This window comes from Bradyrhizobium sp. SRL28, assembly GCF_018596315.1.
Classification (GTDB): domain Bacteria; phylum Pseudomonadota; class Alphaproteobacteria; order Rhizobiales; family Xanthobacteraceae; genus Bradyrhizobium.
This window is the reverse complement of record NZ_JAHEAG010000002.1, coordinates 681,302-738,015: the sequence shown is the minus strand read 5'-3', so window position 1 is coordinate 738,015 and position 56,714 is coordinate 681,302. Positions and strand designations below refer to the sequence as shown.

Here is a 56,714-nt window from a genome sequence, read left to right as displayed (position 1 = left end):
GGCGGATAGGCAACCAGATCTCGGTGGGCTTGATTGCACAGCCGTCATCGGCAAATGATCCCGCGACCGCCGGCCTGATACTGGCTCAGTTCCTGAAGAACGCGGAGGCTGCAACCCGTCGGGCCTTGGCCAACAACGACCTCCTCAAGGCCCGTAAACTGGTGAACGGCGGTAGCCACGGATTTGATCGGTTCAAAGATACTTTCGACAGAGGGATGGCCGTCTTGCCGCATTGACCCTACTCCCACTCGATCGTCCGGGCGGCTTGCTTGTCACGTCATACACCACCCGGTTGACGCCCTTCACCTCGTTGATGATCCGCGTCGCGGTCTCGCCGAGGAATTTCATGTCGAAGGAATGGAAGTCTGCGGTCATGCCGTCGGTGGAGGTGACGGCGCGCAGGCCGACGACGTATTCGTAGGTGCGACCGTCACCCATCACGCCGACGGTCTTCACCGGCAGCAGCAGGGCAAAAGCCTGCCAGATCTGGTCGTAGAGGCCGGCTTTGGCGCACGGTTCTCCTCGATCGCCTCCTCTCAGGCATAAGAGGAACTTGACGGGCACGTCCGCGTTTTCGTGCGTGGAGGAAAATGCCTAACTTGCCTACAGCCCCAGCGCTTCAACCAAGCCAGGTCCGCGGAGAGTCGGTCACGTCTCGCGAACTGGATATTGTGAAAATTGCGGCCGCTCTGGTGTCGGCCTCTATCCTCCTTGCCGGCCTGTATTACGGCCGCGAAATACTCATACCGCTCGCGATTGCATTCCTGATCACGTTCGCTCTGAACCCGCCGGTCACCTGGCTTGCCCGGGTCGGCCTGCCCAGACTGCTCGCGACGAGTCTCGTCATGGTGACCGTCGTGTGCGCTCTGGTTGGACTAGGCGTCATTCTCGGCGCACAGGTCCGTTCGATCGCGGTCGAGTTGCCCGCCTATCAATCGACCATACTGACGAAGCTATCGGATCTGCGCCAGAATCTCCAAGCACCGGGATTTTTGGACGGCGTGCTGAGAACGGTCGAACGCTTACAGAAGGAGGTGGAGTCAAAGGACACCAAACCCGCGGACGGTCCGGCCCCGCAGCGCGTCGAAATCGTCCCCACACCGCAAACGCCGTTCGAGCAGGTATTTGCCTGGGTTGTGCGCTCAGCGGAGCCCCTGGCCACCGCTGGCATCATCTTGATCTTCGTCTTTCTGGCCCTGCTTGATATCGGCGATCTTCGCGACCGGTTGCTGCGCCTGTTGGGAGGAAACTTCCATCGCTCGACCGATGCGATTCAGGAGGCTGGCGCACGTATCAGCAGATACCTTCTGATGCAGCTACTCGTAAACGTCAGTTACGGCGTCCCGCTAGCTGCCGGCCTCTGGATCATCGGCGTACCCGGCGCCCTGCTGTGGGGCGCCATCGGCGCGGTCATGCGCTTCGTCCCCTATGTCGGCCCGCTGATTGCTGCAATCTTTCCAGTCGCACTCGCCTTTGCCGTCGACAGCGGCTGGAGCATGCTGCTCTGGACCGTTGCGCTGATCGTCATCCTCGAGTTGATTAGCAACAACATCATCGAGCCGTTGCTATATGGATCCAGCACCGGCTTGTCGGCCATATCGCTGATCGCCTCGGCAATATTGTGGACAGCGCTTTGGGGCCCCGTAGGGCTGATCCTCTCCACCCCCCTCACGGTTTGTCTGCTGGTTCTCGGGCGCAATCTGCCGCAGCTACGCTTCCTCGACACCATGCTCGGCTCGACGCCTGCACTGGATGTTCCGGCCCGCATCTATCAGCGGCTGATTGCAAATGATGCCGACGAAGCTGTCGAGATCGCAGGCACCGAGATCGAAAAGTCTTCGGTCAAATCATTCTACGATGCAATCGGCATTGAGGTTCTTCGTCTGGCAAGCGAGGAGTATCTCCAGAACGCAAGCGCCGAGCATCGCCTGCGCCTGGCAAGCGGAATGGACACGCTGCTCGACGATCTAAGAGATGATTTCCCCTCCTCCCTGAGTCCGGAGGCAAAGCCCAGGGTCCTGTGCATCGGAGGAAAATGGGAGATCGATGCCCTCGCCGGCGAGATGCTGGCCCATGCGCTCGCTTTCGAAGGGATCGCCGCAGCTTCCCAACCCGCTGCAAGCGTCAATGCCGATTATCTGGCCAATCTCGACCTGAAGGGCGCGGACATTGTCTGCCTCAGTTACTTTACACCGAATCCAGCCATCCCCGCCCGCCACGCCTGCCGGCGTCTGCGACGACGATGGCCGAACATGCGCATCGTTCTGGCGCTATGGAGGGCGCCGCCGGAACTGTTGACCGACGAATTCCTTGAAAAGCTCAAAGCCGATGCCGTCGTGACTTCGGTCGAGGAGGCGGTTCATCGTATTCACCGCATCATCGACCCTGAAGAAGCCAAGGTTGCCCAACAGGCCCCCGTGCCTGACAACGACGCAGAGCGGGTCGAGGCGCTCAAATCGACCGGGGTCCTGGAAGGTGACAAACGTGAAGCGCTGGACGCACTCGCCAAACGCGCGGCCGACGTATTCGACACCAGCGTTGCCGTGATCACCACTATCGATAAAGACCGCGAATACTTCGTCGGACAAAGCGGAAAATTGCCGGATGCGATCACCGATGATGCAGGCACGCTGCTGCCGATGGACCGCGAACACGCGATCTGCAACTACGTTGTGGCCAACGACGAGACGCTGGTGATTTCGGATATCGAGCGCGATCCGCGCTTCGCCGATAACGAGACGATCAAGCAGTGGGACGTACGCTTTTACGCAGGCGCGCCGCTGCGCGCAGCCGACGGGCTGATACTGGGAGCGCTCTGCATTCTCGACTCCGAACCCCGCACACTGGAAGAAAACGAGGTCGCATTGCTTGAAACGATGGCCCGCGATGTCGTGGCCACCATTACAACGAGTGATGTAAAGCAAGAAGCGCCGGTGAAATCTGCGCCTGCTACCTCAACGGCGACGGTCGGACAAGAGGTGCCCGAGTAGACCGGGCGGCGCCTTTCTCCCGCGCGGGCACCCTGAGCGGGTGATCGGCGAAGAATTCGTAGGCGGTTGGCTGATCCACCCTACGCTGGAGTCGCCATCGCCTTCCTTGCCACAACGAACGGCCGCACGTCCTTGCCGCGCGAGGCATGGCGGGCAATCTCAACGATTTCAAATCCCGCCGCCGCCATCGCGTGTTCCAGATCCTCCGCGGACAAGAACGCCACATGGGGCGCCTTGCCGATGAGCTGCATCAACGGCACGGCGATGCGTATCAGCGGGTTCATTTCCTTCAGACATGGCGTCTTGGAAATGAAGAGCCCGCCAGGCCGCAGCAGCCGATGGACGCCTCTCAAGACCGCCTTGAGGTCAGTCACCAGATGCAGAACGTTGAAGCCGAAAGCGACGTCGAAGGTCCCGTCCGGCCACGGCGCCGCCTCGGGCCGTGCCACCTCGAACGTGGCGTTGGTGCAGCCTTCGGCCTTCGCCTTCTCGCGCGCGATCGCGATCATTTCTTCGGATATGTCGGTCGCCATGATGCGCCCGACGGATGGCGCAAGTTTTAGCGCGCTCGTTCCCGTCCCGCATCCGAACTCGAACGCCGTTTCATCCCGCCTGAGATAATGTCGCGTCCGCTCGAGCGTGCGCTCATAGCCCGCGATATCGGCGATCGGGTCGGTGGCATATTTGCGCGCGATGCGGTCCCAGAACTGCGCATCACTTGCGATACAAAACATTAGCGGCCCCCTATGCGCCGGCTTCTAGCATATGCGCAGAAAATGGAAATGCGATGACAGCAGAAGCCTGAAGGCGGGTTTGCGAAAGCGTAGCCCGCCTTCACGAGGTACCTCTGACCAGAAGATGTGGTGGATTACGCCTCCGGCCAACCAACTAATCCACCCTATGAGCTGCACATGGATGGTCGGGTCTTGTTTGTACCGCACTTCGCGGTCGCGCTGCTGTGCTCGTGACCCCGAGCCAGACATGGAGACACGGCTGCCGCCGTCACCCCTTCGCACCGAAAGCAAGGAACGAGCGAATGATCTCGCGCTTTTCTTCCGACAGACCGGAAAGGAGACTTTCATCCAGATGCCCCTCTCGAATGAGACGGGCAAAGACAAGAGGAAGTTGCGAGTACCGATAATCGAATGTCTCATCGATCTCCCGCCGTTGCTGATGGGGTGCGAACGAAAGCGGAATATTTTTGATTTGCGGGCTTGATACGATTTCGGAAAATCCGAACTGATTTGCCCGTGACGCCACTTTGTCGCACTCGATGAGCCAACTCCGTCATTACCAGCGAAACGATGCAGTCCATAGCGGCGCTGGATTGTGTATGCATGAAGCGGGACCAAGCAGTGAGTGAAACGCGGCCTTAAGTCTCCGTTGCAGTCCAGCCCTGTCACTGCAATTCTGGTGTTGCGAAAAGCACTTGCGCCGAGGTCTCGATGAGTGAGGCTGGAGGAAACCGCGTCCTGGTTGTCGGAGGTACACGGGGTGCCGGGTGCCTGATCGCCCGGCTGCTGCACGAACGAGGCTATGACGTTCGCGTGCTGGCTCGCGATCCTGCCAGAGCTTCTGCCGAGCTGGGTTCGGCGTTTGAGGTGGTCGCCGGAGACCTCACGAAAGCGGACACGCTCCCACCTGTATTGCGGGATGTGGATCACATCATCTTCACCGCCGGCGCGCCGAGCGGACGATATGCCCCGGAAAACATCGTCAAGACGACAGACTACGACGGAGTCATCGATACGCTCGCGGCAGCTCGAAGCGCCGGGTTCCGGGGTCGCTTCGTCTATCTGAACTCGATCGGTATCAAGACGCGCTCATTGGCGGGTTTCCTGATCAACCTGCTCAAGCGGAATACGCTGGTTTGGCGTCGACGCGTCGAAGACAAGATCCGCAGTAGCGGATTGGACTACACGATTATCCGCGTCGGATTCCTCCTCGACCGGCCGGGCGGCGAGCGCGCAGTCAATGTCAGCCAGGGCACCCTGCCCCTGGCGTTTCGCAACCGCATTGCCCGCGCAGATGTTGCCGAAGCGTTCGTTGAAGCGATGCGGCATCCTCGCGCGTCACGCGCGACATTCGAAATCGTGTGGGGCAAAGGTCTGCGGCGGGGGAGCTGGAGTGCCCTTCTCGAGAACCTCAAGCCTGATTAGCTCGTAGGGCGGGTTGGCGACAGCGTAACCCGCCGCTCCTCGGCGCGATCCTTCGGGCGAGTTGCGTGATTAGGCAGGGACGTACGTCAACCTGATCACGTCCTCGCCAATTCGATCGCTGGCCACAAGACGAAGCGGCGGCCGGGGGCCAGCGAAGAATGGCTTGCCGCGACCAAGCACGACGGGGTGAAGGTAGAGCTGATACTCATCAATAAGACCAAGGTCGGTTAGGCTTCCTGCCAAGTCTGGTCCGGAGACGTCAATCTCGCCAACGAGCTGAGCCTTCAGCCTACGTATCACCGCCTCGAAGTCATCCTCGACGAGAGTGGCGTTGGGGCCGACTGACCTCGACGAGCGTGATACGACCCACTTCGGTTGGCGCCGCCACGCCGCCGCGAAGTCGCGTTCCTCCGGGGTCCACTCAGGATGGTCTTCATCCCAGTAGCGCATGACCTCGTACATGCGGCGGCCGTACACACTGCCTGTCAGGCCGCGCACTTGCTCGATCCAGTGACGAAAGAGCGCGGGACCTGGCGCAAATTCCTGATGGTCGACGTAGCCATCCAGGGACTGGTTCATTCCGAAAACGATCTTCGCCATGTTGCAAGCTCTCTATCCCGGGTTCTTCGGGACGACGAACGAGCTTGTCGGAAACCGACATCGTTCTGCGAATTTTTCGACGTTCGAGGCGCGCGGCAGGAACGGCCGCTTTTCGGGTCGGCGATCCCGATAGCGCGAGGGCCGCCATTGGGCCCAGAATCAACCGCAAATCGCTGAGTTTTATGCGAACTATAGCGATAACCTACGCTAGGCTACGCCACTCCCCTACTCCCACTCGATCGTTCCCGGCGGCTTGCTCGTCACGTCATAGACCACCCGGTTCACACCCTTGACCTCATTGATAATCCGCGTCGCGGTTTCGCCGAGAAATTTCATGTCGAAGGAATAGAAGTCGGCGGTCATGCCGTCGGTGGAAGTCACCGCGCGCAGGCCCACGACGTATTCGTAAGTTCTGCCGTCGCCCATCACGCCGACGGTTTTCACCGGCAGCAGCACGGCAAAGGCCTGCCAGATCTGGTCGTAGAGGCCGGCTTTGCGGATCTGGTCGATATAGACCGCATCCGCATTGCGGAGGATGTCGAGCTTTTCTCGTGTGATGTCGCCGGGGCAGCGGATGGCGAGGCCGGGGCCCGGGAATGGGTGGCGGCCGACGAAGATTTCGGGCAGGCCGAGTTCGCGGCCCAGCACGCGCACCTCGTCCTTGAACAATTCGCGCAAGGGCTCGACCAGCTTCATGTTCATGCGCTCAGGAAGACCGCCGACATTGTGGTGCGACTTGATCGTCACCGACGGGCCGCCGGTGAAGGAGACGCTCTCGATCACGTCAGGATAGAGCGTGCCTTGCGCGAGGAAATCCGCGCCGCCGAGCTTCTTCGCTTCCGCGTCGAACACGTCGATGAACAGGCGGCCGATGGTCTTGCGCTTCACTTCGGGGTCGGTGACCCCAGCGAGTTCGCCGAGGAATTGTTTCGACGCATCAACATGCACCAGCGGAATGTTGTAGTGATGCCGGAACAGGTCGACGACGGTCTTTGCTTCGTCGAGCCGCAACATGCCGTGATCGACGAACACGCAGGTGAGCTGGTCGCCGATCGCCTCGTGGATTAGGACCGCGGCCACCGCAGAGTCAACGCCGCCGGAGAGGCCGCAGATCACCCTGCCCTTGCCGACTTGCGCGCGGATCTTTTCGATCGCCTCCTCACGGAAGGCGCGCATGGTCCAGTCGCCGGTGAGGCCGGCGACCTTGCGGACAAAATTGCGGATTAGTTTGGCGCCGTCGGGCGTGTGCACCACTTCGGGGTGGAACATCAGGCCGTAATATTTGCGCTTCTCGTCCTGGATCACGGCGAACGGCGCGTTCGGCGAGACGCCAGCAACCGTGAAGCCCGGCGGCATTTTTGTAATGCGGTCGCCATGGCTCATCCAGACCGGATGCTTCTCGCCCTTGGCCCAGGTGGAATCGAACAGCGAGCTTGAAGCCTTGACCTCGACGTCGGCGCGGCCGAACTCGCGGTGGTGGCCGCCCTCGACCTCGCCGCCGAGCTGGGCGGCCATCGTCATCTGCCCGTAGCAGATGCCGAGCACGGGCACGCCGGAATCGAAGATTTTCTGCGGCGCGCGGGGCGAGCCTTTTTCGTGCACCGATTCCGGGCCGCCGGAGAGGATCACCGCTTTCGGCTTCATCTCGTCGAAGGCTGCTTCGGCCTTCTGGAACGGCACGATCTCGGAATAGACGCCCTCCTCGCGCACCCGACGGGCGATCAGTTGCGTCACCTGACTGCCGAAGTCGACAATCAGAATCTTGTCATGCGCCGAGGCCACTGTGGGCGTCGACTCGCGGGCTTTCTGTGGGGCTGTCATGGCAAGCAGATACGCGACGGGGGGCGGCCTCGCAACCGCGAGAAGGCTGTGGCCCACATTCTTCTGCGGGGATGGACAAACCAAAATATGTCAGTAATACTGACCTAGTTTGCTCCGACGGTACCCAAGAGCCGATCGGGCGATTTGCGCAGCGCAAATCGGGAGAAACGGAGGAAACCATGCAAAGCCAGTACTACGCGGCGGCCGATCTCGCCGCGCTCGGGCGGGAGTGGATATCAGCCTGGAACTCGCACGACCTCGAACGCATCCTCGCGCTCTATACCGAGGATGCCGAGATGACGTCGGACAAGATCCAGGCGCTCGGCCTCGAGGCCAGCGGCACGCTGCGCGGCAAGGCGAGCTTGCGAATGTACTGGGGCAAGGCGTTCCAGCTTTTGCCCAACCTGCATTTCGACCTGATCGACACCTATGTGAGCCCCGACAGCGTCGTCGTATTTTACCAGAACGAGCGCGGCACGCAGATCTGCGAATATCTGCGGCTCGATGCCGGGGGCAAGATCAGGCAGGGCTCGGCCAATCATCTCGCGCATTGACACCGGAATCGTAGGGTGGGCAAAGCGAAGCGTGCCCACCATTTCGCGATGAAGTCTGTCGATAGACGGTGGGCACGCTTCGCTTTGCCCACCCTACCGCACACCGCAGGACTCCCGCATGAAAATTCCCGCACTGCCCTTCACCGTCACCGACTGGAGCCAGGTGGAAGCGACCAGACATCCCGGAGAAACCGGGGAGGCGTTGTGGCGCACGCTCAATATCGGCGATCTGCGTGTGCGGATGGTGGAGTATTCGCCGGGCTATTTCGCCGATCACTGGTGCGACCGCGGGCATGTGCTCTACGTGCTGGAAGGCGAGCTCGATACCGAACTGCGCGACGGGCGCACGTTCAAGCTCAAGGCGGGTATGAGCTATCAGGTATCGGATTTCGGCGACGCCGCGCATCGGTCGTCGACTAAGACGGGCGCGAAGCTGTTCATCGTGGATTGAAAATTCGTAGGGTGGGCAAAGCGCAGCGTGCCCACCATTCACGACAACGGTCGCGGATAGATGGTGGGCACGCTTCGCTTTGCCCACCCTACGGGATCACGCCTTCTTCAGCACCGAGACGAAGAACCCGTCCGTTCCGGTGCGGCGCGGGGTCATCAGCCAGCCTTCGGCAGATTTGAGCGCGGCCTTCTCAAAATCCTCGGCCTTGTCCCAGAGCACGCTTGCCGTCTCGTTCGGTGGCTGAATCGAAAACTCGGGATGGCGACTGACGAAGCTGCGGATCTGGTCGCCGTTTTCGCTTCTGAGCACCGAGCATGTGACGTAGGCGATGCGACCGCCGGGCTTGACCAGTGCGGCTGCCCGATCAAGCGCTTCGGCCTGATCCTTCAACCGTACTTCGAGCGCGCCGGGGCGCATGCGCCATTTGGCGTCGGGGTTGCGGCGCCAGGTGCCGGTGCCGGTGCAGGGCGCGTCGATCAGGACGAGATCGGCCGAGGCATTGATGTCGGCCAATGGATCACTGTCGCCTTTCGGTGTGCGGATATCGGCGTTGTGAACGCCGGCGCGCGACAGCCGCTCGTAGATCGGCGCGAGCTGGCGCTTGTCGCGGTCGGTCGCGATCAGCCGGCCCTTGCCTTGCATCATCGCGGCGAGCGCCAGCGTCTTGCCGCCGGCGCCGGCGCAGAGATCGATCACCTGCTCGCCCGGCTTTGCCGCCGAGAACAGCGCCGCGAGCTGCGAGCCCTCGTCCTGCACTTCGACGCCCCCCTTGATGAAATCCTCCTCGGCGTGAATGCCGGGATTGCGCGCGTCGGCGCCGAGTTCGATGCGCAGGCCAATCGGCGACCACGGCGTTTCCTGCGCACCGAGATGCTTGAGCGAGGCGAGCACCTTTTCGCGCTTGGCCTTCAGCGTGTTGACGCGCAGATCAAGCGGCGCGCGGCTCGCCATCGCTGTCGCCTCCGCCACGCGGTCCTCGCCGAAGACGGCGGCCAGCGGCGCATCCAGCCATTCCGGATAGTCGCCGGCGATGTGCGGCGGCGCGCCGTCGATGCTGCGCGAGGTGAGCGCTGATCGTTCGGCCTCGCTCAGCGGCTCCGGCGCAAAGCGTCCGCCGTCGCAGAGTGCTGATATCGCTTCGGCATCCATGCCGCGCTCGAGCCGCATCATGCCGAGCACCCGCGCGCGCGGCGTGTCCGCGTCCATCAGCCAGGCGCTCGACGCCCGCCGCCGCAGCACGTCCCAGATCAGGCCTGATATCGCCGCGCGGTCGCCCGAGCCGGCATAGCGATGCGCGGTGCCCCACTCCTTCAGCGCTTTCGCCGCGGGAACGCGTTGCGCGTCGATGGTCTCGATCAGTTCGATGGCTGCGGACAGCCGGGCAGCAGGAGTCATTCAGGGCTTTCTAGATCAGCAGCAGCAGCTTCAGCGCGAAGTAGATCCACATCGCAAACAGCACCAGCACGCCGGCAAACCAGGCCAGGCTGCGCTGCTGGATGTTGTTCGACGTGACGAAAATGCCGGCATGGGCAAATCGTGTCACCACGAACACCCAGGACATCAGCACGATGAAGAGATCGGCCCGGCGCAGCGGCAGCGCCAGCGCGATCAGAAAGTAGAACAGGAGGGGTACTTCGAACTGATTGCTGAAGCAATTGCCGATCTGGGCCACGCGGGCCGGATATTTCGGCTGCCCCGCCGCGATGTCCTTCAGGCTGGTTTCCCGGGCCTTCACCGCCTTTGTGCGGGCCGTCACCATCCACAGCATCAGGAAGAAAGTGAGCCCGACGAGAACGAAGACCGGCAGCAAAACCATTTGAACCGACATGAGAATCTCCCCCGAAGCTGCGCCAAGCCTCTAGCAATAACGAGACGCCCCTCACCTGACAAATCCACTTAACCAGGCTGGCTTGAACCGCCACCCGAGCCTTTTGAACCACAGCTCAAGGCTTGGCGACCAACTATCGAGAATTCCAATGGTTCTGGTTTCGAACCGGCCATCAAGCAACCCGCGAGCAGGCGATGAATATCACCTCCCCGATCCTGACCGGCGCCGGCCGTGCCGCTGAACTGCCCGGCGATTCCGTGAGCTCCCTTCTCCGGGCGATCGGGTTCAGCGACAGCCCCGATGGCGGCCTCGGCATCATCGTGTCGGCATTGGCCGGCATCGCCGCGGCGCTGGCGGTCGCGATCGTGCTCTCCGTCTACTTCCGCAGCAGCTACCGCAGCCGCCACGATCTCCTGAAACACGGGCTGGCCGCCTCCGCGGTGCTGGTCCTGGTCGCCTTCGCGATCTCGGACATGCGGCAGGCGGCGCAGGCCTATCTCGGCCTCAATCCGGCTAAGCCCGCGGTGGAATTTGAAATTCGCCTGCCGAAGGCTGTGCTGACGACCGCCGCCGACACCCAGGTTGAACTCTTGACCGACCGGAACCAGAAACTGGCAAAGGTTCTGGAGGCGCTGGAGTCCGCCCACGACGGCCGCAGCATCTTGCGGGGGACGGTGACGCTCGATTACCGCACCACCGAGCGCATGATGGTGCTGAACCTTCCCGGCCGGGCGCAAAGCACGTTCTGGCTGCGGCTGCCCGCCAGCCCGTCGCGCTCAGGCCAGTTCGGGCCGTGGCATCTGGCCGACGGCATCGTCCCCGTCAACGGCAGCACCGTGACGTCAGAGCTTCATGACGCCTTCGCGATCCGCTACCGCGTGCTCTGAGGCGTGCGCGCGGGCGCTCGGGCAACTGCCGCTCTGATACTGGCGCCGTGACGATCGGTTTCGTCACAAATAAGGCGCGATCACTGGCCGCGTCATCGTCGATATGCCCGTCAACATGCAGACGGGGTGTTGCCCATACACATCGAGAAACAAAAGCCGGCGAGACCGCGGGGCACATTTGCTTTGACGGGAACAGCCAGCGCTTTACTCTATCCCTGAGGTCGCCAAAAAAGAGCGGCCGCAGGAGGATTACAACTTGCGATTTCGCGACCAAGATATTGTTTTCACCGACGGCGCCACAGGACACAGCAACGGACAGAATTTCGAAATTCCTACGGCCAATCCTGCCAACTACTTCCACGTCATCAGCAATTCCAGCGACCTGCCGAAGCTTGCGATCGACGGCAAGCTGTTCCTGCCGACCTCGGACCATCGCAAACGCAACGGAAAGCTGCCGCTTGTCATGGTGGTGCCGGGTAGCCTCGGCGTCGCGCCCTCGCACCTTGGGCACGCCGAGACGGTGGTCGGCGACGGCTTTGCGGCTTTTGTGCTCGACAGCTTTGGCGCGCGCGACGTGACCTCGACGGTCGCCAACCAGACCCAGTTCTCCTTTGCCGCCAGTGCCTACGACGTGCTGGCGGCCTGGATGGTGCTGTCTGCTCATCCCGAGATCGACGCCTCCCGGATCGGCGCGCAAGGTCACAGCCGCGGCGGCTCGGCGGTGCTGACCGCGGCGACGCGCCGCTTTGCCGATGCGGTGGTCGGCGCCGGTGCCGGTTTTCGCAGCGTGCTCGCCGCCTATCCCTGGAGCGGCCACCAGTTCCTCGATCCATCCGTCGACGAAACCGAAATCCGCGTCATCATGGGCGATGCCGATGAATGGTGCTCGCCGATGCAGGTGCAGGGCCATTGCCAGGCCATCCGCCTCTCCGGCGGCAAGGCGACGATGCGGCTGATCGGCGGCGCGCAGCACAGTTTTGACCGCGGCACCGATATCGAGAATGTTCCCGACGCATCCGTCTCCCCCGCCGCACCGACGGCCTATATCGCCAACAACGGCGCCTTCATCCATCCGCTCACGGGCGTCGCGGACAGCAAGCTCGTTGATCGCGACCTGATGGTCTATGCGCTGAAGGCCGGCTATGGCCGCAAGGGCGCAAGGATCGGCAGCCGCGATGGCGATGCCGAACTGTTCAAGGCGGATATGCTGGCATTTTGGCGAAGGACGTTGGGGTGAGGTCGCGATAGATGCAACGACGAGACTGTCATCACCCGCCTTGTGCGCAATTGCGCACTGGAGCGGGTGATCCAGTATTCCAGAGCAGTCACGATTGAATCGCTAGGCCCGCGGCGTACTGGATACCCCGCCTTCGCGGGGTATGACGGTTGAGGGCGGGCGACTGAGGGCGGCGCGACATCGGAACCCGTCATCGTTCCGACTTCAGGCCCGGCTATGATCGGACCTAAAGGACTACTGCATGCACGAATTTCGCCTGACGCAAATTTCCGATACCCACCTTGCGCGCCGCCTGCAGAAACTGACCGACAATTTTCACCGCGTCAGCGAGCATATCGACGCGACGCGGCCGGATCTTGTGATCAACAGCGGTGATCTCGCCTTCGATGCGCCGACCAGCCGCAGCGATCTCGAATTTGCCAAGGAACTGCACGACGCGCTGCCGGTGCCGTGCCGGCACTTGCCCGGCAATCACGATATCGGCGACAACCCGACGGCGGTTGCTGCCGCACCGAAGCAACCGGCGACCGAGAAAGAGCGGCAGAACTATCTGTCCGTGATCGGCGAAGACCGCTGGCGCTTCGACGCGGCCGGCTGGAGCTTTATCGGATTGAACTCGCTGATCATGAACACCGGGATCGAGAGCGAGGCCGAGCAATTCGGCTGGCTGGCTTCAGAACTTGGGCGCATCAACGGCAGGCCGGTCGCGCTGTTTCTGCACAAGCCGCTGTTTCTGAACACGCCTGCCGATCCCGAGACGGTCGAAACGGCGATCCGCTACGTTCCGCAGCCCCGGCGCAAGAATCTGATCGAGATGTTTGCGACCGTCGATCTGCGGCTGGTCGCCTCCGGCCACGTTCATCAGCGACGCGACTTCACCTTTGGCCACACCCGCCATGTCTGGGCGCCGTCCGCCGGCTTCATCATTCCGGACCGGATGCAGGAAGTCATCGGCACCAAGGAAGTCGGGCTGGTGGACTATCGTTTCCAGCCCGACAGTTTTGAGGTCCGGCACGTCAGGGCGCCGGGACAGACGGATGTTGATCTGGATGCGCTGAACGGCAGAAAATGATGGAGCGGGTGAGACTTCCTCTAATCGTCTCCCGCTCCATCGCTTTGATCTGGGCATGATCCTCAAAAGATTTTCGGATCATGCTCTACATGTCAGAGCGCTTCACCACTGGCGCTCAACGAGCCCATAGGAGCCGTAGGAGGGGTAATAGCCGGAGGGGTAATAGCCGGGGGCGTAATAGCCGTCATCCCAAGGCGCTGTTGCGAACGCACCGACGCGTGGCGCCGGGTAATACCGGTTGCCGTAATAGCCGGGCCCGGGAGCTACCCGGACGCTGTAGCCGCTCGTGACATAGCGGGAGTTCGGATAATTGTAGTCCGGATAGTTGTAGTCCGGATAATTGTAAACGATCACACCGGGTTCCAGATAGACCCCTTGAGCCATCACCGGGGTGGCCAGCATCGTGGCGGTAACCAGGCCGAGCGACAGTGTCTTGTAGTTGATCATTTGGCTTCTCCATTGGATGTCAGAGCCAAGCGATTAGGTAGGGACGTTCCACCATCCGCCTCAAGTGGCCGCGAGGTCAACTTTGCGTGCTCCCACGGTTACCGCAGTTCACCTTCAGGCCTTCTGCCTCAAGCCGCGTGATATCCGCCGTCGATCACATGCGACGCGCCGGTCATGAACGACGCCTTGTCCGAACACATCCAGGCCACGGCTTCCGCGATCTCGCCGGGAACGCCCATGCGCCGCATCGGCACCTTGGCCAGTATTTCCTCGCCGCGCTCCTCGATCGTCTCCTTGGTCATCGGCGTGGCGACATAGCCGGGATTGACGCAGTTCACCCGGATGCCGTCCTGGGCATATTCGATTGCCGCGCTCTTGGTCAGCCCCACCACGCCGTGCTTGGCCGCCACGTAGTGGGCCGACGTGGCGAGGCCGATCAGTCCGGCGATGGAAGCCGTATTGACGATCGCGCCGCCACCGCCCTGCGACAGCATCTGAGTTATTTCGTATTTGAGGCACAGAAATACGCCGGTCAGGTTCACCGCAAGCATACGATCGAACGCGGCCTGGCTGAGCTCATGCGTGCGCTGGCCCGGCGGGCCGACAGCGCGTCCGGCGATGCCGGCATTGTTGAACGCGCAATCGATCCGTCCGAAGCCTGCGACCGTGCGCGCGACCATTGCGGCGACATCGCTTTCGCGCGTCACGTCCCCGCCGATGGCAATCGCCTGACCACCGGCTGCGTTGATCAAGCCGACCGTCTCTGCGGCGTCAGCCTCCGCGCGGTCCGTAACCGCAACCAGCGCGCCCTCCCGCGCCATCACGACGGCCGTGGCGCGGCCGATGCCCGACGCGCCGCCGGTCACCAGCGCGACCTTGCCTTCAAGGATACCTGTCATGCGGCATCTCCTCCGAGATGTTGGGCCCGCTCACGCCTTGTCCGGCCCGACCCGCACCAGCTGCTTGCCGAAATTGGCGCCCTTCAAGAGGCCCATGAACGCGGCCGGCGCGCTGTCGAGGCCTTCGGTGACGAACTCCTTGTGCTTGACCTTGCCCTCGCGCACCCAGCCCGACATGTCGCGCAGGAAGTCACCGTGACGCGCGGCGAAATCGCTGACGATGAAGCCGCGGATGGTCAGCCGCTTGGTCAGCACGTTGCGCATCATCGCCGCCGCCCATTTCGGCGCCACGGCTTGCGTATCGTTGTAATGCGCGATCAGGCCGCACACGGGAACGCGCGCAAAGGCATTGAGCAGCGGAAACACCGCCTCGAACACCGCACCGCCGACGTTCTCGAAATAGACGTCGATGCCCTTTGGGCAGGCGTCCTTCAGCTTCGCCGCCAGATCGGGATCGCGGTGGTCAAGGCAGTCGTCGAAGCCGAGCTCATTCTTGACATAGGCGCATTTGTCCTTGCCGCCAGCGATGCCGACGGCGCGTGCGCCCTTGATGCGTGCGATCTGGCCCACGGCCGAGCCGACCGCACCGGAAGCAGCTGCAACGACCACCGTCTCACCCGCCTGCGGCTTGCCGATGTCGAGCAGGCCGGTATAGGCGGTCATGCCAGGCATGCCGAGCACGCCGACCGCGGTCGAGATCGGTGCGATCTTCGGGTCAATTTTTGCAAGACCCTTGCCGTCGGAGATCGCATGCGTCTGCCAACCGGCGCGCGACAGCACGATGTCGCCCTTGGCAAAGGCGGGATTGTTGGACGCAATCACCTCGCTGACGGTGCCGCCTTCCATCACGCCGTCGATCGGCACCGGCTGGGCATAGGATGGCCCGTCGCTCATGCGCCCGCGCATGTAGGGATCGAGCGAGAGCCAGATGGTGCGCAGGAGGACTTCGCCGGCGCCCGGTGTCGGCACCGGGCAATCTTCAAGGCGGAAGTCGGAGGGCTTGGGTTCGCCGACGGGACGCGAGGCGAGAACGATGCGTTTGCCTGATGCGGACATTGGGGTTCCTCCGGTTCTTGTTAGTTCGTCATTGCGAGCGTAGCGAAGCAATCCACAGCTCCGCAAGCTGTGAAATGGATTGCTTCGCTACGCTCGCAATGACGGCGGAGAATTCCGCCAGCCGGACTACAAGCCTCACACCCCGCCCGGATAGTTCGGGCTTTCCCGCGTAATGGTCACGTCGTGGACGTGGCTTTCGCGCAGGCCCGCGCCGGTGATGCGGACGAACTGCGCCTTCTCGTGGAATTCGGCGAGGTTGCGCGCGCCGACATAGCCCATCGCGGCGCGGAGGCCGCCGGCGAGCTGGTGCATGACATTGCCGACCGGGCCCTTATACGGCACCTGACCCTCGATGCCCTCAGGCACCAGCTTGAGCGTGTCCTTGATGTCCTGCTGGAAGTAGCGGTCGGCCGAACCGCGCGCCATCGCGCCGACCGAACCCATGCCGCGATAGGCCTTGTAGGAACGGCCCTGCCACAAAAACACTTCGCCCGGCGTCTCGTCGGTGCCGGCAAGCAGCGAACCGACCATGGCGATGTCGGCGCCGGCGGCGAGCGCCTTGGCCAGATCGCCGGAATATTTGATGCCGCCGTCGGCGATGACGGGCACGTCGGCCTTCTTCGCCGCTTCCACCGCATCCATGATCGCGGTGAGCTGCGGCACGCCGACGCCGGCGACGATGCGGGTGGTGCAGATCGAGCCGGGGCCGATGCCGACCTTGATCGAGTCCGCGCCGGCATCGATCAGCGCCTGCGCGCCTTCCTTCGTGGCAATGTTGCCAGCGATCACCTGCACGGCGTTGGAAAGCCGCTTGATGCGATTGACCGCTTCCAGCACGCGGGAGGAATGGCCGTGCGCGGTATCGACCACGATCAGGTCGACGCCGGCGTCGATCAGCCGCTCGGTGCGCTCATAGCCGCCCTCGCCGACCGTGGTTGCCGCGGCCACCCGCAGGCGGCCGTGCGCGTCCTTGCAGGCGAGCGGATGCGCGACCGCCTTTTCCATGTCTTTCACGGTGATCAGGCCGACGCAGCGATACTGGTCGTCGACGACCAACAGCTTTTCGATGCGGTGCTTGTGCAGCATCCGCTTCGCCTCGTCCTGGCTGACGCCCTCGCGCACGGTGACGAGGTTTTCGTGCGTCATCAGTTCCGAAACTTTCTGCTTCGGATCGGTCGCAAAACGGACGTCGCGGTTGGTGAGAATGCCGATCAGCTTGCCGGGCGAGTTCTTGCTGGCGCCGGTGACGACGGGAATGCCGGAAAAGCCGTGATCCTTCATCAGCGCCAGCGCGTCCGACAGCATCGCATCGGGGCCGATGGTCAGCGGATTGACCACCATTCCGGATTCGTACTTCTTGACCTGCCGCACCTGGGCGGCCTGCCCCTCCGGATCGAAATTGCGGTGGATGACGCCGACGCCGCCGGCCTGCGCCATCGCGATCGCCATGCGCGCCTCGGTAACCGTGTCCATGGCGGACGCGATGATCGGGATGTTGAGCGGGATCGCGCGGGTGACGTGGGAGCGGATATCGGCCTCAGACGGCAGGATATCCGAGAGACCGGGTTTCAGAAGCACATCGTCGAACGTGAAGGCTTCACGGATACCCTGAAGTCCCTGCGCCATTGCCAACTCCTTTCGGCGGCTCATCGCCGCGATAAGTCTTATGGATGAACGCCGCCTCCGGCGATGCTATCGGCATCGCCGTCGAATCGAAGCCCATCGGTGGGGTTGACGGTGGTCGATAGCATGTCGGAACGCCGAATCAAAGCGTTTGACTGCTATGCACAGGCTTTTCGGGAAACGCCGCAATCCCAAGGGTTTAGCGGCGGGTCCAAAAGCGACCTCAGCGCGGGTATCCCGGCGGCGGGCCGTGCTGGCGGATCGCCTCCACCACCTCGCGGTGCCGGCGGTCCTCCCGCTTCATGTGGACCGCGATCAGCGCATGCGCTGACGGCACCAGCAGCAGGACGTGGAAAATCAGCCCGAAAATCAGGCAAAACACGATCAGGACCAGGTTGAAGATCGCCGAAAACGGCTGCCCGTTCAGGAGCAGCCCGAGCGGCGGCAACAAGGCAGCAAGCACATAGATCATGCGGACCTCCAGCGGCTGGCGGTGCATACCAGCGTCACGCAGGATTTAGGTGGTTTGCCCGGTTCTGCAATGGCCGAACTTCGGGGCGCCGCAGGACCTCACTCGATCAGAAGATCTATTGGCACGCCCAGCGCGCGCGCAAACTTCTTCTGCAGTTCGGCAGGCCCCTTCCTTCGCCCGTTTTCGATCTCCGACAGATAATTCTGGCTGATGCCGACGGCTACGGCCAGTTCGCCCTGAATCATGTCGCGCCATTCACGGATAACGCGCACCGCGTTGTCGCCCTTGGCGAGGCGATCAGCAACGGCTTTTGGCAGCACGACTTCGCGGCCTTCCTTGAGAGCGCGCGCAGAATTGCGAACGATCCGACTTGCAGCGACATCTTCTTGTGCCTCAGCGGCGAGAGCGACCAGCCGGTCATACTCGTTGCGCGGCAGTACAGCGAGATCATCGCCACCAGGGGTATGGATGAACTGGACATTGCTTTTTGCGGTGCCGCTCTTTGCCATGGTGTCCTCTCAGTCGTAGACGGCGGCAGATGTGAATTCGATCTCCTTCACGCATCAATGATCGCATAATGCGATAAAAAAAGCCACAGGATCGCATATTGCGATATCCCCTGGGAGCTCGGCGATATCTGCGCCGAAATCGCAACGGACGCAGCGGGTCACGCAGGATTTAGACGTCGCGCGAGTTCGGCAATGGCCCCATCGGCGAGGTGGTGCTAAGCCCTCCTCCCGGCTCCTGTTCCCACTCCTCCCCCCCGATTTCAATGACCAAAGAACGCCTGATCCCGCTGATCGTCGCCACCGCCCTGTTCATGGAGAACATGGACTCGACGGTGATTGCGACGTCACTGCCGGCGATCGCGGCTGATATCGGCACCAGCCCGCTGACGCTGAAGCTTGCGATCACGTCCTACCTGCTGTCGCTCGCCGTGTTCATTCCGGCCAGCGGCTGGACCGCCGATCGCTTCGGCGCGCGCATGGTGTTCTCGATCGCCATTGGCGTGTTCATGATCGGGTCGATCGGTTGTGCGCTGTCGCAAAACGTCACCCATTTCGTCATCGCACGTATCCTGCAGGGCATGGGCGGCGCGATGATGACGCCGGTCGGGCGGCTGGTGCTGTTGCGCTCGATCGACAAGAGCGCGCTGGTCAACGCAATGACATGGGTGACGGTGCCGGCGCTGATCGGGCCGGTGATCGGGCCGCCGCTCGGCGGCTTCATCACCACCTATTTTTCCTGGCACTGGATATTCCTGATCAACATCCCGATCGGGCTGCTCGGCATCTTCATGGCGATGAAGTACATCGACCCGATCAAGAGCGAGGATCCCGAGCGTTTCGATCTCTACGGGCTGATACTGGCCGGGATCGGCCTTGCCGGCATTGCCTTCGGCCTCTCGGTCGCCGGCCTCGGCCTGTTGCCATGGCCGATCGTTGCCGGTCTCGTTGCGGTCGGCACCATTTCGATGACGCTCTACGTGATGCACGCCAAGCGAACCGGATCGCCGGTGCTGGATTTCTCGCTGCTGCGCCTTTCCACCATGCGCGCCAGCATCATTGGCGGCTTCCTGTTCCGGCTCGGCATCGGTGCGCTGCCGTTCCTGCTGCCGCTGTTGATGCAGGAAGGCTTTGGGCTGTCGCCATTCCAATCGGGACTGGTGACCTTTGCCTCGGCCGTCGGCGCCATGGGCATGAAGACGCTGGCCGCGCGCATCATCCGCGCCTTCGGCTTCCGCTACATGATGACGGTCAATGCGGTCATCAGCGCAGTCTTTCTCGCCGCCTGCGCGTTGTTCACGGTGACGACGCCGTTGATGCTGATCTTCATCATCCTCGTGGTCGGCGGCTTCTTCCGTTCGCTGCAATTCACTGCGATCAACACGGTGGCCTATGCCGAGGTCGAGCCGGCGCAGATGAGCCGCGCCACCACGCTGGTCAGCGTCAACCAGCAGCTGGCGCTTTCCGCGGGCGTCGCCGTCGGTGCGTTCTCGGTGGAATCGACCATGCTCTATCATCACGTCACCGAACTGAACGCCGACGTATTCCCGCCGGCGTTCCTCGTGGTCGCGGTCATCTCAGCCGTGTCGGCATATTTCTTCTGGCAGATGCCTGACGATGCCGGCCACGAAATCTCGGGGCGCAAGGCGGTCGAGATTTCCAGCCGCAAGGGCGCGGCAAAGGCCGCGACCAAGGCCGCCAGCGAAGGCACCGAGGACGCGCGCGATCAGCGGCTGGGCTGACGCTCGGCGCAAGACGTCCGCCACCAGTCACTTTCGGTACTCGTTTTTGCCGGGAAATTTCGGTAGAATCCTCTGATAGCGCTACGCCCGATTTTCTTCACCGGTATTTTGGTAAGAACGATGCGAGCCTTCTTTATTTTTATTGCACTTATTTTCGTCGCCTCTGGCCCGCTTGCCGGGCCCACCTTCGCTGCCAACCAGAAAGACATCAGCGATTGCGATCAAGACGAGAGTGACGATCTCAGGATCACCGGCTGCACCCGCCTCATCAACGCGCGCGAAGTATCTACCCGGTCGATTGCTTCGGCCTACAACAAGCGAGGCATTGCATGGAAGCATAAGGGCGAGTTCGACAAGGCGCTCGCGGACTACGCGCAGGCGATCCGCATCGGCCCGAAGCTGAGCGCTCCCTGGCACAACCGGGCGCAGGTATGGCTATCCAAGGAACAGTATGACAAGGCCATCGCCGACTTCAATCAGGCGATCAAGCTGGACCCTGCCTACGCGCCGTCCTGGCGCGGTCGCGCCGATAGCTGGGACTACAAGAAAGAGCACGACAAGGCGATCGCCGATTATACCCAATCCATCAAGCTCGATCCCAATGAAGCCTACGGCTTCAGCGGCCGGGCCGACGCCTACTACGGCAAGAAGGATTACGATCGCGCCATCGCCGACTACAGCGAAGCCATCCGCCTCGATTCAAAAATCAAGGACTTCTATAATGCCCGCGGCAATGTTTACGAAGCCAAGGACGATCACGATCGCGCCATTACCGATTACAACGCAGCGCTCCACCTCGATCCCAAATACATCAATGCACTGCGCAATCGCGGCATCGCGCTGAACAACAAGGGCGAACACGATCGGGCCATCGCCGACTATGATGTCGTCATCCGGCTCAAGCCTGACGACGCCGACAACATCAGGCTGCGCGGCGACACCTGGAGCAACAAGAAAGAATATGATCGCGCCATCATGGATTTTGACGCGGCCATCAAGCTCGATCCCAAAAGTGTCGAGGCCTTCAAGGGCCGCGGCAACGCCTGGAGTAACAAGGGAGATTACGACCCCGCCATCGCGGACTACGAGATTGCCATTCGGCTCGAACCGGAGTCTGCGAGCCATTACGTCAGCCGCGGCAATGCCTTCGAGAGCAAGGCCGAACACGACAAGGCAATCGCCGACTACAACAAGGCAATCAGCCTCGACAAGAACTCCGACACGGCGTTTCACGGCCGTGGCATTTCCTATGGCAGCAAGTTCGAGAATGACCTTGCAATTGCGGATTTCACGGAAGCCATACGCCTCGATCCGAAATATTCGGGGTCCTACGCGACACGCGGCCAGGCGTGGGAACGGAAGGGCAACTACGCACGCGCACTCGCGGATCTCGATGAATCCATCCGAATAGACCCGACCAGCGTCGACAGGTATATCGAGCGCAGCGCGATGTTGAACAACTACGGCCAGTACGATCGCGCCATTGCCGACATCGCCAAGGCGATCTCGCTGGATCCCAAGAATGCCAGCGCCTACAGCACCCGCGCCAATGTCTGGGAGAACAAGGGCGACCGCGCGCGGTCCCTCGCCGATCACAACGAAGCCGTCAATCGCGATCCCAAAAGCGCGTACCCGTATGGCGCGCGCGCCAACTTCTACAGGAATAGCGGCGAATGGGATCTGGCGCTGGCCGATTACAACGAGGCGATCCGTCTCGAGCCGAATTCTCCCAGCCGATACGGGAGCCGCGGCGACCTCTGGAGGGACAAGAGCGACTACGATCGCGCGATGGTGGATTACGACAAGGCGATCGGCCTCAATCCGCGATATGCCGCCGCCTACAATGCACGCGCGCAGGTGTGGAGAACCCGTCGTCAGGTCGATCGCGCGATGACGGAAATCAATGAAGCGCTTCGCCTGCAGCCGAAGAACCCCAACTTCCTGACGTCGCTTGCCGACGTTCATCACGAGAACGACGAAATAGATCGCGCGCTCGCCCTTTATGGCGAAGCGCTCGCGCTCGATCCGACCCTCTCTTCCAGCTATGGCGGCCGCGGTTTCATCTGGTCCAGGATCGGCGAATACGATCGCGCGATGGCCGATTACGACGAGGCCATTCGTCTCGACCCCAAGGCCAACAGGGCACTCTCCGCCCGCGGCGACCTGTGGCGCCAGAAGGGAGATCTGGTCCGCGCGCTGAGGGACATCGACCAGTCGCTCAAGCTTAATCCGAACGACGTGACTGGCTATCTCTACCGCGGAGATGCATTGCGCTACAAAGGCGACTTCAAGGCGGCGCTGGCCGCCTACGATAATTTGCTCAAGCGCGCACCCGACGACATTCCGGGCCTGACCGGCGTCGGCCTGACTTATGAGAAGACAGGCGACCTGACGCGCGCGAAAGAAGCGTTCAAGGCGGCAGTCGCGTCGAAATCGCAGGAACGTGCCAACATCAACAATTCGAGCCTGGAAATCGCCCGCGCCCGCCTCGCCGCGCTCGACTCCGGCGCGCTGCAGCCGGCCATTCCCGCAGCCCCTTCCAAGGCGGCATCCGCAACCTCGATCCCGACGCCGGCCGCCGTCGTTCCGACCGTGGCCCCCAGTGCGGTCGTCCAGCAAGGCCGGCGGATCGCACTCGTGATCGGCAACTCCGCCTACAAGAACGTCCCTGCGCTTCCCAACCCGAAGCGCGATGCCGAGGCGATCGCGGCGTCGCTTCGCGCGGTCGGCTTCGAGGAGGTCACGTTGGTCAGTGACTCCGACCGCGGCCGCCTGCTCGATGCGCTCAAGACGTTCGCCGGCAACGCCGAAAAGGCCGACTGGGCCGTGGTCTACTACGCCGGTCACGGCATGGAGGTGAGCGGCGTCAATTACCTGATCCCGGTCGAGGCCAAGGTCGCGGTCGATCGCGACATTCAATACGAGGCGGTGCCGCTCGATCACGTCATGACCGCGGTCGAAGGCGCCAAAAAACTCAGGCTGATCCTGCTCGACGCCTGCCGCGACAATCCATTCGCTTCCCAGATGCAAAAGACGGCCTCCGTGCAGCCGCTGGCCTCCGCCGCCAAGGGCAGCGGCGGCACCCGCACGCGATCGGTCAGCCGAGGCCTCAGCGAGGTCAAGGTGTCAGGCGCGACGCTGGTGGTCTATGCGGCCAAGCACGGACAGACCGCGCTCGACGGCGAAGGCGGCAACAGCCCGTTTGCGGTGGCGTTTGCGCAGCGCATCGCGACACCGAATGTCGAGATCAACAAGCTGTTCCGCCTCGTGCGCGACGACGTGATGGAGGCGACGGCGGGACGGCAGGAGCCCTACACCTACGGCTCGCTGCCCGGCCGGGAGGATTTTTTCTTCCTGGCGAGGTGATGGTGCGCAAGGCGAGGACGTAACCCAACGCAGCCTGAATTTGCCCCAGCGCGCTGCGCGTTCCGCGCCGTAAAAAGAATCTGACGTGAGAGTCAGAAAGCGAACGGAAGCTCCCGCGACTGTCGGCCATATCTGGTCAGGCGCGGCGCCGTTCCGTGCCGGGACCCCCACCACGACGGGGAACGCTCCCATTAAATTCAGTTTCAATTGAAAGGACGTAGACGCGTGAATCAAGCCAATGCGAAGGAAGTGAACGCCGATCCGAAAGCCGACGCCGACGTGAAGCGCTCGGGCATGTCGTTCCCAGCGGTGCCGGGTATTTTCGATGGGCTCGCCGAGCAGAACATGATCCGGGCAAAGGAAAACATCGAGAAGATGAAGACGGCCTCGGGAGCGATCAACGACGCTCTCCTGCAAGCCTATTCGGCCAACGCAAAGGGCGCTGCGGACTATGCCGCCAAAGTCATCGAGTTCTCCGGCGCCAATACCAGCTCCGCTTTTGATTTTCTCACCCATCTCCTGGGCATGAAGTCGCCCTCGGAAATCCTGCAGCTCTCCGCCGCGCAAGGCAGCAAGAACTTCGCAGCCACGGCCGCGCAGGGCCGGGAGCTTTGGGAGCTCACGCGCAAGGTCGCGAGCGAGACCGCCGATCCGATCAAGAAAAGCTTCGCCAGCGTGCTGCAGAAGGCGGCCTAGTTCTTAGTCGAGCCTTTTGCAGCCCGCCGGGATCGGCTGGAACAAGCGCCCCCTGAGAAGGGCGCATTCCAGCCGGTGGCGAAGCAGCGTGCCGCCGGCACAAAAAATCCAAGCAACGGAGGAACAGAATGGGCGTGGTCATGATCAAATGCCCCGGGACGGGGCGAGCTATCCCGACAGGCATGAAGGCGGATCGGGAGAGGTTTCGATGCAGCCCGGTGTTTTTCGCGCGCACCTTTTGCTCGATCTGCCAGGCCAGTCACGAATGGTTTGCCCGGGAGGCCTGGGTTCACGAGCCTGAAGAGAAATGGCGCATGCACGAGCCCGCATTCGCCCTGCAACCGGCGTAGAGCCGTCGAGGCGCTGCAATCCGCTCAATGGCCCCGTGGCCGTTGGCCGGTCGCTCCCTGCGGCGGTGCGCGCCGCCGCACTTCGTCCGCGGTGGCAAACAGGGGAATTTCAGCCCCGGCCAGTGCCGGCTTCATTTTCTCCGTCAGGACGATACGATCGATTCTGCGGCGCATGAGCTGGTAGCATTCGCATGCCGCTGCTTCGAGCCGCGGTCTGTCAATCTCGATCGAGCCGCGAGCATTGGATCGGATTGCGCCCGAATCGCGAAGCTTGGAAATGACCTGCGTTACCGTCGTCCGCCGCACGCCGAGAAATTCCGCAAGCGTCTCCTGGGTCAGCGGCAGGACGTCCCCGTCAGCCCGATCGTGCACGTGCAGCAACCACCTCGCCAGACGCGCCTCGACCGAGTGCAGCGCGTTGCAGGCCGCGACGTGCTGGAATTGCGCCATCAGTGCCCTGTTGTGCGTTTGAATCGCGCCGTTCAAGGCTCTGCTGCGGCCGAGCGCCGCATGAAATCGTGTCGGCGAAATTTGCAGTGCGAGCCCCGCCACCCGGACCACCGCCGTCATCGGAGAGCGGGAAGACTCCATGGTCGACAGGAGGCCCACGGCTGCCTCATTGCCGATGACGGCGGTCGCGACCGTTTGCCCGCTCGGCATATCCATGATGAAGGCGATCAAGCCGCTGAGGGGAAAATAGATCCGATCTATTGGATCGCCCGTCCGCACCAGCACGGTGTCCCGGTCAAGCTCAACCAGTCGGAAATGACGCACAAGCAAATCGAGGTCTGCTGGCGGCAACGCAGCTAACAGTCGATTACCAACTCTGGTCCTCTGCTCCATCACGGGAATACTCCTTCCCAGACGGAGGCGCGGCTCGCTGCAGAATTCCCGGTGGCGTCAAGGCTGCATGCGGATAAACAGACCGCGCCGGACTATTGAAATACGCCTTATGGAGGGAAAGTTCCAGGGGATTCGCGCTAGACCCTACCGCCCGCTTCCGCCTCGCGCTGCAATCTAAGGAGGTTATGCTAATTAAGAGCGCCGCAAAGGTTGTGCTTCAAGATTGATCGCGGTGCCCGCGAAATCCCATCGCCAGGACGTATCGCTCCGACGAATCCTGCCGGCTGGAGGCCGGCTTGACGTGGCGCACGCTGGCGAAATCGCGCTTCAATTGCGCGACCAGTTCGGCATCGGCGCCGCTCTGAAAGGCCTTGGCCAGAAACGTTCCGCCGGGATTGAGCACGTCGCTGGCAAACGCTGCCGCGGTTTCGATCAGGCCGACGATGCGCAACTGATCGGTCTTGCGGTGGCCGGTGGTGTTGGGCGCCATGTCTGATATCACGACGTCGGCGCGCCCGCCCATCATGGCGATGAGTTTTTCCGGCGCGTCCTCGGCCAGGAAGTCGAGCTGCGCGAAGTTGACGCCGGGGACTTCCGGCATCTCCAGGAGATCGATCGCCACCACCTTGCCCTTGCCATTGACCGCGCCGACGCGCTTGGCCGCGATCTGGCTCCAGCCGCCGGGGGCGGCGCCGAGATCGACCACCGCGATGCCATGCTTGAGGAAATGATACTTGTCGTCGATCTCGATCAGCTTGTAGGCCGCTCGCGAGCGATAGCCATCCCGCTTGGCCTTCGCCACATAGGGATCGTTGAGCTGGCGCTCCAGCCAGAGTTTTGACGACAGCTTGCGCTTGCCACCGCTCTTGACCGTGACGTGCAGCCGTCCGGTGGTGTCTTTTGCCATGTCAATTGGTGCCTTGAGGTGTCAGACGCGATCTAGCACATCACGCCACGCGGCGCATTAGCACGCCCTGAGCGCGCCGTCCTCGCGCATCATCTCGACCAGCATGCCCTCGCGCAGGCCCCGGTCGGCGACGCGCAGCCGCGGCAGCGGGAAGGCATCGCGGATCGCATCCAGAATGGCGCAGCCGGCCAGCACCAGATCGGCGCGCTCGACGCTGATGCAATTGTTGTTGGCGCGCTCCTGATAGCTCATGCCGCGCAGCCGCTGGATCACCGTGGTGACGTCGGAACCGTTCATCCAGATGCCGTCGATGCGGCGGCGATCATACCGCGCCAGATTGAGATGGACGCCGGCGAGCGTCGTCACGGTGCCCGACGTGCCCAGCATGTGCATGTCGCGCAAATCCGTGCCGTGCTCGGCGGCGAACGGCGCGACATATTGCGCGACCTCGCGCACCATGTGCGCATAGGATTCGGCCGTGACGTCACGTCCGCCGAAGTGCTCGGCTAAAGTGACGACGCCGAGCGGGATCGACATCCACGCCTTGATCCGCGGCGGCGCATTCTGCTCGGCAGGATCGCGCTCGATCCGCACCAGTTCGGTCGAGCCGCCGCCGATGTCGAACAGGATCGCGCCCCGCCCTCTTGCGTCGAGCAAAGGCGAGCAGCCGATCACGGCGAGCGTCGCCTCGGTCTCGCGATCGATCACCTCGAGCCGGATGCCGGTTTCGCTCGCAACGCGGGCGCGAAAGCTGTCGGCATTGGCGGCGGCGCGGCAGGCTTCGGTTGCGATCAGTCGCAGGCGGCGGGCCTTGCGGTAGCGGATCTTGTCGCTGCAGATGCTGAGTGCTGCGATGGCGCGGTCGATCGCGGCGTCGCTGATGGAACCGGTTGCAGAAATGCCCTCGCCGAGCCGGATGATCCGCGAAAACGAATCCATCACGCGAAAACCATCGCCAGCCGGACTGGCGATCAAAAGCCGGCAATTATTGGTGCCAAGGTCGAGCGCGGCATAAACACCGTTTGCCGTGGCCGCCGCAACCGAACCTGACGGGCTTGCGCAGGCCTCAAGACCTTCGCGCAGCCGCGTATCGTCATTCATCAAAACTGTCTTTCCGTGGCCGCTTCCGGCCGCCGAAGAAAATTACCGTTCACGGAAACTTTAGCAGCGCCAAGGGGCTACGCAACAACCCATCACATAGGACTATGCCCAATCAGGCGTTGTCCGGGATGTTACGGTACGTTATCTGAGCGGGAACCCGCGAAACCCCAAAAACCCAAGAAAATCCAGCATTTCAGGTGTTTTCGATGCAAGACCACACGTCGGCCCCCACCCTGGACAACGCTATCGCACTGCAAAAATACGGTGTGGGGCAGCCGGTGCGCCGCAAGGAAGACGACACGCTGGTTCGCGGCAAGGGCAAATACACCGACGATTTCACCCTGCCCGGCCAGGCCTATTGCTGGATGGTGCGCTCCAGCCATGCCCACGGGATCATCAAGGGGATCGAGACGGCCACCGCCAAGGCGATGCCGGGCGTGCTCGGCGTCTGGACCGGCAAGGACCTGGAAGCCGCCGGCTACGCGCCCTTCACCTGCGGCCTGCCCTTGAAGAGCCGGGATGGCTCGCCGCTGTTGCAGACCAACCGTCCGGCGCTGGCGACCGACAAGGTGCGCTTTGTCGGCGACCCCTTCGCCTTTGTGGTCGCGGAAACGCTGGCGCAGGCACGCGATGCGGCGGAGGCCGTCGAGCTCGACATCGAGCCGCTGCCTGCCGTGACCGATGCCGCGGAGGCCACCAAACCCGGCGCGCCGCTGCTCTACGATCACATCCCAAACAACGTCGCGCTCGACTATCACTATGGCGATACGGCCAAGATCGACGCCGCGTTTGCCGCTGCTGCGCATGTCACAAAACTCGACATCGTCAACACCCGCGTCGCGGTGGTGTCGATGGAGCCGCGCGTGGCGCTTGCAGCCTTTGACAAGGCGGCCGAACGCTTCACGCTGCAGGTGCCGACGCAGGGCGTCTCCGGCAACAAGGTGACGCTGGCGAAAATCCTCAACGTACCGAACGACAAGGTTCGCATCCTGACTGCCAATGTCGGCGGCTCCTTCGGCATGAAGAACGTCAGCTATCCCGAATATACCTGCATCCTGCATGCGGCGAAGGCGCTGGGCCGCCCCGTGAAATGGACCGACGAGCGCTCGACCAGCTTCCTCTCAGACAGCCAGGGCCGCGCGCAGCTCATCCATGCCGAACTCGCGCTCGATGCCGAAGGCAAGTTTTTGGCGGTGCGCCTGCAGGGTTACGGTAATCTCGGCGCCTACATCACCGGCGTCGCGCCGGGGCCGTTGTCCCTCAACACCGGCAAGAACCTCGCCAGCGTCTACCGCACGCCGCTGCTCGGCGTCGACATCAAGACGGTGTTGACCAACACCACGCTGATGGGCGCCTATCGCGGCGCCGGCCGGCCCGAGGCCAACTACTACATGGAGCGGCTGATCGATCGCGCCGCCGACGAGATGGGCATCAACCGGCTCGCGCTGCGCAAGCGCAACTTCATCAAGCCGTCGCAACTGCCGTTCGCGGCGGCCTCCGGCGTCACCTATGACAGCGGCGATTTCGCAGGGGTCTTCAACAAGGCGCTGGAGATTTCCGATCACGCCAATTTTGTCAAACGGAAGAAGGAAAGCAAAAAGAGCGGCAGGCTGCGCGGCATCGCCGTCGGCTCGTATCTGGAAGTGACCGCGCCGCCAAGCGGCGAGCTCGGCAAGATCAGCTTCGAGCCGGATGGTTCGGTAAAGCTGACCACCGGCACGCTCGATTACGGCCAGGGCCACGCCACGCCGTTCGCGCAGGTGCTGTCGGCGCAGCTCGGCGTGCCCTTCGAAAAGATCACGATGGAGCAGAACGACAGCGATCTCGTCCGGTTCGGCAACGGCACCGGCGGCTCGCGCTCGATCACGGCAACCGGTCAGGCGATCGTGGAGGCGTCCGCGCTCGTGATCGCAAAGGGCAAGCAGGCCGCCGCGCATCTGATGGAGGCGTCCGAAGGCGATATCGAGTTCGCCAGCGGCCGCTTCACCATCGCCGGCACCGACCGTTCGATCGGCATCATGGAGCTGGCGCAGCGCGTGCGCGAAGGCAGGATGCCCGAGGGCGTGCCGCTGTCGCTCGACGTCGACCACGCCACCAAGGACACGCCGTCCACCTTCCCCAATGGCTGCCACGTCGCGGAAGTGGAAATCGATCCCGAGACCGGCGTCGTGCAAATCGTACGCTATTTCGCCGTCAATGATTTCGGCACCGTGGTCAATCCGATGATCGTTGCCGGCCAGTTGCATGGCGGCGTGGCGCAAGGCATCGGCCAGGCGCTGATGGAGGAAGTCAGCTACGATTCCAGCGGCCAGCCGATCACCGGCTCGTTCATGGACTATGCGCTGCCGCGCGCGGAGGACATCCCGCCGATGGAAGTCGGCGACCACCCCTCGCCCGCAAAGTCCAATCCGCTGGGCACCAAAGGCTGCGGCGAAGCCGGCTGCGCCGGCAGCCTCGTCTGCATCGTCAACGCGGTGGTCGACGCGCTGTCGGAGTATGGCATCACGCATATCGACATGCCGCTGACGCCGGAGCGGGTGTGGCGTGCGATCCAGGATGCGAAGGCGAAGGCGGCGTGAGGCTGATCTGGTCGCAACTTCAAAGCTGTCATCGCCCGGCTTGACCGGGCGACCCAGTATTCCAGAGACGTTAGTAATCCACCGCGAGGCCGCGGCGTACTGGATGCCCCGCCGGAGCCTGTCATCGGGCTCGCCGAAGGCGAGACCCGGTGGCGGGGCATGACGAGTTAGGCATGTCGAGACGCGCGCGTCTGCGCGTCAGATCTTCTCGACCGAGCCGCCGCTTTCGGCCCAGCCCTTGAAGCCGCCGAGATTACGCACGTCCTTGTAGCCCATGTCTTGCAGCGTCTTGCCGGCAAGCGCGGACCGGCCGCCGGAGGCGCAGTAGACGATTACGGTTTTTTCCCGGTCGAATGCATTGTCATAATAGGGGCTGTCAGGATCCGCCTTGAATTCGAGCATGCCGCGCGCGACATGTTTCGCGCCCTGAACCTTGCCGGTATTTTGTAGCTCAAGCCCGTCGCGCACATCGACCACCAGGACCTGGCCGCGCTCGATCAGGGCTTTCGCGTCCTGCGGGCTGATGGCTGGAACGGAGCTGTTAGCCGCTGCAAGTAAATCCTTCACTGAACTCGGCATCGTATTCTCCCGTATGCTGTTTTATCGTTAGGTACAGATAATGACCCACTTTGTGGCGAAGCTAGGCCCCAGGCGCAATGACCACGGCTCCAAGAAGCTTTGCCGCGACGCTATAGCGCTTGACTGGAGCGTGCATTCTGAAAGGCTTCGCGCTGCCCGCGGGCGTGCCGACAGCAGGAATTCAGGATCAGATTGTGGACGTATTGTCGGAAGTCCTGCGCGTCGTCCGCTTGTCCGGAACGATTCATTTTCGCGCGGAGTTCACGCATCCGTGGGCCATTCTTTCGTCCCCGCCGGCGCTGCTTGCGGCGCGCCTGCAATCCTCCGAGGGATCGGTGACACCGTTTCATGTGGTCACCGAGGGCAATTGCCTGGTGACATCGGGGGCACTGCCACCAATCCACATCGAAAGCGGCGATGTGATCGTGTTCCCGCGCGGCGATCAGCATGTGATGGCCAGCGACCCTGAACTGGCGCCTGTCCCGATACAGGACATCTATTCGCAGCCGTCCGCAGAGCAGATCACGGTCGTGAATCACGGCGGCGGCGGGCCGCCGGCGCGCTTCATCTGCGGTTTTCTGCATGCCGATCAGCGGTTCGATCCGCTGCTGAAATCGCTGCCCGCGATTCTTTGCATCCGCTCGCGCGAAGACACCCTGACGCTCGAGACGCTGGACAGCTCCGGCCGACGTGTGCAGGCGATCACGCATCCGCAGGAGAAGGAGTGGTGGCGGGCATCGGTGCGTTACCTGATGAGCGAAACCGCAACGCCGGGTCCTGGCAATCGTGCCGTACTGGCACGATTGGCCGAGTCGCTTTTCCTCGAACTGCTGCGGTGGCAGTTGCAGTTTGCGACAGAGGGCCACGGCGGCGGCTGGCTGGCGGGCCTGCACGATCCCCAGGTGGGTCCCGCGCTCACCCTGCTTCATGCGCAGCCGGAACGGTCGTGGACCGTCGAAGCGCTTGCAAGGGAAGTCGGCGTCTCGCGCGCGGCGCTCGCCAAACGCTTCGTCGAACTGGTCGGCGAGTCGCCGATCCAGTATCTTGCGGGTTGGCGGATGCATTTGGCGCAGCATCTGCTGCAGGACAGCACGCTTGGTGTGGCCGAGATCGCCGGACGCGTTGGATATGACTCCGATGCGGCGTTCAATCGGGCGTTCCGGCGAGTGGTCGGCTCGCCGCCCGCGACGTGGCGGCAAGCCAGGGAGGAACAGCCTCTCGCAGCGGATGGCATCCAGCTCAACGGCGGTCGTCGCCCGGCCTTGACCGGGCGATCCAGTATTCCAGAGACATGAGAGATAGAACCGTGAGGCCGCAGCGTGCTGGATACCCGCCTTCGCGGGTATGACGAGCTGAGGGTGCCGCGCCTCTCCCCCTACGCCGCCGCCTGCTCGCGCGGCTGGTAGATCGCGACGTGATGGCAATGCGCCAGCGGCGTCTGGCCGTTGCCGATTACCAGCGCGTCGAGCTCGACGAAGCGGTGGCCCTTCTTGTCGTAATTGCCGATGACCTTCGCGCGGGCCGTGATGACGTCTCCGGCCTTCGCGGCGGAAAGTAATTGCATGCGGCTGCCGACGTGAATCCAAGGGCCCAGGATGGCATTGTCGGTCAGCGCCCGGTTCATTACCCGCTGCAGCAGGCCGGGATGGCCGAGGCCCTCTTTCGCGTAGATCGGATTGGCTTCCCTGATGTCGGCGAGATATTCGCGGGCTGCGTCGCCCGGCCAGTCGCGCGGCGTGGTGCCGAGCCATTTGCCGACTTCATAGGAAGAAGCATTGACCGGCTTGCGCTCCGCCACGACAGGGACTTCCTTGTAGTCTGCGATCGAGACAGCCGGCGCGGACGCCGGCAACGAGGCGGTGGCGGTGGCGCAAAGCTCGCCGCGACTCCGCACCTCTATCGAGAGCACGCCATTGCTTTCCTCCGCCGTCAACTCCGCGAGTTCTCCGTCATAGACCGGCTTGGCGAAGCGCGCCTCGATCAGGCCGCGTTCAAGGAAGGCGCGGCCCCATCTCGTGACCGGGAAGTGCATCATGTAGGCCATCACGTCGACGCCCGGGACCAGCCCGCCTGAGAATCCGAACCGCTTTGCCACGGTGTCGTCATGCATCTTGTTTTCGGATTGCTTGGCAGTGTTGTAGGCCTGGACGCGATACGGCTCGATGGTCATGCCTGTTTCCTGTTATTTTTGGTTGTTTTCAGGCATTTATCGTACGCAAAGAATGTACCGTGGCAAGCGTGTTCCCGGCCCTGTTTTCCTCGCATTCGGGTATCGAATAGGGTACGACGCGCGGGAACGAAGACGCTGCCGAGATATGCCTGAATTGAACCCCACCCGCATCTATGTCGATGCCGACGCCTGCCCGGTGAAGGACGAGATCTATCGCGTCGCGATCCGGCATGGCCTGCCGGTCAGCGTGGTCGCGGGCAATTTCATCCGGGTGCCGCAGGATCCGCTGATCGAGCGCATCGCCGCCGGTTCAGGGATGGATGCCGCCGACGACTGGATCGCGGAGCGTGCGGGAAAAGGCGATATCGTCATCACCTCGGACATCCCGCTCGCCAGCCGCTGCGTGAAATCAGGCGCCGAGGTGATTGCGCCGAATGGCAAACCGTTCACCGAACAATCCATCGGCATGACTCTGGCAGTGCGCAATTTGATGACCGACTTGCGCTCATCGGGCGAAGTGACAGGCGGTCCGAAATCCTACTCCCCGCGCGACCGCTCGGCATTTTTGTCGGCGCTCGACCAGGCCATTCGCCGCATCCAGCGCCAGCGGGCGCAACAGCCCGCGCAAGACCAGGGTTAAAGCAAACGATGGCGCCGCCGCTGATCCAGTTGAAAGATATCCGGCTGACCTTCGGCGGCACGCCGCTGCTGTCGGGCGTGGAGCTATCCGTGTCATCAGGCGAGCGCGTCTGCCTGATCGGCCGCAACGGCTCGGGCAAATCGACACTCTTGAAGATCGCCGCCGGCCTCGTCGAACCCGACGGCGGCAGCCGCTTCGTGCAGCCGGGCGCCACCATCCGCTATCTGCCGCAGGAGCCTGACTTCGGCGACCACAAGACGACGCTGGCCTATGTCGAGTCAGGCCTTGGTCCCGGCGACGATCATTATCAGGCGCGGTATCTGGTGGAGCAGCTCGGGCTCTCCGGCGACGAGGACCCCGCGCATGTCTCCGGCGGCGAAGCCCGCCGCGCGGCGCTGGCACGGGTGCTGGCGCCCTCGCCCGACATATTGCTGCTGGACGAGCCGACCAACCATCTCGACCTTCCGACCATCGAATGGCTGGAAAGCGAACTGGAAAGCCGCCGCTGCGCGCTGGTCCTCATCAGCCACGACCGGCGCTTCCTGTCCAATCTGTCGCGTTCGACCGCCTGGCTCGATCGCGGCCAGATCCGCCAGATCGACCGCGGCTTCTCGGCGTTCGAGGGCTGGCGCGACGAGGTGCTGGCGGAAGAAGAGCGCGACCAGCACAAGCTCGACCGCAAGATCGTCAACGAAGAACACTGGCTGCGCTACGGCGTCTCCGGCCGCCGCAAGCGCAACGTCAAGCGGCTCGGCAATCTGCATGCGCTGCGCGATCAGCGGCGCGATTACCGTGGCGCGACCGGAAATGCCAGCCTCGCCGCCGCCGAAGCCGATAAATCCGGCAAGCTCGTGATCGAGGCCAAGAACATCGGCAAGGCCTATGGTGAGCGTAATATCGTCGAAGGCTTCTCAATCCGCGTCCAGCGCGGCGACCGCATTGGCATCGTCGGCCCGAACGGCGCCGGCAAGACCACGCTGGTTCATCTCCTGATCGGCAACGATCCGTCTGACAGCGGCACGATCCGGCTTGGCGCCAATATCGAAATGGCAACCCTCGACCAGCATCGCGAAAGCCTCGATCCCAAATCGACACTGGCCGAGGCGCTGACCGGCGGACGCGGCGACCATGTCATGGTCGGCGGCAAGCCCAAGCACGTCGTCAGCTATATGAAGGACTTTCTGTTCGCGCAGGAGCAGATGCGCACGCCGCTGGAGGTGCTCTCCGGCGGCGAGCGCGGCCGGCTGATGCTGGCGCGCGCGCTGGCAAAGCCATCGAATCTGCTGGTGCTGGACGAACCGACCAACGATCTCGATCTCGAGACGCTGGACGTGCTGGAGGAGATGCTCAGCGATTACGAGGGCACGGTGATCCTGATCAGCCATGACCGCGACTTCCTTGACCGCGTCGTCACTTCCGTGATCGTGCCCGAGGGCGATGGCCGCTGGATCGAATATGCCGGCGGCTACTCCGACATGCTGGCGCAACGCGGCGAGGATCTCGCGCGGGAGGCGCCGCAGGCGCCGGCGGCGGTCGAGGAGAAGAAAGAGACCAAGGCTGCCGCACCCTCTGCAGCGCCCAAGCGCCGGCTGAACTTCAACGAGAAGCACGCGCTGGAGACACTGCCGAAGACGATGGCGAAGCTGCAGGCCGAGATCGCAAAACAGCAGAGGCTGCTTGACGATCCCGACCTCTACGCCAAGGATCGCAAGAAGTTCGATGCGGCCTCCGCCGCGATTGCAAAGGCGCAGGAAGAACTCGCGGCCGCCGAAGACCGGTGGCTGGAGCTTGAGGTTTTGCGCGAAGAGATAGAACAGGCGTAGGTATTTCTACCGTCATTGCGAGGAGCAAAACGACGAAGCAATCCATCTATCCGTTATGCCGAAGCATGGATTGCGTCGCTTCGCTCGCAATGACGAAAGCACAACTGGAGCTAACTTGATGACCACCCCCCTCGCCGCCAAGATCGCCCGTGAATATGGCACGCCCTGCGCCGTGATCGACATGGACCGCGTCGAGCGCAACATCGCACGCGTCCAGGTGGCCTGCGACACGGCCGGCGTCGCCAACCGCCCCCATATCAAAACCCACAAGAGCCCGCTGTTGGCGCAGATGCAGGTCGCGGCCGGCGCGAAGGGCATCACCTGCCAGAAGATCGGCGAGGCCGAGGTGATGGCGGAAGCTGGGATCAACGACATCCTGATCAGCTACAATCTGATCGGCGAGGAGAAGATGGCCCGCCTTGCCGCGCTGCAGGCCAAGGCCAACATGACGGTCGCCGCCGACAATTCGACCGTGATCGCGGGCCTGCCGCAGGCAGCCGCGGCTTCGGGACGTCCACTTTCGGTCGTGGTTGAATGCGATACGGGGCGCAAGCGCGCCGGCGTCGAGACGCCCGGCGAGGCAATTGCCCTCGCCCGCGAGATCGCTGGCTCCAAGGGACTGAAGTTTGCGGGCTTCATGCTGTATCCGACCGAAACCGGCTGGACAGAGGCGCAGAAGTTCTTTGACGAAGCACTGGCCGGCGTCCGCGCGCACGGGCTCGACGCGACGATGGTTTCCACCGGCGGCTCGCCGAACCTTAAAAACCTCGGCAAGCTCAAGGGCGCGACCGAGCATCGTCCCGGCACCTATATCTACAACGACCGCATGCAGGTCGCGGCCGGCGTCGCGGAATGGGACGATTGCGCGCTGAACATCTATTCCACCGTGGTCAGCCGCGCCGGCCCGGACCGCGGCATTCTCGACGCCGGCTCCAAGACGCTGACCTCGGACCCCGGCGGCGGGCTCGATGGATATGGATTGATCCTGGAGCACCCCGAGGCGAAGATCGCGCGCTTTGCGGAAGAGCACGGCTTCCTCGATCTGACCCGCAGCAACACGAGGCCTGTCGTCGGCGACGTCGTGCGGATCGTGCCGAACCATGTTTGCGTCGTCGTCAACATGATGGACGAGGTGGTGATGGTGCGCGGCGACGAGATCATCGGCACGCTGCCGGTCGCGGCACGGGGGAAGTTGCGCTGACGGTTTGTAGGGTGGGCAAAGGCGCACTTGCGCCGTGCCCACCATCGCGAGCCCCGCTAGCAATGGTGGGCACGCTTCGCTTTGCCCACCCTACGAATTAAGCCACTTCAACGCCCCTCTCCCCGCCGCAACTCCGGTCGCAAACGACGCCTGCAGCAGGTAGCCGCCCGTCGGCGCTTCCCAGTCCAGCATCTCGCCCGCGGCGAACACGCCGGGCAAACGGCGGAGCATGAAGGCGTCGTCGAGTTCGTCGAAGGCGATGCCGCCCGCGCTCGAGATCGCGCGCGCGATCGGCGACACTCCGTTGAGTTGCACGGGTACAGCCTGAATCAAGCGGACCAGGTCGGCGGGGGAAAGCTGAGACAATGACACCCCGGATGCCTTGGCAGCCTCCTGCGACAGGCCGATCGCGACGGGCGAGAGATTTGATGCCTTGCGGAGGAAATTCGAGAAGGACTGTTTGCCCTTCACGGCCGACAATCTCGCGGTCAGTTCGCCAATCTCCGCGTCGGGACGCAAGGCGATGTTCAGCATGGCCCGTCCATCGCGCAGCACGGCCTCGCGCAATTCGGCCGATAACGCGTAGATCGCGCCACCTTCGATGCCGGTACGGGTGACGATCGCTTCGCCGCGCACTGTGTGTTGGCCGAATGTCAGGACCACTCCCTTGAGTGGCTGGCCTTCGAAGCGGTCGCGAAAGATGTCGGACCATGCAACTGTAAAGCCGGAGTTTGCGGGCCGCAGCGGCGATATCTTCACAGCTCTTGCCGCAAGAAACTCCGCCCATGCGCCATCGGAGCCGAGCCGCGGCCAGCTTGCACCACCGAGCGTCAGCACGGTCGCGCGCGGTTCGACGGCGACTGATCCGTCCGGTGTTTGAAACCGCAGACGGCCCTGCTCGTCCCAACCGCTCCAGCGGTGACGTAGCGCCAACTTTACGCCCTGCGAGTCCAGCCGCCGCAGCCACGCCCGCAGCAGAGGTGACGCCTTGAAGGCTTTCGGAAACACCCTGCCGCTGGAGCCGACAAAAGTCTCCTGCCCCAGCGCTTCGCTCCAGTCACGCAAGGCGCTCGGCGGGAATGCTTCGATCGCAGCTTTCAGATGCGGCGTCGCCTCGCGGTAGCGCGCGAGGAATTGCGGCAATGGCTCGCTGTGCGTGAGATTCAGCCCGCCTCGCCCCGCCATCAGGAATTTGCGGCCGGCCGACGGCATCGCGTCGTAGACGGTGACCTCGGCGCCGCCTTGCGCGAGCACTTCGGCTGCCATCAGGCCAGCGGGGCCGGCGCCGATGATGGCGACGTGTTGTGAAGTCGTAGACATGGCGGGAGTGTAGCCGGATCGACGGTTCGTAGGGTGGGCAAAGCGAAGCGTGCCCACCAATGTTCACCGACATCGGAGATGCATGGTGGGCACGGCGCGAGGCGCGCCTTTGCCCACCCTACGGGACTGCCTGGCGCGCTACAGCTTGATCCCTGCCCGCGCCGCAGCTTGGGCGACATACTTCTGCGTCTGTTCGAACGCGCCCTGCAGTGCCTTGGCCTTCGAAACATCGTCGATCTCGGCGAAATGCGCCGCGATCGCATCCGGCGTCCAGTCGGACTGGGCCAGGTTGATGCCTTCGGTCTCGATGATCTTGATCACCGCAAACGAACCGGCGCCGGCACCCATGATGGTGCGGGTCGGCGCATCCTCGCTCAAGAGAAATTCCACCGCCGGCGTGATCGCCTCGGGCTTCATCAATGCCAGCGCCTGCGGCGGCAGCAGCTCTTCCGTCATCCGGGTGGCCGCAGTCGGCGAGATCGTGTTGACGCGGATGTTGTTCTTGCGGCCCTCCTCGGCCAGCACGTTCATCAGGCCAACCATACCGGCTTTGGCAGCGCCGTAATTGGCCTGGCCGAAATTGCCGAACAGGCCCGACGACGAGGTGGTCAGCACGATGCGCCCATAGTTGCGCTCGCGCATGCCTTCCCATACCGCCTTGCAGCAGTAAAAAGTGCCGACAAGATGCACGTCGAGCACCTTCGCGAAGTCCGCGACCTCCATTTTGGCAAACGATTTGTCACGCAGGATGCCTGCATTGGCGCAGAGCATGTCGACGCTGCCCCACTCCTTCGTGGCACGTTCCACCATCGCCCTGACCTGAGTGAAATTCGAGACGTCAGCACCGTCGGCCATCGCGACGCCGCCGGCCTTTCGGATCTCCTCGACCACGGCCTCCGCGGGCGACAGCGACCCGCCGGTGCCATCGCGCGCGCCGCCGAAATCGTTGACCACCACCTTGGCGCCGCGGCTCGCCAGCCCCAGCGCATGCGCCCGTCCCAGACCATTGCCCGCGCCCGTGACGATTGCGACGCGTCCGTCAAACCTGATTGCCATGCGTATAATTCCTGGATGTGGGTTTCTCTCGTCATGCCCGGCCTTGTGCCGGGCATCCACGTCTTCTTGGTTGCTGCATAGCAAGACGTGGATGGCCGGGACAAGCCCGGCCATGACGCGCAGAGGTTATGCGAAATAGATCAGCCCGATCCAGTCGGCGACCAGCGCAGGCTTTTCCTCGCCCTCGATTTCGACGGTGACGTTGGTGCGCGATTGCAGCTCTTTCGGCTTGCGCAACTTGGCTTCCATGAGCGTAAAGCGGCCGCGAACCCGCGAGCCGGCACGCACCGGCGAGAGGAAGCGCAGCTTGTCAAAACCATAATTGACGCCCATCGCGGTGCCTTCGATGACCGGCATCACCTCATAGGACATGATGCTCATCAGCGACATCGTGAGGAAGCCATGCGCGATGGTGTTGCCGAACGCGGTTTCCTTCTTCGCCCGCTCCGGGTCAACATGGATGAACTGATGGTCCTCGATCACGTCGGCATAGACGTTGATCCGGTTCTGGTCGATCAGGTGCCAGGACGACACCCCGATCTCCTTGCCGACCATGGCCTGATAGGCCTCAAACGAGACCGGCGGCTTCTTCCAGACTTCATTCATTGATTTAGCTCTCCAGCCCGGCGGTCCGCACCTTCTGCAGTTCCGGGAATTCGTCTTCGCGGAACTCGGCGCCGCGCAGCGTGTCGCTTCTGACATTATCATGTTCGAGCCGGCGCAACTGCACGCGGCGGATTTTGCCGGAAATCGTCTTCGGCAGTTCCGTCACCAACTCGATCTTCCTGATGCGCTTGAACGGCGCGAGCCGCGTGTGCAGATGTTTGAAGATCGAGAGCGCGGTTTCGGGGGAACGCTCCACGCCCGACACCAGCAGCACATAGGCCTTCGGGATCGCGAGCCGGATCGGATCGGGGCTCGGCACGACAGCGGCTTCGGCGACCGATTCATGCTCCAGCAACACGCTTTCCAGCTCGAACGGGCTGATGCGGTAGTCGGAGGATTTGAAGACGTCGTCGGAACGGCCGACGAAGGTGAGATAGCCTTCATCATCGGCAAACACCACGTCGCCGCTTCGGTAGAGATCGCCGTCGGCACCGCTCAGTTTGCCATCCTCGCCCTGATAGCCCTGCATCAGGCCGGCCGGGCGGCTCTCGCCGAGCACCAGCGTTACCTCGCCCTCCTTGGTGATGTGGCCGTCATTGTCGGTGATCTGCACGCGATAGCCCGGCAGTGGGCGGCCCATCGAGCCGACCTTGACCTTCTGGCCCGGCGAATTGCCGGCGAGCGCGGTGGTCTCGGTCTGGCCGTAACCGTCGCGAATGGTCAGGCCCCACGCCGCCTTCACCTGATCGATCACTTCGGGGTTGAGCGGCTCGCCGGCGCCGCAGACCTCGCGCAGGCTCACTTTGAAATCGGCTAGCTTTTCCTGAATGAACAGCCGCCACACCGTCGGCGGCGCGCACAGCGTGGTGACGCCGCAGCGGCCGACGGTCGCGAGCAGCGCCTTGGCGTCGAAGCGCGGCTGGTTGACCACGAACACGGTGGCCCCCGCATTCCACGGCGCGAAGAAGCAGCTCCAGGCATGCTTGGCCCAGCCCGGCGAGGAGATGTTCAGATGCACGTCCCCCGGCTGCAGCCCGAGCCAGAACATCGTCGACAGAGCGCCGACCGGATAGCTGCGCTGGCTGTGCCGCACCAGTTTCGGTTTTGCCGTGGTGCCCGAGGTGAAATAGAGCAACATCGGGTCGTCGGCGTTGGTCGGTCCGTCAGGCGTAAATTCTTCTGACGCGTTCGCCGCCTCTTCGAACGGCAACCAGCCATCGTGCTTCGACGTCGCGCCAACTACGATCCGAGCGAGATTATCGCCGCCGAGGCCTGCGAACTTCGCCACCTGATCCTGTGACGCCACCACCACCTTCGCCCGGCCGCGATCAAGCCGGTCGCGCAGTTCGTCCGCCGTGAGAAGCGTGGTCGCGGGGATCACGACAACACCGAGCTTCATCGCCGCCAGCATGGTCTCCCACAGCGGCACGACGTTGCCGAGCAGCAGCAACAGATGATCGCCGCGCTTTAGCCCTTGCGCGCGCAGGAAGTTCGCCACCTGGTTGGATCGGCGCGACAACGTTCCGAAGGAGAGTTTTGTCTCCCTGTCGCCGGCATCGACGATCCAGAGCGCGGTGCGGTCGCGGCTGTCGGCACTGCCGGCGAGTTCCGCGTCGAACCAGTCCAGCGCCCAGTTGAACGGAACCGGGTCGGGCCAGCGAAATCCCTTCACGGCCGCATCGTAATCGGTTCGATGCTTGAGCAGAAAGGCGCGCGCTTCCTGGAAGGTCGTCATCCCGTCTCCGTTATTTCCCGGCGAGACTCCTAACGTGCTGGATAATCCCGGAAAAATCCACCCCGCCATGGCCGGCGGCGTCGAACGCCTTGTAGAGCTCCTGCGCGTGCTTGCCCAGTGGGGTCACGGCGCCCGCGGCGTTGGCCGCGTCCTGCGCCAGCGTCAGGTCCTTGACCATCAAATTGGACGCAAAGCCGGGCTTGTAGCCGTTGTTGGCCGGCGAGGCCGGCACCGGGCCCGGCACCGGGCAATAGGACGTCAGCGCCCAGCATTGCCCCGACGAGGTCGAGGCGACGTCGAACAGCGCCTGATGCGACAAGCCCAGTTTTTCGGCGAGCGCAAAGGCCTCGCCGACCCCGATCATGGAAATGCCTAATATCATGTTGTTGCAGATCTTGGCCGCCTGCCCTGCACCCGCGCCGCCGCAATGCACGAGCTTCTTGCCCATGTTCTCCAGCACGGGCTTTGCCGCCGCAAAGGCCTTCTCTTCACCGCCGCACATGAAGGTCAGCGTCACGCCCTTGGCGCCGCCGGTTCCGCCCGATACCGGAGCGTCGACCGAGAGTGCGCCGCTTTTGGCGGCCAGCGCGTGCGCCTGCTTGGCACTTTCGACGTCGATGGTCGAGCAATCGATGATCAGCGTCCCCTTGGCCATCGCCGGAATGACTTCGTTCCAGACCGACAGCACATGCTTGCCCGCAGGCAGCATGGTGACGACGACATCGGCGCCCTTGACGGAAGCCACCGAAGTCTCCGCGATGGCGGCGCCGTCAGCCTTGGCCTGATCGCGCGAGGCAGCGACCAGATCGAACGCGGTGACCTTGTGGCCGGCCTTGACCAGATTGGCCGCCATCGGCCCGCCCATATTGCCGAGGCCAATGAATGCGATATTTGCCATCTCGAATCCTCCGCTAAGGCTTTTCTGTTTTGATCAGGTGAATTTCAGCTCATTGGCGCCGATTTCGGCGAAGTAAGGCGCGACCATTGCCGGCGTCACGTCCTCGACTCCAGCGGGCGACCATTTTGGATTGCGGTCCTTGTCGATCACGGCGGCGCGCACGCCCTCGCGGAAATCATCGCTGGCGAAAACTTCCAGCGCGGCGCGATATTCCCGCACCAGGCATTCCTCCAGCGAACCGGAAGTCCGCGCCAGCCGCAGCAGCTTCAGCGTCACCACCATGCCGCGCGGCGACTTTTCGCTTAGCGTCTTCAATGTCGTCTGCGCAAACTCCGAACCATCGCGCTTCAGCGCCGCAACGATGTCTTCCATGCGATCGTGGGAGAACAACGCATCGATCTTCGCCTGCTGCGCTGCGACCGGCCCGGCCGTCTCTCCGGTCGAGAAGCCGTCGATCAGTTTCCTGATATCAGCCGATGTCGCGCCGGGCTTCACCTTCGTCAACGCTTCGCGCAAGGCCGGCAATCTTGATGACGGCACCACCGCATCGGCGAACTTCGCATGAATCGCGTCCGGGCCATTCATGGTATGCCCGGTCAACCCAAAATAGGTGCCAATCTCACCCGGCGAATGCGACAGGAGCCAGGTGCCGCCGACATCGGGAAAGAAGCCGAGGCCGACTTCAGGCATCGCCAGTTTGGTCTTGTCGGTGACGACGCGGTGGCTTGAGTGTGCGGAGAGCCCGACCCCGCCGCCCATCACGATGCCGTCCATGAAGGACACATAGGGCTTCGGGAACTTCTTGATGCGTGCATTCAGAATGTATTCGTCGCGCCACAGGATCTTGCCGAGATCGCCCTTGACCTTGGAGCTTTCCCAGAGGGCGCGGATGTCGCCGCCGGCGCAGAGGCCGCGCTCGCCGGCGCCTTCCAGCACGATCACCGCAATATCGGGATCGGCTTCGAAAGCGTCGAGCGCCTTGTCGATGTCGTGGAACATCTCCAGCGTCACGGCATTGATCGCCTTCGGCCGATTCAGACGGAGGATACCGGTCGAGCCTTCCTTGCGCGCGATCAGGTCGCCCTCTGCAACAGCCGCATCCGTCATCGCGCGCCCTCGATCATCTTGCGCGACACGATCAGCCGCATGATTTCGTTGGTCCCTTCCAGAATCTGGTGCACGCGCAGATCGCGCACGATCTTCTCGACGCCGTATTCACTGAGGTAGCCGTAGCCGCCGTGCAGCTGCAGCGCCTGGTTGGCGACTTCGAAGCCCACGTCCGTCCCAAAACGCTTGGCCATGGCGCACAGCATGGTGGCGTCGGCGTCCTTGCGGTCTAGCGCTGCCGCGGCACGCCAGACAAGAGTCCGCGCCGCCTCCAATTCGGTCGCCATGTCGGCGAGACGGAACTGCAGCGCCTGAAATTCATCGAGGCGCTTGCCGAAGGCTTTTCGCTCCTTCATGTAAGCCAGCGACTTGTCCAGTGCGCTTTGCGCGCCGCCGAGCGAACAGGCCGCGATATTGATGCGGCCGCCGTCGAGCCCGGCCATCGCGATCTTGAAGCCGATGCCCTCATCGCCGAGTCTATTTTCGACCGGCACGCGCGCATTCTCAAAAATCACCGAGCGGGTCGGCTGCGCGTTCCAGCCCATCTTCCGCTCGTTGGCGCCGAACGAGACGCCGGGCGTATCGGCCGGAATGACGAGCGTCGAGATGCCGCCGGGGCCGTCGGCACCGGTTCGCACCATCACGACATAGAGGTCGCCGCCACCGGCGCCGGAAATGAACTGCTTCTGGCCGTTGAGCACATAGTGGTCGCCGTCGCGCACCGCGCGGGTGCGCAGCGCCGCGGCGTCCGAACCGGAGCCCGGCTCGGTCAGGCAATAGCTCGCCAGAAGCTCCATGGTGCAGAGCCTTGGCAGCCATTTCTGGCGCTGAGTGTCGTTGCCATAGGCATCGATCATCCACGACGCCATGTTGTGGATCGAGATAAAGGCCGACACGGTCGGACAACCCGTCGCCAGCGCCTCGAAGATTAGCGCGGCGTCGAAGCGGGTCATGGCGGAACCGCCGACGTCATCCTTGATATAGATGCCGCCGATGCCGAGGCTCGCGGCCTCGCGCATCACATCGACGGGGAAATGCTTCTCCTCATCCCAGCGGAGCGCATGCGGCGCGATTTTTTCCGAGGCGAATTCCCGCGCCATATCGCGAACCGCAATCTGGTCCTCGTCGAGAGCGAAATGCATTCTGGGCTGCTCATTCTTGTCGTCATTGCGAGGAGCGAAGCGACGAAGCAATCCATTCTTCCTTTTCGCGGCAATATGGATTGCTTCGCTGCGCTCGCAATGACGGGCTGGGCTACACCGTCAGTTCATCGTCGGGATCGAGAACTCCGCGCCCTCCTTGACGCCGGACGGCCAGCGCGAGGTGATCGTCTTGGTCTTGGTGTAGAAGCGGATCGAATCGGGGCCATGCTGGTTGAGATCGCCGAAGCCGGACTTCTTCCAGCCGCCGAAGGTGTAGTACGCAATCGGCACCGGGATCGGCACGTTGATGCCGACCATGCCGACATTCACCTTGGCGGCAAAGTCGCGGGCGGCGTCGCCGTCGCGGGTGAAGATCGCAACGCCGTTGCCGTAGTCATGGTCCGACGGCAGCGCGAGCGCTTCCTTGTAGTCGTGGGCGCGCACCACCGACAGCACCGGGCCAAAGATCTCTTCCTTGTAGATCCGCATGTCCTTGGTGACGTTGTCGAACAGCGAACCGCCGAGATAGAAACCCTTCTCGTAACCCTGCATCTTGAAGCCACGGCCGTCGACGGCGAGCGTCGCGCCTTCCTTGACGCCGATATCGATGTAGCTCTTCACCTTCTCGACCGCTTCGCGCGTCACCAGCGGGCCGTAATCGGCTGATGGATCGACCGAGGTGCCGATCTTGAGCGACTCCACGCGCGGGATCAGCTTTTCCATCAGGCGGTCGGCGGCGGTCTTGCCGACGGGCACTGCGACCGAAATCGCCATGCAGCGTTCGCCCGCCGAGCCGTAGCCGGCGCCGATCAGCGCATCGACGGTCTGGTCCATGTCGGCATCGGGCATCACGATGGCGTGGTTCTTGGCGCCGCCAAAACACTGGCAGCGCTTGCCCGTCTGCGCGGCGCGCTCATAGATGTACTGCGCAATCGGCGTCGAGCCGACAAAGCCGATCGCCTTGATATCGGGATCGTCGAGGATGGCGTCGACCGCTTCCTTGTCGCCGTTGACGACGTTGAGCACACCGGGCGGCAGGCCCGCCTCGATCATCAATGCGGCCAGCATCATCGGCACGCCGGGATCGCGCTCCGACGGCTTCAGGATAAACGCGTTGCCGCAGGCGATGGCGGGCGCGAATTTCCACATCGGGATCATCGCCGGGAAGTTGAACGGCGTGATGCCGGCGACGACGCCGAGCGGCTGGCGCATCGAATAGATGTCGATGCCGGGGCCCGCGCCTTCGGTGTATTCGCCCTTCATCAGATGCGGAACGCCGCAGGCGAATTCGACAACCTCGAGGCCGCGCTGGATGTCGCCCTTGGCGTCGGGGACGGTCTTGCCGTGTTCGCGCGCCAGCATGTCGGCGAGCTTGTCGTAATCGCGCTGGGCAAGTTCGAGGAACTTCATCATCACGCGCGCGCGGCGCTGCGGATTGGTGTTGGCCCATTCGACCTGGGCGTCCCTGGCGTTCTCGACGGCGGCGCGCACCTCGGCCTTGGAGGCCAGCGCCACCTTGGCCTGGACGTCGCCGGTCATCGGCTCGAAAACGTCAGCCGTCCTCCCGGACGTGCCCTTGACCTCTTTACCGCCGATGAAATGTCCGATTGAGCGCATGAATTTTCTCCCTGAAGGGCTGGATCAGCTTTGGAGCCCTTTTTGACCTGCATTTCTTAGGATACAAGTCCGATATATTGCACCTTAGATGTGCGGAAATGCTGGATCAAGGCACCAAGACGATCGATTGGGATGACTTCCGTTTCGTGCTGGCGATCGTCCGCGGCGGGTCGGTTTCCGCTGCCGCCAAGCAGCTTGCCGTCGATCATGCCACAGTGATCCGGCGTGTCGACCGCCTGGAACGGCATCTCTCGGCAAAACTGTTCGATCGCCGCAAGACCGGCTACCTCCTGACCGAAGCCGGCCAGCGCGTCGCCGACAGCGCGGAGGCGATGGAATCGACCATCGTCGCCAACCAGGAGGCGGTCGGCGGCTCGCGCGCCCGGCTCACCGGCACGGTGCGGATCGGGGCGCCCGACGGTTTCGGCAGCCACTTCCTGGCCTCGCGGCTGGTGAAATTCACCGAGCGGTATCCCGATCTCGATCTGCAGCTCGTCGCCACCGCTCGGCTGTTCAGCCTGTCGAAACGGGAGGCGGACATTGCCATCAGCCTGACGATGCCGAAGGAAGGCCGGATCGTCGGGCGCAAGCTGCTCGACTACAGCCTCGGGCTCTATGCCGCACCGGCCTATCTCGACCGCATGCCTGATATCACAAGCCGTGGCGACCTGCCCGCGCATCGCTTCGTCGGCTATATCGAGGAACTGCTGTTCACGCCGGAACTGGATTACCTGCCGCAGGTTTCGCCAAAGATCTCCGCCAAATTCCGCAGCGCCAATCTGATCGCGCAGCTCAACGCCACCATCGCCGGCTTCGGCATCGCCGTGCTGCCGCACTTCATGGCGACGGCGCATCCGGAATTGCGCCCGGTATTGCCGGACGAGATCAGGATTTCGCGCAGCTTCTGGATGCTGATGCACGCCGACAGCAAGGATCTGGCGCGGATCAGGGCGGTCGCCGATTACATCCACGAGACGGTGGAAAGTGAGCGAGCGCTGTTCAGGTGAATGTAGGGTGGCAAAGCGAAGCGCGCCCACCATTCCACGCGACGATCTCGGAAAGATGGTGGGCACGCTTCGCTTTGCCCACCCTACAATTTCCGCGCGTCAATTCACTTTCGCCCGCGCCTTCTTCGCAGACGGCTTCGCCTCGGCACGGGCCAGCGCCGCCTCGCGGCCGGCGACGAGAATTTCGTCCGACAGTTCACCGCTGCCCGCGACGCGGGACATCACCAGGGTGCCCATCATGGTCGCCAGCGTGCCCATGGCCTGCCTGCGCGCCGTCTTTCGCGGCACATCCGGAATCTGATCGGCCATCACATCGATCAGCTGTTCGAGCTTGGCGCTAAAGGCCCTGCGGGTCTTTGCGCTTTCGCGGGCAATCTCGGCGCCGAGCGTGGGGACTGCGCAGCCGCGGCCGGGATCGTCGCGATGCACCGCCGAGACGTAGGAATCGACGATCGTCGACAGCCGCTTCTCCGGCGGCGTTTCAGCGGCGATCTCGCGCCAGTGCTCGACCGAGCGGTCCATCGCATAGGCAAAGGCCTCGATCACCAGCGCCTCGCGGGAATCGAAATGCGCGTAGAAGCCGCCATGGGTCAGGCCCGCCTCCTTCATCAGGTCGGCGACGCCGATGCCATGTGCGCCCTTTTCGCGAAGCCGCACCGACGCCTTCTTCACGATCCGCGCGTGGGTCTCCTGCTTGTGCTCTTTCGAATAGCGCATCAACGATCCCATGAAATGTCTGCAGTCATATAATAGCAGTTGCGCAGGCGAAAAGCTGTATCTATTTCGCTTTTTCAACGCCGATCATCGTGAATGTGGCGGTCGCGTGCACTGCAAGATTGCCCGCGCCGTCACGGACGAAGCCTTCGGCATAGCTGTTCTGGCGGCCGAGTTTTACCACCTTGCCTTCCGCCGAGATCGTGCCTGATCGCACCGACAACGGCCGCAGATAGGTCAGCTTGAGATCCAGCGTGACCGAGGTCTGCCCCGCCGGCTGCATGGTGGCAATGGCGCAACCCATGGCGGTATCCAGCAGTGCCGCGGCGGTCGCGCCATGGAGCAGTCCGATGGTATTTTCCAGGCTCTCGTCAGGATCAAGTTCCATCACGATCCGGCCAGGCTCGGCGATGCGCATCTCGAATCCGATCAGCCGCGCCATCGGCGGCGGTGGCAGGATGCCGTCGCGGATCGCACACATGGTCTCCAGCCCGGACATGCCGGAGGCCGCCCTCGCCACCGGTCCCGGCGCCTGCCACTCCACCACCCGGTGCCGCCGGGTATCGAACGAAAACAGATCGACGGTCTCGGTCGCGGTCATGGCGGCTCCTTTTGAATTATGAACGTCATTCTATACCGGCGTGTGCCGCCGCGCAACGCCCGCCCCGCCTCCCCTTGACAAGCCGGCGCAATGTCCTTGGAAGTGGCGCCAACCGCCAGAACAAGTCCGGGAAAACAAATGGAAATGATCAATCCCCATTGCGGGGTCGACCGCGACAGCCGAGGTGTCGTCCGCCTCTCGATCTGCAATGCAGGCTCCCTCAACATCCTCTCCTCCGCCGTCACTGACGGCGTCCGCGAAGGGTTCGAGAAACTCACCGGCGACAAGGATATCCGCGCGTTGATCCTGGCCGGCCAGAGCGAGAAGAGCATGATCGGCGGCGCCGACATCAAGGAGATGGCGCGCCTCGACCAGAAATCCGCCGAAGCCTTCATCACGCGCTTGCGCAACCTCTGCGAAGCCGTGCGCAATTTCCCGGCTCCCGTCATCGCGCGGCTGCCCGGCTGGTGCCTCGGCGGTGGCCTCGAAGTCGCCGCCGCCTGCGATTTCCGGATTGCGGCTCATGATGCCAGGTTCGGCATGCCGGAGGTGCGTGTCGGCATCCCCTCGGTGATCCACGCCGCCCTGTTGCCGCGACTGATCGGCTGGGGCCGCGCCCGCTGGCTTGTCATGACAGCGGAGAACATCGACGCGCCCACCGCGCTCGCCTGGGGTCTGGTCGACGTGGTCGCGAAGGAAGGCGGCCTCGATGACGCGATCGAGCATACAGTGAAGGCGCTGCTCGAATGCGGTCCTGAAGCGCTGCGCTCACAGAAGGCATTGATGCGGCAATGGGAAGAATTGCCGCTGACGGAGTCGGTCAACTTAAGCGTCGGCGTATTCGGAAAGTCCTTCCTGACCGGTGAGCCGCAGCGGCTGATGCAGGGATTTCTCGACCGCAAGAAATAGACGGAGAGAGGCATGAGACCTGCCGGCAAGGGAGCGCTGGAGTCGCTCTACTTCGACTATCCCCGCTTTGCGGCGCGACGCGTTCCCGAGCTTGACGGCGCCACGACACGACACCCGGTATTGATCGCGGGCGCCGGCCCGATCGGCATGACCGCGGCGCTGGTGCTGGCGCGCCACGGCATCCGCAGCGTCCTGATCGATCGCAAGGACACCTTTAATGACGGCAGCCGCGCGATCTGCATCGCGCGGCCCAGCATGCACATCCTGGAGCGGATCGGCGCGGTCGCGCCATTTGTCGAAAAGGCGCTCGGCTGGCGGTTCGGCCGCAGCTATTACCGCGGGGAACAAATCTTCCAGCTCGAGATGCCGCAACCCTCGGGGGAAAAATATCTACCGATGTACAATCTGCAGCAGCAGTACATCGAGAAATTCCTGCACGATGCGGTCGCAGCAAATGACCTCATCGACATGCGTTGGCAGAGCGAACTAGCCGGCATCGAGCGCCACGAGGACGGCGTATCCGCGCGCATTACTTCCCCGGAGGGTGGCTATTGGCTCGACGCCTTCTATGTGCTGGCCGCCGACGGCGCACGCTCGCCGATCCGGTCGATGCTCGGACTCCGCCTCAAGGGCGACAATTACGAAGGCCGGTATGTGATCGCGGATATCCGCATGGATCATGATTTCCCGACCGAGCGGCGGGCATTCTTTGAACCGAGCGGCAACCCCGGCGGCACGGTGCTGATCCACAAGCAACCGGACGATATCTGGCGTGTGGACTACCAGCTCCGTGAAGGCGAAAGCGAGGAAGAGGCCTTGAAGGAGGAAAACCTCCGCGCGCGCGTCGGTGCCATCCTTGCCGATATCGGCCACACGAAACCGTGGGAGCTGGAATGGTGGAGCGTCTATTCCGCCAACACCTTGTGCCTTGAGGACTACCGGCACGGCCGCGTCTTCTTCATCGGCGATGCCGCCCATATCGTGCCGATCTTCGGCGTGCGCGGACTGAACAACGGCCTGGCGGATGCCGAAAACCTCGGCTGGAAGCTCGCGCTCGTCCTCCACGGCGAGGCGGACGACCGGCTGCTCGACAGCTATTCGCCGGAGCGGCGCGGCGCCACGCTCGATGTCTTCGCCAACGCCACCAAGAGCACGCGCTTCATGACACCGCCGACGCGCGGCTGGCGGCTGGCGCGCGAAGCGGCGCTGTCGCTCAGCTTGAAGCACGAGTTTCCGCGAGGGCTCGCCAACCCGCGACAGATGCAGCCCTACACCTACTCGGAAAGCCTGCTGACGCCCTATGCCGGACGCGACGCCGAATTTGCCGGCGGGCCGGTGTGCGGCAGCGTCGCGCCGAACGCCAGACTCGCTGACGGAAGCTATCTGCTGGATCGCGCCGGCAACGGCATGACGGCGATCCTGTTCTGCGAGGAGCAGCCCACGGCCGAACAGGCGGCATTGCTTGGGCGCCTCGGCCGGGTCGACAAGCGTTTCGTTCCGATGCTGGTCACGTCAAGCGGCTCGGCCTCCGTAGCGAATGCCATTGTGGACGGTGACGGCGAAATCGCCCGCCTGTTCGCCGCCGTGCCCGGCACGCTCTATCTGCTGCGGCCCGACCTGCACATTGCCGGGCGATGGAAGGCCGTCGTTCTCGGAGAGATACTGAAAACCGCAGGCCTTTGCCTGGGAAGCGAGACGCCATGAGCGCCATGCCGTTCGAAGACTTCGAGACCGCCTACGAGACGCTGGCAACCGCGATCGATCAGGCCGGGCCCGCGCGCGAAGCGCTGTTCCTGACCCGGCTTGCGCTCGTGCTCAGCCATCAACTCGGCGACGTCGCGGCCTTCAGGAAGGCCGTCGAGACCGCGCTCGACGGGCTGGAATAGCGAGCCTTTGCGACAATCTCGGCCTCAGAGCGCCGACCGATCAATTTCTCTCATGCGAGCGGCGAGATTTTTCATGGGATGATCCGTTGCGATTCTCCACCGCGCATAATATTATTGGTATAATTCAATTCCGCAGCTGGTCCGCGCGCGGATCAATGCTGAAGCGGGCGCTTTCTTTCATGTCCTGAAATGAGGGAAGTATGACATTTATGTCAGACTGCCGTCACGTCACAATGCACACAGCCGACCTTAAGCAAATCTTCCCTCTGAAATCCTCTGAGGCCCAATGATCTCGAACTGGCTGTCAGCCGCCCTCGCCCGCCGCAACATCCATTACGGCTGGGCGATGGTCGCCGTGACCTTTCTCACCGCCCTGATCTCGGCCGGCACGGTCGGCGCTCCCGGCGTTTTCATCGTGCCCCTGCAGAGGGAGTTCGGCTGGACCACGGCGGAGATTTCCTCGGCGCTGTCGATCCGCTTCGTCCTGTTCGGGCTGATGGCCCCCTTCGCCGCCGCGCTGATGAACCGCTACGGCCTGCGCAATGTGACGCTGTCGGGGCTGCTCATCGTCGTATCCGGCCTCGTCGCGTCGCTGGCGATGACGCAGGTCTGGCAGCTGATGCTGCTGTGGGGGGTGGTGATCGGGCTCGGCACCGGCATGACCGCGCTGGTGCTGGGCGCGACGATTGCCGCGCGCTGGTTCGCGGCGCGGCGCGGGCTTGTGGTCGGCATCCTGACCGCAAGCGTCGCCACCGGACAGCTCGTGTTCCTGCCGCTCTTAGCAAGCCTGACCGATGCCTATGGCTGGCGGATCGCGCTGGCGCTGATCTGCGTGATGCTGGGCGTGGCCGCCTTCGCCGTGCTGATGGTCATGCGCGACCGGCCGAGCGATGTGGGCTTGCGGCCATTCGGCGACGAAGGCACGGAGCCGCTGCCGGCGCCACCGCCGAGCACCACACCGATCATGGCGGCAGCGCTCGGCACGCTCCGCGATGCCTCGAAGTCGAGCGTGTTCTGGATCCTGTTCGCCACCTTCTTCATCTGCGGGGCCAGCACCAACGGCCTGGTCCAGGTGCATTTGATTCCGATGTGCCTCGATTTCGGCATTCCGCAGGTGCAGGCGGCAAGCTTGCTCGCGGTGATGGGCATTTTCGATTTCGTCGGCACCATCGCCTCCGGCTGGCTCTCGGACCGTTACGACAATCGCAAGCTGCTGTTCTGGTACTACGGGCTGCGTGGCCTGTCGCTCTTGTTCCTGCCGTTCTCCGATTTCACGCTCTACGGCCTGTCGCTGTTTGCGATGTTCTATGGCCTCGACTGGATCGCGACCGTGCCGCCGACGGTGCGGCTGACCGCACAACGATTCGGCCCCGAGCGCGCCAACCTCGTGTTCGGCTGGATTTTTGCGGGTCATCAGTTGGGTGCGGGCGTCGCGGCCTTCGGCGCCGGCCTGTCGCGGACGATGCTCCAGTCCTACCTGCCGGCCTTCTTTGTGGCCGGCGCACTCTGCATCGTCGCCGCGCTGATCGTGCTGGCGATCTCGCGGCCGAAGCCGGTGGCGGCGTGACGCGATTGTAGGGTGGGCAAAGGCGCGCTTGCGCCGTGCCCACCATCTTTTCTCATCGGCAAAGAATGGTGGGCACGCTTCGCTTTGCCCACCCTACAATTCTCGCGTCCAGCTACGGCCGCGTCGACATGCCGGTTGGCGGGCCCACATTGCGGATCGGCTCCGCCAATCGCGCGAATTCGCACAACAGCGAACGCGTCTTGCGGGGATCGATGACCTCCTCGACCCAGAACTTCTCGGCGGAGCGGAACGGCGAGCGGAGCTTGTTGAGGCGCTCCTCAATCTCTTTCAGCTTCAAGGCCGGATCATCCGCGGCGTCGATGTCGGCGCGGTAGGCAGCCTCAATGCCGCCCTCCAGCGGCAGCGAACCCCAATAGGCCGACGGCCAGGCGTAGCGCATCGAATAGCGGTTGGCTGGTTGATGCACGACGCCAGCAACACCAAAGGCGTTGCGCACGATGATGGTGCACCAGGGCACCGTGCTCTGATTGACCGCGGCCATTGCGCGCACGCCGTGACGGATGGTCGCCGATTTTTCGGCCTCGAGCCCAATCATGAAGCCCGGGCAGTCCATCAGATAGACCACGGGCAGATGGAAGGTTTCGGCAAAGTCGACCCAGCGCACCACCTTCTGGCACGCCTCCGCCGTCCACGACCCACCATAGTGGAAGGGATCGCTGGCCAGCAGCAGCACCGCGCGGCCTTCGAGCCGGGCAAGCCCGGTGATGATCGGGCGGCCGAAATTGGCGTTGACCTCGAAGAACGAGCCCTTGTCGACGACGGCGTCGATGATCGGACGCATCTTGTAGACCTGGCGGCGATTGCGCGGCACCGCTTTCAACAGCGCTTCTTCCGCGCGCTCCGGATCGTCCGTGCAGGGCGTGGTCGGCGGCAGGTCGTACACCGATGACGGCAGATAGGACAGAAAACGCCTGGCGCGTTCGAACGCCTCCTCCTCGGTGTCGACCGCATCGTCGACGCCGCCGGCGCGGGTCTGGATCTCGGCGCCGCCGAGTTCCTGCTTGGTCAGATCCTGGCCGAGACGCTTCACCACCGGAGGACCTGCGACGAACATCGCGGAATTCCTGGTCATGACCGAATAATGGCTGGCGGCGAGCCGCGCCGCGCCAAGGCCCGCAACCGAACCGAGCCCGAGGGCGACCACGGGCACGCGCGCCATGTTCGCGGTCGTGAACCAGTACCAGCGCGTGCCGCCGACGCCGCCGGGCAAATTGGCAGCCCCGCGCGTTTCAATCGTCTTCACCGAGCCGCCACCGCCCGAACCTTCGATCACGCGGATGATCGGCAGGCGAAAATCGTGCGCCATCTCCTCGGCCATCAGCGGCTTGGCCGAAATCGAGGCGTCGGCTGATCCACCGCGCACGGTAAAGTCGTCGCCGACCACGACCACGGTACGGCCGTCGATCTTGCCGCGGCCAAACACGCAGTTGGCCGGCGTCAGGTGCTTGAGTTCGCTGTTTTCGTCGTATTCGGCGATGCCGGAAATCGCGCCGATCTCGTGGAAGGAATTCTTGTCGATCAGTCTGTCGATGCGCTCACGAACCGTGAGCCGGCCCTGGTCATGCTGGCGCTTGACCTTGTCAACGCCTCCCATCTCGCGCGCGAACGCTTCGCGCCGAGCGAGGTCGTCGAGCTCCGGCTTCCAGTTCATTCGTATCCTCCGTCTTGATGATCTTGTTGTTATTATGGGTCGATACCGGAAGCGGCTTTCTCTCGATACGGTTGGTGAAGATGTCACCCTCGGCCCCTTCGAGCAGGCTGCCGAGCGCAGCACCGAGCTGGAGCATCTGCGGCGCCACTTCCTTGTGCAACCGCTTCTCATCAAACATCGCGGAGAGAAGACCGATCGTCGCGACAACGAAGGTTTGATATTGCGGCGACCAGATCGGCACCGCGCAACCGTTGATATGCGGGCTCCAGGTGCCCAAGCCCACGACATAGCCGTGCTCGCGCAAATGACGGCGGTTGTCTTCAATGCGCGACTTCAACAATCCCGCGTTTCCCGGGATCTCACGCTCCATTTCGGCGATCAAGGCGTCGCCGACGTCGGCATCGAGCGCGGCGGTGTAGGCAAAGCCGGCCGCAGTGCTCGTCATCGAGATGCGGCTGCCGGTGCCTTCGTGCAGGCCGAGCGCGTTCGCGGCCCGCGCAAATTCGAGATAGACCAGATGGAAGCGATCGGGAATCACGAAGCCGACGGTGCCCGGCAATTGATCGGCTACGTCCTGCAGCCGCAGCCGGATCAGGTTGCGAAGCTGCAACCCCTTCATCATCGAGGTGCTCATCGCCACCGCGCTTGGACCGATACGGTATTTCTGGTCGCGCGGCAGATAAACGAGCTGGCCCATCCGCGTCAGCGTGTGGGTGAGCCGCGATACCGTTGAGCGCGGCAGACCACAGCGACTGGAAATTTCCAGATTTCCCAATCTGGCTTCATGACCCTCGAAGCATCGCAGGACGTCGAACGCCCGCGACACCACCTGGATCACATCGCCCTCGCCTGCCAGATCGCTGGCGAGCATTCCCTGTTTGCTAAGCCGTTCCGAGCGTCGTCCCATTTTTTTGGCTCCATTCCGCCCTGCGGAATAAAATTCCACTTGCAGAACAAACTACCTCAGGCAATCTGCGGCCACAACAAAAAGCCGTTCACGAGGACCACCAGTCCGTCAGACGGTCCCCGGAGAACGGAAATGCCAGACATCAAGATCGTCACTGAAGTCGCCGGCCGCGTGTGCGCGCTTCCCGTCACAACCGGCGGCAATGTCGGCGACGGCGACGAGATTGCTTTCGTCGAAGCAATGAAGATGGAAATTCCGGTCACGTCGACGACGGCAGGAAGAATCAAGGCTATCCTGGTCAAACTCGACGACGTCATCGCTGAAGGACAGGTCGTCGCAATCATCGAAGCTTAACAAGATCACGGCATAGACGTGCTTGCGACGTGCTTGCGATGATTCCGCGACAATCTGTCCAGCTCGGCTGTTGAAGTCTGCGCACCTAACGTTGCCATCGCCAGCAGCCGATGACATGATCAACGCTAACGAGTGACTTTCGCAAAGCGAAAACCATCTGAGGGGAAAAATTATGATTCATCGGTTGACGGCGCTCGCGCCAATTGCCCTTGCAGGCATCTCGCTGCTGGCCTCGCCGGCCTATTCCCAAGACGTCAAGCTGCCGCCGACCATGGTCGTCACTGCCTATGACACCGGAACGGCGGGCTTCAACATCTCTGTCGGCATCGGCAAGATGATGAAAGACAAATACGGTACCGATGTCCGCGTGCTGCCCGCCGGCAACGACGTGGCGCGACTGGCGCCATTGCGCGCCAAGCGCGCGGCCATGTCGGGGATGGGCTCCGGCAGCTATTTTGCTCAGGAAGGCGTGTTCGAATTCGGCACCAAGGAATGGGGTCCGCAAGCCCTGCAATTGGTGCTGTCTACCGTCGATTGCAACGCCGCTTCGCTCGGCGTCGCCAAGGATACCGGCGTGACCGAAATCAAGCAGCTCAAGGGCAAGCGCGTTGGCTTCGTGGTCGGTTCGCCGGCGCTGAACCAGAACGCGCTCGCGGTCCTGGCGTTCGGCGACCTCAAGCAAAGCGACGTCAAGGTCGTCGAGTTCTCGAGCTATGGCGCGATGTGGAAGGGCATGGTCAACAACGACGTCGATGCCGCCTTCGCCACCACCATCACTGGTCCGGCGAAGGAACTCGAGACATCGCCGCGCGGCATCGTCTGGCCGCCGCTGCCCCCCGGCGACAAGGCCGGCTGGGAGCGCGTGAAAAAGGTTGGCTCGTTCTTCTTCCCGCACGTCGCGACCTGCGGTGCCGGCATCACCAAGGACAAGCCGGTCGAGCTCGGCAACTACCCCTACCCGATCTTCGTGTCCTACGGATCGCTGGCCGCCGACGAGGTCTATGCCATCACCAAGGC

The 56,714-nt window shown here is 63.1% G+C and carries 52 protein-coding genes and 1 pseudogene (2 of these 53 running past the window's edge); 23 read left to right on the top strand and 30 right to left on the bottom strand.

From position 1 onward, the window contains the following. Nucleotides 1-236, top strand: partial view of an SH3 domain-containing protein gene (locus tag KIP88_RS07835; RefSeq protein ID WP_214487260.1) — the 3' portion only. The gene continues 595 nt to the left of window position 1, outside the view; only the last 236 of its 831 coding nucleotides appear in the window; its start codon lies beyond the left edge, outside the window; it ends in the stop codon at nt 234-236. A gap of 2 nt (nt 237-238) precedes the next feature. Here the strand turns inward: KIP88_RS07835 and KIP88_RS07830 are convergent. After that, a pseudogene (locus tag KIP88_RS07830) lies at nt 239-519 on the bottom strand (GMP synthase (glutamine-hydrolyzing)); the annotation flags it as partial. A 152-nt stretch (nt 520-671) separates the two neighbouring features. Between KIP88_RS07830 and KIP88_RS07825 the strand changes: the two are divergent. Further along, on the top strand, nt 672-2,990 hold the full coding sequence (locus KIP88_RS07825) for an AI-2E family transporter (protein WP_308163290.1): 2,319 nt from the start codon (nt 672-674) through the stop codon (nt 2,988-2,990). Between the two features lie 80 nt (nt 2,991-3,070). Here KIP88_RS07825 and KIP88_RS07820 read toward each other — a convergent pair whose 3' ends face one another. Together KIP88_RS07820 and KIP88_RS48130 are read right to left on the bottom strand one after the other, a co-directional pair. Beyond that, entirely contained in the window at nt 3,071-3,724 is a 654-nt protein-coding gene (locus KIP88_RS07820; RefSeq protein ID WP_214487258.1) for a class I SAM-dependent methyltransferase, read from the bottom strand. Nucleotides 3,725-3,992: 268 nt separating this feature from the next. After that, nucleotides 3,993-4,250, bottom strand: a complete 258-nt coding sequence (locus KIP88_RS48130) for a hypothetical protein (protein ID WP_308163289.1) — start codon at nt 4,248-4,250, stop codon at nt 3,993-3,995. Between the two features lie 185 nt (nt 4,251-4,435). On the opposite strand from KIP88_RS48130, the gene KIP88_RS07810 reads away from it, so the two are divergent. Further along, entirely contained in the window at nt 4,436-5,149 is a 714-nt protein-coding gene (locus KIP88_RS07810; protein WP_214487257.1) for an SDR family oxidoreductase, read from the top strand. Nucleotides 5,150-5,218: 69 nt separating this feature from the next. Here the strand turns inward: KIP88_RS07810 and KIP88_RS07805 are convergent, their stop codons facing one another. Together KIP88_RS07805 and guaA are read right to left on the bottom strand one after the other, a co-directional pair. Further along, entirely contained in the window at nt 5,219-5,749 is a 531-nt protein-coding gene (locus tag KIP88_RS07805; protein WP_214487256.1) for a dihydrofolate reductase family protein, read from the bottom strand. Between the two features lie 225 nt (nt 5,750-5,974). Next, nucleotides 5,975-7,570, bottom strand: coding sequence for a glutamine-hydrolyzing GMP synthase (gene guaA / locus KIP88_RS07800; protein ID WP_214487255.1), 1,596 nt, complete (start codon nt 7,568-7,570; stop codon nt 5,975-5,977). Between the two features lie 179 nt (nt 7,571-7,749). Here guaA and KIP88_RS07795 point away from each other — a divergent pair, with 179 nt between their 5' ends. Further along, nucleotides 7,750-8,124 (top strand): nuclear transport factor 2 family protein, encoded by a 375-nt coding sequence (locus KIP88_RS07795; protein WP_214487254.1) that lies wholly within the window; start codon nt 7,750-7,752, stop codon nt 8,122-8,124. A 118-nt stretch (nt 8,125-8,242) separates the two neighbouring features. Next, on the top strand, nt 8,243-8,575 hold the full coding sequence (locus KIP88_RS07790) for a DHCW motif cupin fold protein (RefSeq protein WP_214487253.1): 333 nt from the start codon (nt 8,243-8,245) through the stop codon (nt 8,573-8,575). Between the two features lie 96 nt (nt 8,576-8,671). On the opposite strand, the gene KIP88_RS07785 is transcribed toward KIP88_RS07790, so the two are convergent. Both KIP88_RS07785 and KIP88_RS07780 read right to left on the bottom strand, forming a co-directional pair. Further along, nucleotides 8,672-9,970 (bottom strand): RsmB/NOP family class I SAM-dependent RNA methyltransferase, encoded by a 1,299-nt coding sequence (locus KIP88_RS07785; protein WP_214487252.1) that lies wholly within the window; start codon nt 9,968-9,970, stop codon nt 8,672-8,674. A 10-nt stretch (nt 9,971-9,980) separates the two neighbouring features. Next, nucleotides 9,981-10,403, bottom strand: a complete 423-nt coding sequence (locus KIP88_RS07780; RefSeq protein WP_214487251.1) for an MAPEG family protein — start codon at nt 10,401-10,403, stop codon at nt 9,981-9,983. Nucleotides 10,404-10,597: 194 nt separating this feature from the next. Between KIP88_RS07780 and KIP88_RS07775 the strand changes: the two genes are divergently transcribed. The 3 genes from KIP88_RS07775 (at nt 10,598) to KIP88_RS07765 (ending at nt 13,599) form a co-directional block, all read left to right on the top strand. Further along, complete coding sequence (locus KIP88_RS07775; protein ID WP_249790575.1) at nt 10,598-11,290, top strand: acriflavin resistance protein; 693 nt, start codon at nt 10,598-10,600, stop codon at nt 11,288-11,290. Nucleotides 11,291-11,546: 256 nt separating this feature from the next. Continuing rightward, on the top strand, nt 11,547-12,527 hold the full coding sequence (locus tag KIP88_RS07770) for a dienelactone hydrolase family protein (RefSeq protein WP_214487250.1): 981 nt from the start codon (nt 11,547-11,549) through the stop codon (nt 12,525-12,527). 241 nt (nt 12,528-12,768) lie between these two features. Then, entirely contained in the window at nt 12,769-13,599 is an 831-nt protein-coding gene (locus KIP88_RS07765; RefSeq protein ID WP_214487249.1) for a metallophosphoesterase, read from the top strand. Between the two features lie 102 nt (nt 13,600-13,701). On the opposite strand, the gene KIP88_RS07760 is transcribed toward KIP88_RS07765, so the two are convergent. From KIP88_RS07760 to KIP88_RS07735, 6 genes are all read right to left on the bottom strand, one after another. Then, nucleotides 13,702-14,046 carry a hypothetical protein gene (locus KIP88_RS07760; protein ID WP_214487248.1) on the bottom strand — a complete coding sequence of 115 codons (345 nt, stop codon included), beginning with the start codon at nt 14,044-14,046 and terminating at the stop codon, nt 13,702-13,704. Nucleotides 14,047-14,174: 128 nt separating this feature from the next. Then, complete coding sequence (locus KIP88_RS07755; protein ID WP_214487247.1) at nt 14,175-14,945, bottom strand: SDR family NAD(P)-dependent oxidoreductase; 771 nt, start codon at nt 14,943-14,945, stop codon at nt 14,175-14,177. A gap of 30 nt (nt 14,946-14,975) precedes the next feature. Beyond that, the gene (locus KIP88_RS07750) at nt 14,976-16,001 is read right to left on the bottom strand and encodes an NADP-dependent oxidoreductase (RefSeq protein WP_214487246.1); all 1,026 of its coding nucleotides are present in this window, start codon (nt 15,999-16,001) and stop codon (nt 14,976-14,978) included. Nucleotides 16,002-16,136: 135 nt separating this feature from the next. After that, entirely contained in the window at nt 16,137-17,627 is a 1,491-nt protein-coding gene (gene guaB, locus KIP88_RS07745) for an IMP dehydrogenase (protein WP_214487245.1), read from the bottom strand. 220 nt (nt 17,628-17,847) lie between these two features. After that, nucleotides 17,848-18,096, bottom strand: coding sequence for a hypothetical protein (locus KIP88_RS07740; RefSeq protein WP_057855275.1), 249 nt, complete (start codon nt 18,094-18,096; stop codon nt 17,848-17,850). Nucleotides 18,097-18,194: 98 nt separating this feature from the next. Further along, nucleotides 18,195-18,605, bottom strand: coding sequence for a helix-turn-helix transcriptional regulator (locus KIP88_RS07735; protein WP_214487244.1), 411 nt, complete (start codon nt 18,603-18,605; stop codon nt 18,195-18,197). A gap of 263 nt (nt 18,606-18,868) precedes the next feature. Between KIP88_RS07735 and KIP88_RS07730 the strand changes: the two genes are divergently transcribed. From KIP88_RS07730 to KIP88_RS07720, 3 genes are all read left to right on the top strand, one after another. Then, on the top strand, nt 18,869-20,344 hold the full coding sequence (locus tag KIP88_RS07730; RefSeq protein ID WP_214487243.1) for a DHA2 family efflux MFS transporter permease subunit: 1,476 nt from the start codon (nt 18,869-18,871) through the stop codon (nt 20,342-20,344). Between the two features lie 120 nt (nt 20,345-20,464). Further along, nucleotides 20,465-23,710: a tetratricopeptide repeat protein gene (locus tag KIP88_RS07725; protein ID WP_214487242.1), complete on the top strand. Its 3,246-nt coding sequence runs from the start codon at nt 20,465-20,467 to the stop codon at nt 23,708-23,710. Between the two features lie 225 nt (nt 23,711-23,935). Further along, nucleotides 23,936-24,406 carry a phasin family protein gene (locus tag KIP88_RS07720; RefSeq protein ID WP_214487241.1) on the top strand — a complete coding sequence of 157 codons (471 nt, stop codon included), beginning with the start codon at nt 23,936-23,938 and terminating at the stop codon, nt 24,404-24,406. Nucleotides 24,407-24,780: 374 nt separating this feature from the next. On the opposite strand, the gene KIP88_RS07715 is transcribed toward KIP88_RS07720, so the two are convergent. From KIP88_RS07715 to KIP88_RS07705, 3 genes are all read right to left on the bottom strand, one after another. Beyond that, nucleotides 24,781-25,599, bottom strand: a complete 819-nt coding sequence (locus KIP88_RS07715) for a Crp/Fnr family transcriptional regulator (RefSeq protein ID WP_214487323.1) — start codon at nt 25,597-25,599, stop codon at nt 24,781-24,783. Between the two features lie 217 nt (nt 25,600-25,816). Further along, complete coding sequence (locus KIP88_RS07710) at nt 25,817-26,506, bottom strand: RlmE family RNA methyltransferase (protein WP_214487240.1); 690 nt, start codon at nt 26,504-26,506, stop codon at nt 25,817-25,819. A gap of 57 nt (nt 26,507-26,563) precedes the next feature. Next, nucleotides 26,564-27,607 carry a Ppx/GppA phosphatase family protein gene (locus tag KIP88_RS07705; RefSeq protein ID WP_214487239.1) on the bottom strand — a complete coding sequence of 348 codons (1,044 nt, stop codon included), beginning with the start codon at nt 27,605-27,607 and terminating at the stop codon, nt 26,564-26,566. A gap of 206 nt (nt 27,608-27,813) precedes the next feature. On the opposite strand from KIP88_RS07705, the gene KIP88_RS07700 reads away from it, so the two are divergent. Further along, on the top strand, nt 27,814-30,186 hold the full coding sequence (locus KIP88_RS07700; RefSeq protein ID WP_214487238.1) for a xanthine dehydrogenase family protein molybdopterin-binding subunit: 2,373 nt from the start codon (nt 27,814-27,816) through the stop codon (nt 30,184-30,186). A 198-nt stretch (nt 30,187-30,384) separates the two neighbouring features. Here the strand turns inward: KIP88_RS07700 and KIP88_RS07695 are convergent, their stop codons facing one another. Next, nucleotides 30,385-30,765 (bottom strand): rhodanese-like domain-containing protein, encoded by a 381-nt coding sequence (locus KIP88_RS07695; RefSeq protein WP_214487237.1) that lies wholly within the window; start codon nt 30,763-30,765, stop codon nt 30,385-30,387. Nucleotides 30,766-30,929: 164 nt separating this feature from the next. On the opposite strand from KIP88_RS07695, the gene KIP88_RS07690 reads away from it, so the two are divergent. Next, nucleotides 30,930-32,060, top strand: coding sequence for an AraC family transcriptional regulator (locus KIP88_RS07690; RefSeq protein WP_308163308.1), 1,131 nt, complete (start codon nt 30,930-30,932; stop codon nt 32,058-32,060). Nucleotides 32,061-32,140: 80 nt separating this feature from the next. Here KIP88_RS07690 and KIP88_RS07685 read toward each other — a convergent pair whose 3' ends face one another. Continuing rightward, nucleotides 32,141-32,935, bottom strand: a complete 795-nt coding sequence (locus KIP88_RS07685; RefSeq protein ID WP_214487235.1) for a hypothetical protein — start codon at nt 32,933-32,935, stop codon at nt 32,141-32,143. 145 nt (nt 32,936-33,080) lie between these two features. Between KIP88_RS07685 and KIP88_RS07680 the strand changes: the two genes are divergently transcribed. The 3 genes from KIP88_RS07680 (at nt 33,081) to KIP88_RS07670 (ending at nt 36,599) form a co-directional block, all read left to right on the top strand. Further along, on the top strand, nt 33,081-33,575 hold the full coding sequence (locus KIP88_RS07680; RefSeq protein WP_214487322.1) for a YaiI/YqxD family protein: 495 nt from the start codon (nt 33,081-33,083) through the stop codon (nt 33,573-33,575). An 8-nt stretch (nt 33,576-33,583) separates the two neighbouring features. Further along, nucleotides 33,584-35,398 carry an ABC-F family ATP-binding cassette domain-containing protein gene (locus KIP88_RS07675; RefSeq protein ID WP_214487234.1) on the top strand — a complete coding sequence of 605 codons (1,815 nt, stop codon included), beginning with the start codon at nt 33,584-33,586 and terminating at the stop codon, nt 35,396-35,398. A gap of 118 nt (nt 35,399-35,516) precedes the next feature. Then, nucleotides 35,517-36,599: a D-TA family PLP-dependent enzyme gene (locus KIP88_RS07670; protein WP_214487233.1), complete on the top strand. Its 1,083-nt coding sequence runs from the start codon at nt 35,517-35,519 to the stop codon at nt 36,597-36,599. 90 nt (nt 36,600-36,689) lie between these two features. On the opposite strand, the gene KIP88_RS07665 is transcribed toward KIP88_RS07670, so the two are convergent. The 8 genes from KIP88_RS07665 to KIP88_RS07630 form a co-directional block, all read right to left on the bottom strand. Continuing rightward, nucleotides 36,690-37,919, bottom strand: coding sequence for a TIGR03862 family flavoprotein (locus KIP88_RS07665; protein WP_214487232.1), 1,230 nt, complete (start codon nt 37,917-37,919; stop codon nt 36,690-36,692). 138 nt (nt 37,920-38,057) lie between these two features. Further along, a complete protein-coding gene (locus tag KIP88_RS07660) occupies nt 38,058-38,975 on the bottom strand; it encodes an SDR family NAD(P)-dependent oxidoreductase (protein ID WP_214487231.1) in 918 nt (305 codons plus the stop codon). A gap of 126 nt (nt 38,976-39,101) precedes the next feature. After that, a complete protein-coding gene (locus KIP88_RS07655) occupies nt 39,102-39,581 on the bottom strand; it encodes a MaoC family dehydratase (RefSeq protein ID WP_057855261.1) in 480 nt (159 codons plus the stop codon). A 4-nt stretch (nt 39,582-39,585) separates the two neighbouring features. After that, a complete protein-coding gene (locus KIP88_RS07650; RefSeq protein ID WP_214487230.1) occupies nt 39,586-41,316 on the bottom strand; it encodes an AMP-binding protein in 1,731 nt (576 codons plus the stop codon). 10 nt (nt 41,317-41,326) lie between these two features. Then, nucleotides 41,327-42,214, bottom strand: coding sequence for a 3-hydroxyisobutyrate dehydrogenase (mmsB, locus tag KIP88_RS07645; protein WP_214487229.1), 888 nt, complete (start codon nt 42,212-42,214; stop codon nt 41,327-41,329). A 33-nt stretch (nt 42,215-42,247) separates the two neighbouring features. Then, a complete protein-coding gene (locus KIP88_RS07640) occupies nt 42,248-43,321 on the bottom strand; it encodes an enoyl-CoA hydratase/isomerase family protein (RefSeq protein WP_214487228.1) in 1,074 nt (357 codons plus the stop codon). Next, nucleotides 43,318-44,463 carry an isobutyryl-CoA dehydrogenase gene (locus KIP88_RS07635; protein ID WP_214487227.1) on the bottom strand — a complete coding sequence of 382 codons (1,146 nt, stop codon included), beginning with the start codon at nt 44,461-44,463 and terminating at the stop codon, nt 43,318-43,320. The genes KIP88_RS07640 and KIP88_RS07635 overlap by 4 nt, the downstream gene beginning before the upstream one ends. A gap of 120 nt (nt 44,464-44,583) precedes the next feature. Next, nucleotides 44,584-46,080 carry a CoA-acylating methylmalonate-semialdehyde dehydrogenase gene (locus KIP88_RS07630; protein WP_214487226.1) on the bottom strand — a complete coding sequence of 499 codons (1,497 nt, stop codon included), beginning with the start codon at nt 46,078-46,080 and terminating at the stop codon, nt 44,584-44,586. A 98-nt stretch (nt 46,081-46,178) separates the two neighbouring features. On the opposite strand from KIP88_RS07630, the gene KIP88_RS07625 reads away from it, so the two are divergent. Further along, complete coding sequence (locus KIP88_RS07625) at nt 46,179-47,087, top strand: LysR family transcriptional regulator (protein WP_214487225.1); 909 nt, start codon at nt 46,179-46,181, stop codon at nt 47,085-47,087. A gap of 99 nt (nt 47,088-47,186) precedes the next feature. Here KIP88_RS07625 and KIP88_RS07620 read toward each other — a convergent pair whose 3' ends face one another. Both KIP88_RS07620 and KIP88_RS07615 read right to left on the bottom strand, forming a co-directional pair. Continuing rightward, nucleotides 47,187-47,804 (bottom strand): TetR/AcrR family transcriptional regulator, encoded by a 618-nt coding sequence (locus tag KIP88_RS07620; protein ID WP_214487321.1) that lies wholly within the window; start codon nt 47,802-47,804, stop codon nt 47,187-47,189. Between the two features lie 61 nt (nt 47,805-47,865). Further along, entirely contained in the window at nt 47,866-48,402 is a 537-nt protein-coding gene (locus tag KIP88_RS07615; protein WP_214487224.1) for a PaaI family thioesterase, read from the bottom strand. 138 nt (nt 48,403-48,540) lie between these two features. On the opposite strand from KIP88_RS07615, the gene KIP88_RS07610 reads away from it, so the two are divergent. From KIP88_RS07610 to KIP88_RS07595, 4 genes are all read left to right on the top strand, one after another. Next, nucleotides 48,541-49,311 carry an enoyl-CoA hydratase gene (locus KIP88_RS07610; RefSeq protein ID WP_214487223.1) on the top strand — a complete coding sequence of 257 codons (771 nt, stop codon included), beginning with the start codon at nt 48,541-48,543 and terminating at the stop codon, nt 49,309-49,311. 12 nt (nt 49,312-49,323) lie between these two features. Further along, nucleotides 49,324-51,015: an FAD-dependent monooxygenase gene (locus KIP88_RS07605; RefSeq protein WP_214487222.1), complete on the top strand. Its 1,692-nt coding sequence runs from the start codon at nt 49,324-49,326 to the stop codon at nt 51,013-51,015. Continuing rightward, nucleotides 51,012-51,197, top strand: a complete 186-nt coding sequence (locus KIP88_RS07600; RefSeq protein WP_214487221.1) for a hypothetical protein — start codon at nt 51,012-51,014, stop codon at nt 51,195-51,197. The genes KIP88_RS07605 and KIP88_RS07600 overlap by 4 nt, the downstream gene beginning before the upstream one ends. Nucleotides 51,198-51,483: 286 nt before the next feature. Then, nucleotides 51,484-52,764, top strand: a complete 1,281-nt coding sequence (locus tag KIP88_RS07595; protein WP_214487220.1) for an MFS transporter — start codon at nt 51,484-51,486, stop codon at nt 52,762-52,764. Between the two features lie 112 nt (nt 52,765-52,876). Here KIP88_RS07595 and KIP88_RS07590 read toward each other — a convergent pair whose 3' ends face one another. After that, a complete protein-coding gene (locus KIP88_RS07590; protein WP_214487219.1) occupies nt 52,877-54,436 on the bottom strand; it encodes an acyl-CoA carboxylase subunit beta in 1,560 nt (519 codons plus the stop codon). Next, nucleotides 54,366-55,343 (bottom strand): IclR family transcriptional regulator, encoded by a 978-nt coding sequence (locus KIP88_RS07585; RefSeq protein WP_214487218.1) that lies wholly within the window; start codon nt 55,341-55,343, stop codon nt 54,366-54,368. The genes KIP88_RS07590 and KIP88_RS07585 overlap by 71 nt, the downstream gene beginning before the upstream one ends. A 132-nt stretch (nt 55,344-55,475) precedes the next feature. On the opposite strand from KIP88_RS07585, the gene KIP88_RS07580 reads away from it, so the two are divergent. Together KIP88_RS07580 and KIP88_RS07575 are read left to right on the top strand one after the other, a co-directional pair. Further along, nucleotides 55,476-55,697, top strand: coding sequence for an acetyl-CoA carboxylase biotin carboxyl carrier protein subunit (locus KIP88_RS07580; RefSeq protein ID WP_214487217.1), 222 nt, complete (start codon nt 55,476-55,478; stop codon nt 55,695-55,697). A 172-nt stretch (nt 55,698-55,869) separates the two neighbouring features. Next, nucleotides 55,870-56,714 carry the 5' portion of a TAXI family TRAP transporter solute-binding subunit gene (locus KIP88_RS07575; protein WP_214487216.1) on the top strand. It continues 316 nt past the right edge of the window, so the window shows 845 of its 1,161 coding nt (coding positions 1-845); its start codon is at nt 55,870-55,872; the stop codon falls past the right edge of the window.

Bases quoted from the DNA above. Each gene is read 5' to 3' on its own strand.
- KIP88_RS07820 (WP_214487258.1), bottom strand. From the start codon at position 3,724: ATGTTTTGTATCGCAAGTGATGCGCAGTTCTGGGACCGCATCGCGCGC.
- KIP88_RS07810 (WP_214487257.1), top strand. From the start codon at position 4,436: ATGAGTGAGGCTGGAGGAAACCGCGTCCTGGTTGTCGGAGGTACACGG.
- KIP88_RS07805 (WP_214487256.1), bottom strand. From the start codon at position 5,749: ATGGCGAAGATCGTTTTCGGAATGAACCAGTCCCTGGATGGCTACGTC.
- guaA (WP_214487255.1), bottom strand. From the start codon at position 7,570: ATGACAGCCCCACAGAAAGCCCGCGAGTCGACGCCCACAGTGGCCTCG.
- KIP88_RS07795 (WP_214487254.1), top strand. From the start codon at position 7,750: ATGCAAAGCCAGTACTACGCGGCGGCCGATCTCGCCGCGCTCGGGCGG.
- KIP88_RS07790 (WP_214487253.1), top strand. From the start codon at position 8,243: ATGAAAATTCCCGCACTGCCCTTCACCGTCACCGACTGGAGCCAGGTG.
- KIP88_RS07785 (WP_214487252.1), bottom strand. From the start codon at position 9,970: ATGACTCCTGCTGCCCGGCTGTCCGCAGCCATCGAACTGATCGAGACC.
- KIP88_RS07780 (WP_214487251.1), bottom strand. From the start codon at position 10,403: ATGTCGGTTCAAATGGTTTTGCTGCCGGTCTTCGTTCTCGTCGGGCTC.
- KIP88_RS07775 (WP_249790575.1), top strand. From the start codon at position 10,598: ATGAATATCACCTCCCCGATCCTGACCGGCGCCGGCCGTGCCGCTGAA.
- KIP88_RS07765 (WP_214487249.1), top strand. From the start codon at position 12,769: ATGCACGAATTTCGCCTGACGCAAATTTCCGATACCCACCTTGCGCGC.
- KIP88_RS07760 (WP_214487248.1), bottom strand. From the start codon at position 14,046: ATGATCAACTACAAGACACTGTCGCTCGGCCTGGTTACCGCCACGATG.
- KIP88_RS07755 (WP_214487247.1), bottom strand. From the start codon at position 14,945: ATGACAGGTATCCTTGAAGGCAAGGTCGCGCTGGTGACCGGCGGCGCG.
- KIP88_RS07750 (WP_214487246.1), bottom strand. From the start codon at position 16,001: ATGTCCGCATCAGGCAAACGCATCGTTCTCGCCTCGCGTCCCGTCGGC.
- guaB (WP_214487245.1), bottom strand. From the start codon at position 17,627: ATGGCGCAGGGACTTCAGGGTATCCGTGAAGCCTTCACGTTCGACGAT.
- KIP88_RS07740 (WP_057855275.1), bottom strand. From the start codon at position 18,096: ATGATCTATGTGCTTGCTGCCTTGTTGCCGCCGCTCGGGCTGCTCCTG.
- KIP88_RS07735 (WP_214487244.1), bottom strand. From the start codon at position 18,605: ATGGCAAAGAGCGGCACCGCAAAAAGCAATGTCCAGTTCATCCATACC.
- KIP88_RS07730 (WP_214487243.1), top strand. From the start codon at position 18,869: ATGACCAAAGAACGCCTGATCCCGCTGATCGTCGCCACCGCCCTGTTC.
- KIP88_RS07725 (WP_214487242.1), top strand. From the start codon at position 20,465: ATGCGAGCCTTCTTTATTTTTATTGCACTTATTTTCGTCGCCTCTGGC.
- KIP88_RS07715 (WP_214487323.1), bottom strand. From the start codon at position 25,599: ATGGAGCAGAGGACCAGAGTTGGTAATCGACTGTTAGCTGCGTTGCCG.
- KIP88_RS07710 (WP_214487240.1), bottom strand. From the start codon at position 26,506: ATGGCAAAAGACACCACCGGACGGCTGCACGTCACGGTCAAGAGCGGT.
- KIP88_RS07705 (WP_214487239.1), bottom strand. From the start codon at position 27,607: ATGAATGACGATACGCGGCTGCGCGAAGGTCTTGAGGCCTGCGCAAGC.
- KIP88_RS07700 (WP_214487238.1), top strand. From the start codon at position 27,814: ATGCAAGACCACACGTCGGCCCCCACCCTGGACAACGCTATCGCACTG.
- KIP88_RS07695 (WP_214487237.1), bottom strand. From the start codon at position 30,765: ATGCCGAGTTCAGTGAAGGATTTACTTGCAGCGGCTAACAGCTCCGTT.
- KIP88_RS07685 (WP_214487235.1), bottom strand. From the start codon at position 32,935: ATGACCATCGAGCCGTATCGCGTCCAGGCCTACAACACTGCCAAGCAA.
- KIP88_RS07680 (WP_214487322.1), top strand. From the start codon at position 33,081: ATGCCTGAATTGAACCCCACCCGCATCTATGTCGATGCCGACGCCTGC.
- KIP88_RS07675 (WP_214487234.1), top strand. From the start codon at position 33,584: ATGGCGCCGCCGCTGATCCAGTTGAAAGATATCCGGCTGACCTTCGGC.
- KIP88_RS07670 (WP_214487233.1), top strand. From the start codon at position 35,517: ATGACCACCCCCCTCGCCGCCAAGATCGCCCGTGAATATGGCACGCCC.
- KIP88_RS07665 (WP_214487232.1), bottom strand. From the start codon at position 37,919: ATGTCTACGACTTCACAACACGTCGCCATCATCGGCGCCGGCCCCGCT.
- KIP88_RS07660 (WP_214487231.1), bottom strand. From the start codon at position 38,975: ATGGCAATCAGGTTTGACGGACGCGTCGCAATCGTCACGGGCGCGGGC.
- KIP88_RS07655 (WP_057855261.1), bottom strand. From the start codon at position 39,581: ATGAATGAAGTCTGGAAGAAGCCGCCGGTCTCGTTTGAGGCCTATCAG.
- KIP88_RS07650 (WP_214487230.1), bottom strand. From the start codon at position 41,316: ATGACGACCTTCCAGGAAGCGCGCGCCTTTCTGCTCAAGCATCGAACC.
- mmsB (WP_214487229.1), bottom strand. From the start codon at position 42,214: ATGGCAAATATCGCATTCATTGGCCTCGGCAATATGGGCGGGCCGATG.
- KIP88_RS07640 (WP_214487228.1), bottom strand. From the start codon at position 43,321: ATGACGGATGCGGCTGTTGCAGAGGGCGACCTGATCGCGCGCAAGGAA.
- KIP88_RS07635 (WP_214487227.1), bottom strand. From the start codon at position 44,463: ATGCATTTCGCTCTCGACGAGGACCAGATTGCGGTTCGCGATATGGCG.
- KIP88_RS07630 (WP_214487226.1), bottom strand. From the start codon at position 46,080: ATGCGCTCAATCGGACATTTCATCGGCGGTAAAGAGGTCAAGGGCACG.
- KIP88_RS07625 (WP_214487225.1), top strand. From the start codon at position 46,179: ATGCTGGATCAAGGCACCAAGACGATCGATTGGGATGACTTCCGTTTC.
- KIP88_RS07620 (WP_214487321.1), bottom strand. From the start codon at position 47,804: ATGCGCTATTCGAAAGAGCACAAGCAGGAGACCCACGCGCGGATCGTG.
- KIP88_RS07615 (WP_214487224.1), bottom strand. From the start codon at position 48,402: ATGACCGCGACCGAGACCGTCGATCTGTTTTCGTTCGATACCCGGCGG.
- KIP88_RS07610 (WP_214487223.1), top strand. From the start codon at position 48,541: ATGGAAATGATCAATCCCCATTGCGGGGTCGACCGCGACAGCCGAGGT.
- KIP88_RS07605 (WP_214487222.1), top strand. From the start codon at position 49,324: ATGAGACCTGCCGGCAAGGGAGCGCTGGAGTCGCTCTACTTCGACTAT.
- KIP88_RS07600 (WP_214487221.1), top strand. From the start codon at position 51,012: ATGAGCGCCATGCCGTTCGAAGACTTCGAGACCGCCTACGAGACGCTG.
- KIP88_RS07595 (WP_214487220.1), top strand. From the start codon at position 51,484: ATGATCTCGAACTGGCTGTCAGCCGCCCTCGCCCGCCGCAACATCCAT.
- KIP88_RS07590 (WP_214487219.1), bottom strand. From the start codon at position 54,436: ATGAACTGGAAGCCGGAGCTCGACGACCTCGCTCGGCGCGAAGCGTTC.
- KIP88_RS07585 (WP_214487218.1), bottom strand. From the start codon at position 55,343: ATGGGACGACGCTCGGAACGGCTTAGCAAACAGGGAATGCTCGCCAGC.
- KIP88_RS07580 (WP_214487217.1), top strand. From the start codon at position 55,476: ATGCCAGACATCAAGATCGTCACTGAAGTCGCCGGCCGCGTGTGCGCG.